This is a genomic window from Rhizobium sp. YS-1r, assembly GCF_000757525.1.
In the GTDB taxonomy this organism is placed as follows: Bacteria; Pseudomonadota; Alphaproteobacteria; order Rhizobiales; family Rhizobiaceae; genus Neorhizobium; species Neorhizobium petrolearium.
The window spans coordinates 163,629-209,368 of the sequence record NZ_JPYQ01000001.1 but is presented as its reverse complement, the minus strand read 5'-3'; the positions used below and the strand labels follow the sequence as shown (position 1 = coordinate 209,368).

At 61.9% G+C, this 45,740-nt stretch carries 48 protein-coding genes and 1 pseudogene (1 of these 49 only partly in view); 15 read left to right on the top strand and 34 right to left on the bottom strand.

The features are described 5' to 3' along the window. Positions 1-326, top strand: a pseudogene (locus JL39_RS32045) (hypothetical protein); the annotation flags it as partial. 93 nt (positions 327-419) lie between these two features. Here the strand turns inward: JL39_RS32045 and modC are convergent. From modC to ggt, 4 genes are all read right to left on the bottom strand, one after another. Next, the gene (modC, locus tag JL39_RS00980) at positions 420-1,490 is read right to left on the bottom strand and encodes a molybdenum ABC transporter ATP-binding protein (protein ID WP_037145319.1); all 1,071 of its coding nucleotides are present in this window, start codon (positions 1,488-1,490) and stop codon (positions 420-422) included. Continuing rightward, a complete protein-coding gene (gene modB / locus JL39_RS00975; RefSeq protein ID WP_037145318.1) occupies positions 1,487-2,188 on the bottom strand; it encodes a molybdate ABC transporter permease subunit in 702 nt (233 codons plus the stop codon). Before modB ends, modC begins: the two co-directional genes overlap by 4 nt. 58 nt (positions 2,189-2,246) lie before the next feature. After that, positions 2,247-3,041 carry a molybdate ABC transporter substrate-binding protein gene (gene modA / locus JL39_RS00970; protein WP_037145317.1) on the bottom strand — a complete coding sequence of 265 codons (795 nt, stop codon included), beginning with the start codon at positions 3,039-3,041 and terminating at the stop codon, positions 2,247-2,249. 167 nt (positions 3,042-3,208) lie between these two features. Continuing rightward, positions 3,209-4,801: a gamma-glutamyltransferase gene (gene ggt, locus JL39_RS00965; protein ID WP_037145316.1), complete on the bottom strand. Its 1,593-nt coding sequence runs from the start codon at positions 4,799-4,801 to the stop codon at positions 3,209-3,211. Positions 4,802-5,007: 206 nt separating this feature from the next. On the opposite strand from ggt, the gene JL39_RS00960 reads away from it, so the two are divergent. Next, complete coding sequence (locus JL39_RS00960) at positions 5,008-5,253, top strand: hypothetical protein (RefSeq protein ID WP_052182566.1); 246 nt, start codon at positions 5,008-5,010, stop codon at positions 5,251-5,253. Between the two features lie 74 nt (positions 5,254-5,327). Next, positions 5,328-5,825 (top strand): MarR family transcriptional regulator, encoded by a 498-nt coding sequence (locus tag JL39_RS00955; protein WP_052182565.1) that lies wholly within the window; start codon positions 5,328-5,330, stop codon positions 5,823-5,825. A gap of 124 nt (positions 5,826-5,949) precedes the next feature. On the opposite strand, the gene JL39_RS00950 is transcribed toward JL39_RS00955, so the two are convergent. Genes JL39_RS00950 through JL39_RS00930 form a run of 5 tightly spaced genes read right to left on the bottom strand, consistent with a single transcriptional unit; the run spans position 5,950 to position 11,371 of the window. Beyond that, complete coding sequence (locus tag JL39_RS00950; RefSeq protein WP_037145315.1) at positions 5,950-6,765, bottom strand: xanthine dehydrogenase family protein subunit M; 816 nt, start codon at positions 6,763-6,765, stop codon at positions 5,950-5,952. 18 nt (positions 6,766-6,783) lie between these two features. Continuing rightward, entirely contained in the window at positions 6,784-7,275 is a 492-nt protein-coding gene (locus tag JL39_RS00945) for a (2Fe-2S)-binding protein (protein WP_037145314.1), read from the bottom strand. A 22-nt stretch (positions 7,276-7,297) separates the two neighbouring features. Continuing rightward, complete coding sequence (locus JL39_RS00940; RefSeq protein ID WP_037145313.1) at positions 7,298-7,966, bottom strand: carbon monoxide dehydrogenase subunit G; 669 nt, start codon at positions 7,964-7,966, stop codon at positions 7,298-7,300. Positions 7,967-7,987: 21 nt separating this feature from the next. Beyond that, entirely contained in the window at positions 7,988-8,923 is a 936-nt protein-coding gene (locus JL39_RS00935; protein ID WP_037145312.1) for an ABC transporter substrate-binding protein, read from the bottom strand. Between the two features lie 15 nt (positions 8,924-8,938). Beyond that, positions 8,939-11,371: a xanthine dehydrogenase family protein molybdopterin-binding subunit gene (locus tag JL39_RS00930; RefSeq protein ID WP_037145311.1), complete on the bottom strand. Its 2,433-nt coding sequence runs from the start codon at positions 11,369-11,371 to the stop codon at positions 8,939-8,941. A 259-nt stretch (positions 11,372-11,630) separates the two neighbouring features. Here JL39_RS00930 and JL39_RS00925 point away from each other — a divergent pair, with 259 nt between their 5' ends. The 4 genes from JL39_RS00925 (at position 11,631) to JL39_RS00910 (ending at position 17,101) form a co-directional block, all read left to right on the top strand. Further along, positions 11,631-13,280 carry a UbiD family decarboxylase gene (locus tag JL39_RS00925; protein WP_037145310.1) on the top strand — a complete coding sequence of 550 codons (1,650 nt, stop codon included), beginning with the start codon at positions 11,631-11,633 and terminating at the stop codon, positions 13,278-13,280. Positions 13,281-13,382: 102 nt separating this feature from the next. Next, complete coding sequence (locus JL39_RS00920; RefSeq protein ID WP_037145309.1) at positions 13,383-15,683, top strand: xanthine dehydrogenase family protein molybdopterin-binding subunit; 2,301 nt, start codon at positions 13,383-13,385, stop codon at positions 15,681-15,683. A gap of 128 nt (positions 15,684-15,811) precedes the next feature. Beyond that, complete coding sequence (locus JL39_RS00915) at positions 15,812-16,495, top strand: GntR family transcriptional regulator (protein ID WP_037145308.1); 684 nt, start codon at positions 15,812-15,814, stop codon at positions 16,493-16,495. Between the two features lie 21 nt (positions 16,496-16,516). Next, positions 16,517-17,101, top strand: a complete 585-nt coding sequence (locus JL39_RS00910; protein WP_037145307.1) for a UbiX family flavin prenyltransferase — start codon at positions 16,517-16,519, stop codon at positions 17,099-17,101. A 34-nt stretch (positions 17,102-17,135) separates the two neighbouring features. On the opposite strand, the gene JL39_RS00905 is transcribed toward JL39_RS00910, so the two are convergent. Continuing rightward, positions 17,136-17,633, bottom strand: a complete 498-nt coding sequence (locus JL39_RS00905) for a TIGR02444 family protein (protein ID WP_037145306.1) — start codon at positions 17,631-17,633, stop codon at positions 17,136-17,138. Between the two features lie 238 nt (positions 17,634-17,871). Between JL39_RS00905 and JL39_RS00900 the strand changes: the two genes are divergently transcribed. Both JL39_RS00900 and JL39_RS00895 read left to right on the top strand, forming a co-directional pair. Continuing rightward, positions 17,872-18,915 (top strand): tripartite tricarboxylate transporter substrate-binding protein, encoded by a 1,044-nt coding sequence (locus tag JL39_RS00900; protein ID WP_037145305.1) that lies wholly within the window; start codon positions 17,872-17,874, stop codon positions 18,913-18,915. 84 nt (positions 18,916-18,999) lie between these two features. Further along, positions 19,000-20,769, top strand: coding sequence for a thiamine pyrophosphate-binding protein (locus JL39_RS00895; RefSeq protein ID WP_037145304.1), 1,770 nt, complete (start codon positions 19,000-19,002; stop codon positions 20,767-20,769). Positions 20,770-20,873: 104 nt separating this feature from the next. Here JL39_RS00895 and JL39_RS00890 read toward each other — a convergent pair whose 3' ends face one another. The 4 genes from JL39_RS00890 to JL39_RS00875 all read right to left on the bottom strand — a co-directional run bounded on the left by JL39_RS00890 (position 20,874) and on the right by JL39_RS00875 (position 24,128). Then, a complete protein-coding gene (locus JL39_RS00890) occupies positions 20,874-21,143 on the bottom strand; it encodes a hypothetical protein (RefSeq protein ID WP_244446806.1) in 270 nt (89 codons plus the stop codon). 39 nt (positions 21,144-21,182) lie between these two features. Next, entirely contained in the window at positions 21,183-21,593 is a 411-nt protein-coding gene (locus JL39_RS00885) for an SRPBCC domain-containing protein (protein ID WP_037145303.1), read from the bottom strand. Then, positions 21,590-21,913, bottom strand: a complete 324-nt coding sequence (locus JL39_RS00880; RefSeq protein ID WP_037145302.1) for a metalloregulator ArsR/SmtB family transcription factor — start codon at positions 21,911-21,913, stop codon at positions 21,590-21,592. Before JL39_RS00880 ends, JL39_RS00885 begins: the two co-directional genes overlap by 4 nt. Positions 21,914-22,052: 139 nt before the next feature. Beyond that, positions 22,053-24,128 carry a tripartite tricarboxylate transporter permease gene (locus tag JL39_RS00875; protein WP_037145300.1) on the bottom strand — a complete coding sequence of 692 codons (2,076 nt, stop codon included), beginning with the start codon at positions 24,126-24,128 and terminating at the stop codon, positions 22,053-22,055. A 264-nt stretch (positions 24,129-24,392) separates the two neighbouring features. Here JL39_RS00875 and JL39_RS00870 point away from each other — a divergent pair, with 264 nt between their 5' ends. Continuing rightward, positions 24,393-25,337, top strand: a complete 945-nt coding sequence (locus tag JL39_RS00870; RefSeq protein WP_037145298.1) for a LysR family transcriptional regulator — start codon at positions 24,393-24,395, stop codon at positions 25,335-25,337. 118 nt (positions 25,338-25,455) lie between these two features. Further along, complete coding sequence (locus JL39_RS00865; RefSeq protein WP_037145296.1) at positions 25,456-26,274, top strand: alpha/beta fold hydrolase; 819 nt, start codon at positions 25,456-25,458, stop codon at positions 26,272-26,274. A gap of 33 nt (positions 26,275-26,307) precedes the next feature. Here JL39_RS00865 and JL39_RS00860 read toward each other — a convergent pair whose 3' ends face one another. From JL39_RS00860 to pcaD, 11 genes are all read right to left on the bottom strand, one after another. Next, positions 26,308-26,940: a LysE family translocator gene (locus tag JL39_RS00860; RefSeq protein WP_037145293.1), complete on the bottom strand. Its 633-nt coding sequence runs from the start codon at positions 26,938-26,940 to the stop codon at positions 26,308-26,310. Between the two features lie 118 nt (positions 26,941-27,058). Then, positions 27,059-27,775, bottom strand: a complete 717-nt coding sequence (locus JL39_RS00855; RefSeq protein WP_037145291.1) for an ABC transporter ATP-binding protein — start codon at positions 27,773-27,775, stop codon at positions 27,059-27,061. Continuing rightward, positions 27,756-28,520: an ABC transporter ATP-binding protein gene (locus JL39_RS00850; protein ID WP_037145289.1), complete on the bottom strand. Its 765-nt coding sequence runs from the start codon at positions 28,518-28,520 to the stop codon at positions 27,756-27,758. Before JL39_RS00850 ends, JL39_RS00855 begins: the two co-directional genes overlap by 20 nt. Continuing rightward, entirely contained in the window at positions 28,517-29,527 is a 1,011-nt protein-coding gene (locus JL39_RS00845) for a branched-chain amino acid ABC transporter permease (RefSeq protein WP_081952634.1), read from the bottom strand. The genes JL39_RS00850 and JL39_RS00845 overlap by 4 nt, the downstream gene beginning before the upstream one ends. Further along, positions 29,524-30,387, bottom strand: coding sequence for a branched-chain amino acid ABC transporter permease (locus JL39_RS00840; RefSeq protein WP_037145287.1), 864 nt, complete (start codon positions 30,385-30,387; stop codon positions 29,524-29,526). The genes JL39_RS00845 and JL39_RS00840 overlap by 4 nt, the downstream gene beginning before the upstream one ends. Positions 30,388-30,590: 203 nt before the next feature. Further along, positions 30,591-31,766: an ABC transporter substrate-binding protein gene (locus JL39_RS00835; RefSeq protein ID WP_037145285.1), complete on the bottom strand. Its 1,176-nt coding sequence runs from the start codon at positions 31,764-31,766 to the stop codon at positions 30,591-30,593. A gap of 153 nt (positions 31,767-31,919) precedes the next feature. Continuing rightward, complete coding sequence (locus tag JL39_RS00830; RefSeq protein ID WP_037145283.1) at positions 31,920-32,975, bottom strand: 3-carboxy-cis,cis-muconate cycloisomerase; 1,056 nt, start codon at positions 32,973-32,975, stop codon at positions 31,920-31,922. 22 nt (positions 32,976-32,997) lie between these two features. Continuing rightward, a complete protein-coding gene (gene pcaG / locus JL39_RS00825; RefSeq protein ID WP_037145282.1) occupies positions 32,998-33,615 on the bottom strand; it encodes a protocatechuate 3,4-dioxygenase subunit alpha in 618 nt (205 codons plus the stop codon). 3 nt (positions 33,616-33,618) lie between these two features. After that, complete coding sequence (gene pcaH, locus JL39_RS00820; protein WP_037145280.1) at positions 33,619-34,359, bottom strand: protocatechuate 3,4-dioxygenase subunit beta; 741 nt, start codon at positions 34,357-34,359, stop codon at positions 33,619-33,621. Further along, positions 34,356-34,772 carry a 4-carboxymuconolactone decarboxylase gene (gene pcaC / locus JL39_RS00815; protein ID WP_037145980.1) on the bottom strand — a complete coding sequence of 139 codons (417 nt, stop codon included), beginning with the start codon at positions 34,770-34,772 and terminating at the stop codon, positions 34,356-34,358. Before pcaC ends, pcaH begins: the two co-directional genes overlap by 4 nt. 2 nt (positions 34,773-34,774) lie before the next feature. Then, the gene (gene pcaD, locus JL39_RS00810; RefSeq protein ID WP_037145278.1) at positions 34,775-35,572 is read right to left on the bottom strand and encodes a 3-oxoadipate enol-lactonase; all 798 of its coding nucleotides are present in this window, start codon (positions 35,570-35,572) and stop codon (positions 34,775-34,777) included. Positions 35,573-35,666: 94 nt separating this feature from the next. Here pcaD and pcaQ point away from each other — a divergent pair, with 94 nt between their 5' ends. Further along, the gene (gene pcaQ / locus JL39_RS00805) at positions 35,667-36,593 is read left to right on the top strand and encodes a pca operon transcription factor PcaQ (protein ID WP_037145978.1); all 927 of its coding nucleotides are present in this window, start codon (positions 35,667-35,669) and stop codon (positions 36,591-36,593) included. Between the two features lie 8 nt (positions 36,594-36,601). Here pcaQ and JL39_RS00800 read toward each other — a convergent pair whose 3' ends face one another. Continuing rightward, positions 36,602-36,934 carry a hypothetical protein gene (locus JL39_RS00800; RefSeq protein WP_037145277.1) on the bottom strand — a complete coding sequence of 111 codons (333 nt, stop codon included), beginning with the start codon at positions 36,932-36,934 and terminating at the stop codon, positions 36,602-36,604. A gap of 152 nt (positions 36,935-37,086) precedes the next feature. On the opposite strand from JL39_RS00800, the gene JL39_RS00795 reads away from it, so the two are divergent. Further along, positions 37,087-38,343, top strand: coding sequence for a glycerate kinase (locus JL39_RS00795; protein ID WP_037145275.1), 1,257 nt, complete (start codon positions 37,087-37,089; stop codon positions 38,341-38,343). Between the two features lie 60 nt (positions 38,344-38,403). Here JL39_RS00795 and JL39_RS00790 read toward each other — a convergent pair whose 3' ends face one another. The 3 genes from JL39_RS00790 to JL39_RS00780 form a co-directional block, all read right to left on the bottom strand. Then, the gene (locus tag JL39_RS00790) at positions 38,404-39,309 is read right to left on the bottom strand and encodes a S1C family serine protease (protein ID WP_037145274.1); all 906 of its coding nucleotides are present in this window, start codon (positions 39,307-39,309) and stop codon (positions 38,404-38,406) included. A gap of 167 nt (positions 39,310-39,476) precedes the next feature. Then, positions 39,477-40,010: a DUF992 domain-containing protein gene (locus JL39_RS00785; RefSeq protein WP_037145272.1), complete on the bottom strand. Its 534-nt coding sequence runs from the start codon at positions 40,008-40,010 to the stop codon at positions 39,477-39,479. A gap of 141 nt (positions 40,011-40,151) precedes the next feature. Further along, entirely contained in the window at positions 40,152-41,051 is a 900-nt protein-coding gene (locus JL39_RS00780) for a helix-turn-helix domain-containing protein (RefSeq protein ID WP_037145270.1), read from the bottom strand. A gap of 111 nt (positions 41,052-41,162) precedes the next feature. Here JL39_RS00780 and pobA point away from each other — a divergent pair, with 111 nt between their 5' ends. Next, on the top strand, positions 41,163-42,332 hold the full coding sequence (gene pobA / locus JL39_RS00775; RefSeq protein ID WP_037145268.1) for a 4-hydroxybenzoate 3-monooxygenase: 1,170 nt from the start codon (positions 41,163-41,165) through the stop codon (positions 42,330-42,332). Between the two features lie 40 nt (positions 42,333-42,372). On the opposite strand, the gene JL39_RS00770 is transcribed toward pobA, so the two are convergent. From JL39_RS00770 to JL39_RS00755, 4 genes are all read right to left on the bottom strand, one after another. Then, on the bottom strand, positions 42,373-42,783 hold the full coding sequence (locus JL39_RS00770; protein ID WP_037145266.1) for a TIGR02588 family protein: 411 nt from the start codon (positions 42,781-42,783) through the stop codon (positions 42,373-42,375). An 11-nt stretch (positions 42,784-42,794) separates the two neighbouring features. After that, entirely contained in the window at positions 42,795-43,706 is a 912-nt protein-coding gene (locus JL39_RS00765) for a TIGR02587 family membrane protein (RefSeq protein WP_227705697.1), read from the bottom strand. A gap of 126 nt (positions 43,707-43,832) precedes the next feature. Continuing rightward, the gene (locus JL39_RS00760; RefSeq protein WP_037145264.1) at positions 43,833-44,615 is read right to left on the bottom strand and encodes a DUF1194 domain-containing protein; all 783 of its coding nucleotides are present in this window, start codon (positions 44,613-44,615) and stop codon (positions 43,833-43,835) included. Between the two features lie 83 nt (positions 44,616-44,698). Then, positions 44,699-44,896, bottom strand: a complete 198-nt coding sequence (locus JL39_RS00755; RefSeq protein WP_037145974.1) for a hypothetical protein — start codon at positions 44,894-44,896, stop codon at positions 44,699-44,701. 394 nt (positions 44,897-45,290) lie between these two features. Between JL39_RS00755 and JL39_RS00750 the strand changes: the two genes are divergently transcribed. Next, positions 45,291-45,689 (top strand): GFA family protein, encoded by a 399-nt coding sequence (locus JL39_RS00750; RefSeq protein WP_152600999.1) that lies wholly within the window; start codon positions 45,291-45,293, stop codon positions 45,687-45,689. 3 nt (positions 45,690-45,692) lie between these two features. Here JL39_RS00750 and JL39_RS00745 read toward each other — a convergent pair whose 3' ends face one another. Then, positions 45,693-45,740, bottom strand: the 3' portion of a protein-coding gene (locus JL39_RS00745; protein WP_037145261.1) for a carnitinyl-CoA dehydratase. The gene runs 738 nt beyond the window's last position; 48 of the gene's 786 nt are visible here — the last part of the coding sequence; its start codon lies beyond the right edge, outside the window; the stop codon is at positions 45,693-45,695.

Below are 45,740 nucleotides of genomic sequence, written 5' to 3'. Positions count from 1 at the left end.
GTGCGATCTGCGCCTACCGAAATTCCGGCGTGAACGACAGCGGTAGTTTCTGGAACCCGCCGATGCACGCGACCATGGCGAGAGACCAACGCTTTAAGCTCACGTTCTATGCCAGTGGCGGCTTAAACCAGCGGGAACTGTTCGATCTTGAAACCGATCCACAGGAGACCGTCAATCTTTCAGGCAATCCCGTCCATGCGGAAGTTGAACTCAAGCTGCTGGGCGACATCGCCTCGTTTCTGCAGAATGAAGCGATGATGGCAGCACCGCGAGCAACGTCCTCCATCCCCAATGCAGCGCAGCGGCTGCAAAACAGAATCAAATAAGATCGACAATCCGTAACATGCTTCAGTGGCTGGAGAGCCAGTGCGCCGCAAGCGTGCAGGCGAGCGTGCCCAGCGGCGGAAGGAACGATAGCGCTAGCGCTCCAGTGCCACCGTCTTGATGACAGCGAAGACCGACTTTCCAGGCTTGAGTTCAAGGCGCTCGGCGGAGAGCGCGGTGATACGGGCGAGAAGCATATCCTCGCCGCAGCGGATGCGGATGCGGACCATGCCCTCGCCGTCCGGCTCCATCGAAGCGACATGGCCATCGAGGATGTTGAGAGCGCTCAGGCCCTCGGGCCGTCTTATCGCCACCATCACGTCGCGTTCGGGAATATGCACCCTGACTGTACGTCCGGCTTCAACATGGGCATTCGGTACCATCAGATGCGACGTGGAAAGCCGAATGTTTGCCAGACGATGTTCCGTGTCGACCGACTGCACGGTGCCGAAGAGAACCGCACCCGCTTCACGGCGGTCGGATGACGGCAAGGATGAGCCGCCAAGGATATCCGACGGAGTGCCGACCGCTTCGACCTTGCCGTCTCGCATCATGACCACCCGGTCGGCAAGCCGCGCCACCTCAGCCACGGAATGGCTGACATAGACGATCGGCGTCGTGGTCTCATCGCGCAGCCGTTCGAGATAGGGCAGGATTTCCGCCTTGCGCTCGTCGTCGAGGGCCGCGAGCGGCTCGTCCATCAGGAGCAGGCGCGGCGCCGACAGGAGCGCCCGGCCGATCGCGACGCGCTGCTTTTCGCCGCCCGACAGCTTGCCCGGCCGCCGGTCGAGCAGCGCGCCGATCCCGAGGAGGTCGACGATGTGGTCGAAGTCCTCCCCCCGCGCAGCCTTCGATGCAAACCAGCGGCCGTAGACGAGGTTCTGGCGGACGGTGAGATGCGGAAAAAGCCGTCCTTCCTGGAAGACATAGCCGAAGCGTCGCCTGTGCTTCGGCACGAAGATGCGGTTTTCCGTATCGAGCAGCACCTCGTTGTCGATTATCAGCCGGCCGCGGTCCGGCCGCAGGAGCCCGGCGATCACCCTGATCAGCGAGGTCTTTCCCGAGCCTGAACGGCCGAACAGCGCCGTCACGCCGCCTTCCGATGTAAAACCGGCATCAAGCGTGAATCCGCCGAGTTTCTGCTGTGCCTCAACGACAAGGGTCATTCGATGTCGACCCTCCTGCCGATCAGATAGGCCATGAGCTCGGAGGCGAGCAGCGCGGCAAAGGAGATGACGATCGCGACCAATGTGAGCCGCATGGCGCCGAGATCACCGCCCGGCACCTGGGTGAAGGTATAGATCGCCGCCGACAGCGTCTGCGTCTCGCCCGGAATGTTGGAAACGAAGGTGATTGTCGCGCCGAACTCGCCCATGGCCTTGGCAAAGGCGAGGATCATGCCGGCGATGATGCCGGGCAGGATGAGCGGCAGCGTTACGGTGAGGAACACCCAGGCAGGACTGGCGCCGAGCGTACCGGCCGCTTCTTCGAGCTTGTGGTCGACCGCTTCGATCGACAGTCGGATCGAGCGCACCATCAGCGGAAAGCCCATGACGCCGCAGGCAAGCGCCGCACCCGTCCAGCGGAAGGAAAAGACGATGCCGAGATATTCGTCAAGAAAAGCGCCGATGACGCCGCGCCGGCCGAACACGATGAGCAGGATGAAGCCGGTGACGACCGGCGGCAGGATGAGCGGCAGGTGCACGACCCCGTTCAGGATCGACTTGCCCCAGAATTTCCCGCGGGCAAGCAGATAGGCGATGAGAATGCCGAAGGGAAGGCTGACGACCATCGCCACGCTGGACACCCACAGGCTGAGCCTGACGGCCGTCCATTCCTCGTCGCTCAATACCAGCCAGTCCAAACGCTACCCCCAAAGGAAGGCGGCTCCCGCAAGGGAGCGCGAGCCACCTTAACCCGACTTACTTCAGAACCGTAAAGCCTTCCTTCTCGAAGAAAGGCGCAGCTTTTTCCGACTTCAGGTATTCGAGGTAGGCGGCGGCATCCGAAGACCTGGATTCCGAAAGAATGGCGATCGGGTAGATGATCGGCGGATGGGTGTCTTCCTGAAACGTGCCGACCACTGCGACACCCGGATCGGCTGCCGCATCCGTCTGGTAAACGATGCCGTATGGCGCCTCGCCGCGCGATACGAGGGCGAGTGCGGCGCGCACGCTCTCGGCCCCGGCGACGCTCTTTTCGACCGAGGCCCATATGCCGAGTTTTTCGAGCGCGGCCTTGCCGTATTTGCCGGCCGGAACGGAACTCGGCTCGCCCATGGCGAGCCTGCCGCCCTTCAGCAGACCGGCAAGGTCGAGGCCCGGCTTGATATCGACCGGTGCGGCCTTGTCCTTCGCGGTGATCAGCACGATCCGGTTGGCGAGGAAGTTGGAGCGGGTCTCTTCCTTCACGAGTTTTTTGTCGGCAACGTATTTCATCCAGTCGAGGTCAGCCGAGATGAAGATGTCAGCCGGCGCGCCGCTTTCGATCTGCTTGGCAAGCGCCGAACTTGCCGCGTAGGAGACGGCCACCGCCCTGCCCCCCTTGGCGCTCCAGGCCTTGTTGGCGTTGTCGAGCGCGTTCTTCATGCTGGCGGCAGCAAAGACGGTCACCTTTTCCTGTGCAACGGCGGGCGTGGCAAGGCCGGCCAGCGACAGGAAGGCGGCGGTCGCCGAAGCAATGGCGATCCTGATCAAGGAGCGACGGCTAATGGTCATGGTTCCCTCTCCAATCCTCAACGAGATATCTTCCTGAATATATCGGGGATGAAGTTTTGGCCAGCGTTATATTCCATGAAATATCTTGGTCGGCGGGATGTGTTGAACAGCAATCGCCCGCCGCAACGGATTGCGTCGCAGCGGCGTTGAAACGTTCGGGCGAGAGGTCAGATGCCGAGCGCCATGCCATCCTTGCGGGGGTCGGAACCGCCCCGCAATACGCCGGTTTCCCAGTCGATCCAGATCGCCTGAGCGCCACCCATCGGCGATTCCGGCGCCTTGACCTGAAAACCCCGCCGTTCGAAGTCCCGGCCGATCGTATCGCGCAGCCGATGTTCCATCTCGACCTGGTTGGTGCCGGGCAGCGGGAAGAGGCGCGGCAGGTCGATCGCACTCTGCAGGTCCATGCCGTAATCGAAGACTTTGGAGAGGAAATGCGCATGGCCCATCGCCTGGTATTGGCCACCCATGACGCCGAAGGGCATCACGGCACGTCCATTCTTCGTCACCATGCCGGGGATGATCGTATGCATCGGCCGCTTGCCGGGAGCGACTGCGTTCGGATGGTTGGGATCGAGCGAGAAGCTGAAGCCCCGGTTGTGGAACATGACGCCGTGGTTCGGGTCCATGCGGCCGCTGCCGTAGACGAAGAAGATCGAGTTGATGAAGCTGACCACGTTGCGATCGCTATCGACCACCGAAAGGTAGATCGTATCCCGGTGCGGCACTTCGTCGAACTTCGGCAAGTCCGTTATCGCCTTAGTGGGATCGATCATGCCGGCCAGTTCCTTGGCGAGCGCATCTGAAAGCAGATAGTCGACCGGCACGTCCACCTTGGCCGGGTCGGCGAGGAAGCGGTTGCGGGCGGCATAGGCCAGCCGGGTCGCCTCGACCTCGATATGCAGCCGTTCGGGAGAGAGCGGGTCGCCTTTGCCGGGGAAATGCGAAAGGATCTTGAGGATCATCAGCGCGATGATGCCCTGCCCATTCGGCGGGCACTCATGGATTTCGTGGCCGCGGAAGGTCGTCTTGATCGGCGTGACATATTCGCCTTTCGCAGTGGCGAAATCTTCGAGCGTGTGAAGTCCGCCGATGCTGTTCAGGTAGCGAACCAGATCCTCGGCAATCGGACCCCGATAGAAGGCATCCCGGCCCTCCCGCCCAATCGCCTCCAGCGTATCGGCGAGTTCCCGCTGATATCGGATCGAGCCGGCGGGCGGGGCCTTGCCATCGACGAGGAAAGTGCGGCTTGCAGTCGGGTCTCCCTTCAGCACCTCTTCCTGCGCGGCGAGGTCATACGCCGAGCGCGGCGGCAGCGCATAACCGTCGCGGGCAAGTTTGATCGCCGGCGAAAGGATGTCGGCCATCTTCATGCGTCCGTGGTCGGCGACGAGCCGTGTCCAGGCATCCACGGCACCGGGCACGGTGATCGTGTGCGGTGAGGTGCGGGTGAGGCTGGTAATGCCGAGCGAGCGGAGGTGCTCGACGGTCGCGGCGGCCGGTGCGCGGCCGGAACCGTTATAGGCGATGATCTTGTCCGTTCCGCCGAGCGAGAGAAGCGCGAAACAATCGCCTCCGATACCGGTCGAGCCGGCTTCCACCACGCATTGCACGGCGCAGGCGGCAACCGCCGCATCGATCGCGTTGCCACCGCTGCGCAGGATGTCGATTGCCGCCAGTGTTGCCAGCGGCTGGGAAGTTGCCGCCATGGCATTGCGGCCGACGGCCAGCGAACGGCCGGGTAATTCGAAGTCTCTCATGGCGCTCTCATCGTTGGAAAAGCGGGCGAATGCCCTGTCACGGCTTGTTATCCACTCAAGAGACCACGCCGAAGGCCAGTCATCAAGGCCCTGGTTGTCGTTTTGAGATGGCTGATATTCCGCAGCAACCCGCTAATTTTGCCGACCACGGCCGACTTGACGCCCGTCTCCTACATGCCATTCTGCGAATAAAGGGAGACGGGGTAATGAAATATGTGGTCAATGGGCTCATCGCCCTCGTGGGCATTCTCGGCACGGGTGCGGTTGCGGGCATCGCCGCCATTCTGATGGCTGCTTTCGAAATGACCGGCTCCTGTTTCGAAGGTGCCTGTGCCTATACGGCGGTGTTCCTGGTCTTCCCGTTTCTCTGGATCGTGCTGATGGTGATCTTCTTCGCCATATGGATGTCCATTCGCCGCAAACGGAAAGCGCTGGCCATCGGCAGACCCTGATCCGCCCGGTTTCGATATCCGCGAGCTTGCTGTGCCCCTGGTTCCTGATAGATTTCGGTGACGGAGGACGGACAATGTCGGTGAAATCATCGGAACGGCAGGTCGGGGAGATGCCGGCAGAGAACAAGGATCTCATTCCTGCCATTTTCCAGAATCTCATTGGTTACCACCTGCGCGTGGCCCAGGAGGCGTCTTTCCAGGCCTTTGCCAGGGCGACCGGGAAAGCGGACCTGAAGCCCGGCTGGTATTCGCTGTTGACGGTGCTTGCGGAGAAGGAAAGCATGACGCCGTCGGAACTCAGCCGAATCTGCGGGCGCGACCGGTCTACGCTGACGTCGAGCCTTAAGGGACTGGTGACGCGGGGATTGATCGAACGGCGCGGAAATCCGGAGGACCAGCGCAGCTACAACGTCCGGCTGACGGAGGAAGGCCGGCAAATGCAAGAGCGGCTGCATATCATCGCCAAGGCTCATGACCGCCGCCTTGATGAGATTGCAGGCGAGGACAAGGCTGTGCTTATCGCTGTACTCGGCCGGGTTGCCGCCGCGCTTGGGGCAGAGCGAGATTTTTGACGACTGTGCCCGATATGTGCGCGTTCCCTCCGGACCGGCGCCACAGATTGGAATCCGCATCGTTTGAATTGAAAAGGCCGGCGAAGTCTCCCTCGCCAGCCTGTGCGATCTTGAGAGATCTGCTTCAGAGAATATGCGTGCCGCCGAGGTTCTGCACCGCGCGGCGGGTCATCACCGCCACCAGATGGGCGCGATAATCGGCCGGGGCATGCATGTCGCCCATCATCTGCGACGGATCGATGGTCAGGCCGTCCAATGCTTCGACTGTGAGGCTCTCGTTGAGCCTCTCTTCGGCCTCAGTCCAGCGGAACACGCCTTCGTTGCCGGCACCCGTGATCGCCACGCGGACATGCCCGTCCCGGTGCTTGGATACGAAGGCGGCCGCCATCGAATAGCGCGAGGCCGGATTGCGAAATTTCGCATAGCCGGCGATTTCCGGAATCTTGAACTCGACGCGGACGAGGATTTCGCCGGGCTCCAGCACCGTCGTGTAGAGGCCCTGGAAATAGTCGTCGGCCGGGATGGCGCGGCGGTCGGTGTGGACGATCGCGTCGAGCGACAGCACGGCCGAAGGATAGTCGGCGGCCGGGTCGTTGTTGGCGGTCGAACCGCCGATCGTGCCCATATGGCGCACCTGCACGTCTCCGATCGAGCCGGCAAGGCCGGCCAGTGCCGGAATGGCGGCCTTGACCTCCTTCGAGGCGGCGACGACCGCATGCCTGGTGGCCGAGCCGATGATGACCTTGTCGGCCGTCACTTCGATGCCGGAAAGTTCCGGAATGGCGCGTACGTCGATCAGGTGCTGCGGCGCGGCAAGCCGGCTCTTCAGCGTCGGGATCAGCGTATGGCCGCCGGAGAGGTAAGACGGCTCTTCGGAATTCTCGTAGAGGTCGATGGCTTCGGAAAGCGTCTTCGGCTTGTGGTAGGTCGTTGCGTACATGGCCGTGTCCCCTCCCGATTATTCGGCCGCGACGGCATGCGCCGCGCGATGTTTTTCCGCCGCATCCAGCACCGCCTTGACGATGTTGTGGTAGCCGGTGCAGCGGCAGAGATTGCCTTCCAGCTCGTGGCGGACGGTGTGTTCGTCGAGCATGCCGTCGTGGCGGCGGATCATGTCGACCGAGGCCATGATCATGCCGGGCGTGCAATAGCCGCACTGCAGGCCGTGATGTTCGTGGAAGGCCTGCTGCACCGGATGCAGCTTGCCGCCTTCGGCAAGACCTTCAATGGTCATCACTTCCGAGCCATCGGCGGCGACGGCCAGAACCGTACAGCTCTTCACAGCCTTTCCGTCGAGATGGATCGTGCAGGCGCCGCACTGGGTGGTGTCGCAGCCGACATGGGTGCCGGTCAGCCCCAGATGCTCGCGGATGAACTGCACGAGCATCGTGCGGTCCTCGACCTCTCGTGTCTCCGGCTTGCCGTTGACGGTAATGGTGATGCGGGACATGAGCCCCTCCTCTCAAAAAGACTCAGGCGGCAAGCGCCGCGACAGCGATGACGGCGACAGCAACGACGCCGGCGATAATATAGGGCAAACGGCTCGCACGCTGCCCGGCCGGCGCTGCGGGTGCAACAACCGGTCCGGCAGCTTCGGGAGCCGCAGGTGGGATGGGTGCCGGTGCTGCAGCTGACATGACAGGCGCGGCAACAGCCGCCGTCGCGATAGCCTCCGCTACACCGGCATCGGTTGCATGATCAACCATGACGGCGCGCGCCGCAAGCTTTTCGAAGAACTCGTCGGCGAGTTTTTTTGCCGTGGAATCAATGAGCCTCGATCCGAGCTGGGCGAGCTTGCCGCCGACCTGCGCCTTGGCGAGATAGGTGAGCACGGTATCGGCACCATCTTCGGCGAGATGCACATCGGCGCCGCCCTTGGCAAACCCGGCGACCCCGCCCTTGCCCTCACCCGAGATCGTCAGGCTTTCCGGCGCTGTCACGTTCGACAGCGTCACCTCGCCGGCGAACGTCGCCTTCACCGGGCCGATCTTCGTGGTAACGCGGGCCGCAAAACCGGTCTCCGGCGTGCCCTCCAGGCTTTCGCAGCCGGGAATGCAGGCCTTCAGCACAGCCGGATCGTTGATCAGCGCCCAGACGTGCTCGCGCGGCGCGGCGATGCGATATTCGCCCTTGAGATCCATAGGTTCACTCCTCCCTGTCCGTCATTTGCTGCCTGTGACCGATTCGTAGAACGAGAGGTCAAGATATTTGGAAATATCGGTCAGCGGTGTGTTTCCCGATCCGTAGCGGGAGCGAAGGTCCAGGACGGCCTTCATGCCTTCGGGCAGGATCTTTGCGCCCGGAGTGAGACCGGAGCGCGGCGAAAGCAGACTTGCCATGATCGAAGGGACCGCCGCCGGCTGGATATCCGGCATCTTGGCCTGCAGCAGGACGGCGCCGGCTTCACGGTTGGCTGGGTTAAGCGTCCATTCGAGCCCCTTCAGATAGGCACGAATGAAGGCTTTCACCGGTTCCGGATTTTCGGCGGCATAGGCGCGACGGGCGGCGATCACACCGCCCTGGTAACTGTCGAAATGGTTCGAGGAGACGTCGAGCACGTTGAAGCCGGAACGTCTGGCGATGCTGGTGAAGGGCTCGATCGTCAGCGTCGCGGCATGTTCGCCGGCCTTGACCGACTGCCAGCGCTGCGGGGTGGCGCCAACGGCGGCGAAGGTGACGTCGTCGCGGCTAAGGCCGCTGCGGGCCATCATCTCGAAGAGCACGAAGGCAAAGCCGGTGGTCAGCGCATCGAGTGCGATCGAGCGTCCCTTGAGATCCTCGTAGGTCTTGACCTCGGGCGCGGTGACAATCGCGAGCTCCAGCTGTGTGGCCCCGATCAGCACGACATAGTCCGGATTGACACCCTCCGTCGTCGCACCCTGGCCTTCACCATAGGCGACGACATTGTCGAAGGCGGTGAAGACGATGTCGAACTCGCCGGCGGCAGTCTTCTCCGCCTGGGCGACCGAGCTCGGGGTCAGCGAGATTTCGACATTCAGGCCTTCTTCCACAAAGAAGCCCTGTTCGATCGCCGCGAAGGTCGGCAGGTTCGGTGCGCCCGGGAATGCGATGACGCGGACGGTCTTCAAATCACTCATAAGATAAATTCCTCCTCAGGACGCCTTGCGTCCGCTGTTCATGGCGCGCCAGACATTGGCCGGCGTGACGGGCATCTGGATGTCCTTGACGCCGAATTCCGAAAGCGCATCGACCACGGCGTTGACGACAGTCGCGAGCGCCGGCGTGGTGCCACCCTCGCCGCCCGCCTTGATGCCGAGCGGATTGGTCGGCGAAATCACTTCGGCAATTTCGCATTTGAAGCTCGGCATGGTGTCGGAGCGAGGCAGGCCGTAGTCCATGAACGAGCCGGCGAGCGGTTGCCCGCTGTTGGGATCGATCGCACAGAGTTCCCACATGGCCTGGCCGACGCCCTGGGCAATGCCGCCATGGGTCTGGCCGTGGACGATCAGCGGGTTGATGCAGCGGCCGACATCGTCGATCGTCGTATAACGGACGATCTGCACATGGCCGGTGTCGCGGTCGATCTCGACCTCGCAGACAGCGGCACCGTTCGGGAAGACCGGGGTGTGCATTTCGTTGTCCTTGACGACGCGCAGCTTGCCATGGGAGGCGCGCGTGCGGCGGCCGAGATCGAAAATGTCGATCGTCTGGTTAGAGTTGCGGAGCTTGAAGACGCCGCCTTCGAAATCGATCCAGTCGGGCGTCGAGCCGAGCAGATCGGCGGCGCGCTTCCTTCCTTCCGCCAGAAGATCGGCGGAAGCCATGGCCATGACAGTGCCGGCATGGCGCATGGAGCGGCCGGAATGCGAGCCGCCGCCGACGCTGACGATATCGGTATCGCCAAGCACGATCCACACCTTTTCGACCGGAACCTGGATCATGTCCGCCACGACCTGGGCAAAGCTCGTCTCATGGCCCTGGCCGCTCGGCTGGGTGCCGATGATGACTTCGATGGTGCCGTCGTCCTTGATCTCGATCTCGGCGCGCTCCTTCGGCGTGCCGATCGAGGATTCGACATAGTTGGCGAAACCGCGACCGAGCAGCTTGCCGCGCCTGGCGGCTTCCACCTTGCGTGCGTCGAACGACGCCCAGTCGGAGAGCTCGAGCGCGCGGTCCATGTTCTTCTCGTATTCGCCGCTGTCGTAAACCGAGCCGACCGCATTGGTATAGGGCATGGCGGACGGCGGGATGAGGTTCTTGCGGCGCAGCTCCAGCTTGTCGAAACCGAGCTGGTCTGCGGCAAGCTCTACCAGGCGTTCGATCGCGAAGGTCACTTCCGGCCGGCCGGAGCTGCGATAGGCCTGGGTGCACATCGTGTTGGAGAAGACGGCGCGGGCACGCAAGGTCGCATAGGGAATGTCATAGGAACCGGTAATGAGGCCCGAGCCCTTGCTGAGCGGCGACAGCGACACGGCCCGACCACCGACATTCGAAAGGTTGTCGGCGCGCATGGCGAGAAACTTGCCGTCCTTGCGGATGGCCAGCTCCACCTTGGTCACGAGGTCGCGGCCCTGATAATCGGTGAGGAAGGATTCCGAACGGGTCGCAGTATATTTCACCGGCCGGCCGATCCTGGCGGACGCCCAGAGAACCAGGCCGAATTCCACATAGACGCGGTTGCGAGTGCCGAAATTGCCGCCGACGTCGAAGGAAAGCACGCGCAGGTCCTTCGGCTCGATACCGAGCACCTTGGAAAGCTCGTTCTTCTGCCGCACGGCGCCGCCGCTGCCGGCATAAAGCGTGTAACGCTTCGTCTCCGGATCGTAGGAGCCGAGCGAGGAACGCGGCTCCATGGTGACGCCGGTGACGCGGTGGATATGGAATTCCGCCTTTACGACATGGTCGGCCTCCGCAAAGGCGGCGTTCGTGCCTTCGATATCACCGAAGGTCGTGTCGATGAAGACATTGTCCGGCACCTCGTCCCAGATGGTCGGGGCGCCCGGCTCGGCGGCCTTGGCGGTATCGGTGACATAGGGCAGTTCTTCCCAGTCGATGAGAACCTTTTCGGCACCGTCGGCGGCCTGGGCGGCGGTCTCCGCCACGACGATCGCCACGGCCTCACCGACAAACCGGGCCTTGTCTGCAGGAAGAAGGTAATGCGGTCCGGTAAATGCCGGGCCGCCGTCCTTTGCCCTGAGCTTCATGTCGAAATTGGTGGACGGAATGGGATTGTGGGGGATCGGCTTGATATCGTCGGCAAGGATGTCCTCGCCGGTCAGGACCAGAAGCACGCCCTCGCTCGCCAAAGCTTCCGTCTTGTCGATGCCGAGGATGCGGGCATGCGGATAGGGCGAGCGCACGATCGCCGCATAGGTCTGTCCGGGCAGCGAGAAGTCGTCGGAGAAGCGGCCCCTGCCGGTGATCAGGCGGCCGTCTTCCTTGCGGGGAATCGGCTTGCCGACATGCTTGAACAGCGCCTCCTGCACCAGCTTCATTTCGGGCGAAAGCTTTGCCGAATCCGGCTTCGGCTGCTTCAGCGGATGCACAATCATCTCGGACGCGGCGGTCTTGAACGGCCTGTTCATGAAACCTCTTCTCTTTGAAATCACGGCGGTTTCTCCCTTCCGCCGACATGTCTCCGAGCTCTCACCCCGCTCTGCGAGATGCTGTTGCTCTTCGTATTAATGTATGACAATATGGCAGTATAATGCAATCGAAAAGATCGCCCCTTTCGACCTGAGGGTGATTGCCTCATCCGGCTCGATGCCTTCAGTTAAGGAATAACGCCTGTTTTCCGCTCTCCCTGGGAGGGGTTCCAGGCGCAGGTTTGGGAGTGAAACTTAAATGACGACTTTCGCGCGCAAGGCGCCCCTCGACCTGCAGGAACACCTGCAGCGGCTGGAGTCCCTCGGCCTCCTCACTAGGATCCAGGTGCCTATCGACAAGGACAGCGAACTGCATCCGCTTGCCCGCTGGCAGTTTCAGGGCGGTCTGCCGGACGAGCAGCGCCGCGGATTCCTGTTTACGGACGTGAAGGGCGCCAAGGGCGAGAAGTATGACATTCCCGTCGCCGTCGGCGTGCTGGCCGCTTCGCCGGCGATCTATGCGGCAGGCCTCGGCGTATCTGAGGACGAGATCGGCGATGTCTGGGTCAACGCCATGGAGCATCCCATCGATCCGGTCATGGTCACGGAAGCGCCTTGTCAGGAAGTCGTCGTCACCGGCGACGAATTGAAGCGGGAGGGCAAAGGCCTCGGCTCCCTGCCCGTACCGATCTCGACACCCGGCTTCGACAGCGCTCCTTATTTCACCGCCACCCTCTGCGTCACCCGCGACCCGGAAAACGGCATCCGAAACATGGGCACCTATCGTGCGGCGCTGAAGGCGGAAGACCGGCTCGGGGTGCGCATGGCAAGCCGCCTCTCCGGTGCCGGCGGCTACCAGCACTGGCTGAAATACCAGAAGATGGGCAAGCCGATGCCCTGCGCCATCGTCATCGGCTGCGCGCCGGCCGTGCTCTTCACCGGCCCGCAGAAACTGCCGATCGACCAGGACGAACTGGGCGTTGCCGGCGGCCTGATCGGCGAGCCGATCCGCATCGTCAAGTGCAAGACGATCGACCTCGAAGTGCCGGCCGATGCGGAAATCGTCATCGAAGGCCTGATCGATCCCGTGCTCCTGGAGCCGGAAGGCCCGTTCGGCGAAAGCCACGGCCATGTGGCACTCGAGGACTTCAACATGTCGATGCAGGTGACGGCGATCACCCGCAAGAAGAAGCCGGTCCTCGTCTCGATCGTCTCCCAGGTGACACCGAGCGAATCGAGCGTCCTGAAGCGCGTCGCCTACGAACCGCTCTTCCTCAACCACCTGAAGAAGGTGCTGAACGTCAAGGGCATCAGGCGCGTCGTGATGCACGAGCCGCTCACCAATATCCGCAAGGTCATCTTCCTGGAATTCGACCGCTCGGCGCCGCAATCGGAGATCTGGCGCGGCCTCCAGGGGGCGGCGACGCTGCAGGCGCAATGCGGCAAGATCGTCATCGCGGTTTCCGACGATATCGACAGCCGCAACGCGGACGCCGTCTTCTGGTCGCTCGCCTATCGCGCCAACATGATCGACGACGTGCATATCATGCCCTACCGCTCCGGCGGTCATGGGCCGAAATCCGGCTCGAAGAGCGCCGAGGGTACGATGCTGATCGATGCGACGCTGAAGGCGCCAATGCCTCCGCTCGCCCTTCCAGCCGAGCCCTACATGGTCAAGGCGCGACAGATCTGGGAAGACCTGCAGCTTCCTCGCCTCACACCGCAGCCGCCATGGCACGGCTATTCGCTGGGCGACTGGAGCGACCTCTGGACCCGGTTTGCCGACGATGCGGTCGCCGGGGACTGGCGCAAGACCGGCGAGAACACGCTCGCCCGCCGCAAGGGCGGCATGAAGCCGGAGACGCCCGCCCGCGACGTCGAAAACCCGAAGGCCGACAAGAAGGGCTGACGAAACGCGGCGGCGCGGATGGTTCAGACGTCGTCCGGGCCGCTATCGTTTTCGAGAATCCGTCCATCGATAGTCAAAGCATTTCCGTTTTCGGGAGGAGTCATGTTGAAGATCGGCCAGTCGCAATTGCGGTTCGAGGATGACGCGCTGATTACCGGACGCGGGCGCTATATGAACGACCTCGCGGCCAAGGGCGAGGCAATGGCCGTCTTCGTCAGGTCGCAGGCCGCGTCCGGCCGGATCGTCTCGATCGATACGGAAGCAGCGATCGACATGCCTGAGGTTCTCGGTATCTTCACCGGCGCGGACCTGAAGGCGGCAGGCCTTCGGCCGATCCAGCCGCGGGGCAAGCATCCCGGCCCCGATGGCGGCGAAATGCGGGTGCCGGTCTTCTATCCGCTCGCCGTCGATGCCATCCGTTACGTCGGCGACCCCATTGCCATGGTCGTCGCCGAGACGAAGGAAGCAGCACTTGCCGCCGCCGAAGCCGTGACGGTCGAAATAGACGAGCGGCCAGTGGTAATCGACCCGCTGGAATCCGTCTCTCCGGACGCGCCGCTCGTCTGGGATGAATTCCCCGACAATCGCTGCTTCACCTTCGAAACAGGCGACAAGGCGGGCGTGAGCGCTGCCATCGCTTCCGCCCATACCGTGGTCCGCCAGCGGTTGAGAATTTCCCGCGTCACCGCCGCGCCAATCGAGACGCGCGGTGCAATCGCCTCTTACGACGATGCCGCCGGTCTTTACAGGCTCGAACTCGGCACGCAGGCGCCGCATCGCATTTCCGGCGACGTTGCACCCATTCTCGGCGTCTCCTCGGACAAAGTGCATGTGGTCGCGTCCGATTGCGGCGGTTCGTTCGGCATGAAGAATGCCGGTTATCCCGAATATCCGGCGCTCCTCTGGGCGGCAAAACGGACCGGCCGCACGATTCGCTGGGCAGCCGACCGGCTTGAATCCTTCCAGTCCGACGCGCACGCCCGCGACATGTGGGCCGATGCTGTGCTGGCTCTCGACGCCGACGGAAAATTCTTAGGCCTCGATGTGCATGTGCGTGCCAATCTCGGCGCCTATCTGGGGCCAGCGACCGTACATCCACCGGTCGCCAATATCGGCGGCCTTGCCGGCGTCTACCGCACGCCGAAGATCTATGCCAAGGTCGACGGTGTCTTCACCAATACCCAGCAGACGGCGCCGTATCGTGGAGCCGGCCGGCCGGAAGCGACCTATATCATCGAGCGGATGATTGATCTTGCGGCCTACGAGATGGGCGTCGACCGGGCGGAACTACGCCGCCGCAACCTCGTGCCGAAGGAAGCCATGCCATATTCGAGCGGCTTCATCTTCACTTATGATTCGGGCGACTTCCCCGGCGTGCTCGACAAGGCGCTCGAAATGGCCGACTGGAGCGGCTTCGAAGCGCGTCGGGTGGAAGCCAAGGCGCGCGGAAAATTGCGCGGCATCGGCATTGCCAATCCGATCGAGATCGCCGGTGGCCCGGCCGCCAAGCCCAATCCGGAATTCGCCCGCGTGGAGATCGCGCCGAGCGGCAAGGTGCGCATCCATGTCGGCTCGATGGACAGCGGCCAGGGCCATGGCACGGTCTTTCGCCAGATCATCGCCGACCGGCTGGGACTTGATACGCAAGATATGGAAATCGTCGCCGGCGACACCCATGAGGTGCCGCAGGGTACCGGCACGTTCGGCTCGCGTACGCTGGCCGCGGCCGGCGGCGCTATCTGGACCGCTGCCGACACGATCATCGAAAAGCTGAAGGATCGGGCGGCCGAGCAACTGGAGGCGGACAAGGCCGATATCCTCTTCGAAAGCGGGGAATACCGTATCGCCGGCACCGACCGAGCGATTTCCTTCGCCGGGGTGATAGCCAGCGAATCAGCGCTTCTTTCGGCGGAAAACTTCATCAGCAACGCAGGCGCCACCTTCCCGAACGGCTGCCATATCTGCGAAGTCGAGATCGATCCGGAAACCGGACAGGTCGAACTCGCCAGCTATTGCGTCGTCGACGATGTCGGGCGCATGGTCAATCCGCTGCTCGTCAAAGGTCAGATCGCCGGCGGCGTCGCGCAGGGGCTCGGCCAGGCGCTGATGGAGAACGCCGTCTACGACCCGAATTCCGGCCAGTTTCTGTCTGCCACCTTCATGGATTATGCCATGCCGCATGCCAGCGACATGGCGGGCGTGGAGATTGCCGGGTTTTCGGTTCCGACCAAACAGAACCCGCTCGGCGTCAAAGGTGCCGGCGAAGCGGGTACGGTCGGCGCTCTCTCGGCAGTGATCAGCGCCGTCGCCGATGCGCTCCATCCGCTGGGTGTCAGGCATATCGATATGCCCGCAACACCCGAGCGGGTCTGGCGCTGCCTGCAAATGCAACATATGGATTAATCAGCGCCATGCCCCGATATATCTTGTTGGAAATATCGACTTGACGGAGAGGTGACGGCGCGCGAGTTTGTTTGTATGACAGACATGTGATCACATTGGTTTGAATACCGCCGCCTTCGAGGAGACATATGGCAAATCCGCTTGCAGAGCCTCTCAACCCGCTCGTTCACGAGCCCGCCCCCCTGCGGAACAAGATCATGAATTCCCTGCGGCGGGCGATCGAAACCGGTGCACTGGAGCCCGGTACCCGTCTCGTGGAGAAGGATCTCTGCGAGAGGCTCAATGTCAGCCGCACTTCGCTCCGTGAGGCGCTGCGCCAACTCCAGGCCGAAGGCATTCTGACCGACCTCAACAACCGGGGCCTCACTGTTGCCGCCGTCACCCGCTCGGATGCGGAAAACATCTACCGCATCCGCGGCGTGCTGGAGCCGCTGATCGTGGAACAGTTCATCGAAAACGCGCCGGATGACGAGGTCCAGGCATTGGAAGCGCATAGCGAGGTACTGAAGAAAGCCTACAGGGGCAGTAACGCTGAGGAGATCGTCGCCGCCAAGCGCGATTTCTACGATCGCATCTGCACCGGTGCCCGCAATCCGATCGCCTTCGATCTGCTGAAGAAGCTGACCCTGATGACCTCGCCGCTGCGCCGCCGCTCGGTGGTGCGCCCGGAGCGCCAGAGCCAGAGCATCAGCGAGATCGACGCCATCGTCGCAGCGATCGTCAAGCGCGACAAGGCCGCCGCCAAGGCTGCTGCCGAAAAGCATGTGGCCAATTCGGCGATCTCCGCTTTCCGGACTGCCGACGGGGCGTGATAACCGTTTAGGATAAATACCATGCGCCGCATCATCGTTGCCATTACCGGAGCCTCCGGGGTCATTTATGGCGTCCGGGCGCTTCAACTGCTGAGACAAGTCGAAGATATCGAAACCCACGCGGTGATCTCGCCGTCCGCCTTCCGTACGGCGACCGACGAGATCGACATGAGTGCAGACGAGATCAAGAGGCTCGCCGACGTACTCTATAACTACAAGGACATCGGCGCGGCGGTCTCCTCCGGCTCGTTCCGCACGGCCGGCATGCTGATCGCGCCCTGCTCGGTGAAGACGCTGAGCGGCATTGCCAATTGCTACAATGACGAACTGATCGTCCGCGCCGCGGACGTCTGTCTCAAGGAACGCCGCCGTGTCGTGCTGCTCTTCCGCGAAACGCCGCTGCATGCCGGTCATATCGCGCTGATGGACCAAGCGACGCGGAACGGCGCGATCGTCATGCCGCCGGTACCGGCCTTCTATTCCAAGCCGGCCTCTATCGATGAGATGGTGACCCAGACCGTTGGTCGTGCGCTCGACCTCTTCGACATCCACCTGCCGATGGTCAAGCGCTGGAAGGATGGCCCCGGCTCACCGGGCCAACATTGATGTCCCGGATGGCCATCAGGTTACGGATGCCGGCTTAGAGGCCGGCCAGCGCCTTTTCGACAATTCCAAGCGCCTCGGTCGCCTTCGCGTCCGGTTCCGACCCTCGGAAATGCCACAGCACGCGTGCGAGGTTTCCGCTGGCGTCACCCGAGCCTGCAGCAATCAGTGCCTCTCCTTCGGCCTCAAGCACCGCCAGTTCGATCTTTTCCGAACCGAGCTCGACGCCTTTCACCTCGTTGCGCAATGCGTCGGTTTCCTTCGTCGGCGCAGGATGCGGCCCACCCTTCAATCGACGGCGGATGTCACGCAGTGGCCTCACCACCTCGTTCCGCCAATCCGCGACACGTTCGTCGATGCGCTCAAGCTCCGCATCCGTCAACGCAGCGGAATGCTTTGCAAGCCAGGCCGAAAAGAGAAGCATCGGCACATCGACGCCGCTTTCGTCCTGCAAGGTCAGACAGGCATCGCCCACGCCCGGCGAGGCATAGAGGCGTAGAGCGAAATCCCACAGTCCCATTCGATCGTCAGTCATTTCGCTCCTCCCTTTCCGGCCTGTATCCGCTTAACAGCCCGGCCCCGAAAGCGGCAAGGTTTCGATGGAAAATAAGGAACTCCAAGGCGAACCGGCGTGAAGGCATTTGTTAAGAATGCGAAACATCATTCGCTTTCCCTGTTGCGTCGCCCGATTCTTTGTCATACAGTAGTACCATCATAGTATCTGACCATAAACGGGCCGTGCCGGGAGGGCCGGTCCAAGGGAGGGAGTCTCAATGCTCAAATCGATCCGCCTGTTGACCATCGCTGCAGCCACGGCCTGTGCCACCATTTTCGGCGCGGTCTCGGCTCAAGCCGATGCCGTTTCCGACTTCTACAGCGGCAAGACCGTCACGATCCTGATCGGCCATCCGCCCGGCGGTTCCTACGATCTTTACGCCCAATTGCTCGCTCAGCATTTCGGCAAGCACATTCCCGGCAATCCGACCGTGATCGTCCAGGGCATGCCGGGCGGCGGCGGCTCGCTTGCGGCCGCGCACTTCTATACCAAGGCACCGAAGGACGGCACCATGGTTGCGCTCCTGCCGGAATCGCTGGCGCAGGATCAGGTCCTCGATCCGAAGAAGAGCCGCTGGGATGTTTCGAAGATGCGTTTCATCGGTCGCGTTGCCGACGTCACCTCGGTCATGATGGCGCGCAAGGATTCGCCGGTGAAATCGATCGAGGACTCGCTGAAGACCGAAGCCAACGTGAGCTGCTCCGGCCGCACCACATCGAGCGCCCAGACCGGAGCCGTGCTGAAGTCACTGATCGGCTCGAAGTTCAATATGGTCTGCGGTTATGACAGCGCGACCGCCAGCGCGCTCGCCGTATTTCGCGGCGAAGCCGATCTGACGACCACCGTCTGGGCCAACTGGTCGGTCAATTACGCTCAGCAGCTTGCTGCCGGCGATGTCGTTCCGGTCGTGCAGTTCTCGGAAAAACGCCTGACAGACCTTCCGAACACCCCAACGGCCGTCGAGCTCACCAATGATCCGGCCAAGAAGCAGGCGATCGAATTCTTCGGTGCGGGCGGCGATATCGGCCGTGCCCTGATGACCCCGCCCGGTACACCGGAAGATCGCGTCGCGGGGCTCTCCCAGGCCTTCGATGAACTGATGAAGGATCCTGATTTCCTGGCTGACGCAAAGGCTCGCTCGATCCCGATCGCGCCGATGGCCGGCAAGGATGTGGATGCGGTCGTCGAGAAGATCATCACGACCCCGCCGGACGTTGTCGCCACGCTCCAGAAGGCGATCGCGGACGGCTTCAACAACTGATCCCGATATGCCGCGCGGCTCCGGTCGCGCGGTTTTTCTTTGCCTTTAAGCGTTCGTCACTTCCCAATATCAAGGATTACGTCCATGGACCACCAGGGCACGAAGCGTTTCGTCCCGGTTGAAACCGGTGCGCCGAAATATGGCAGCGACCTGATCGCCGCGGCGATCCGGGAGCAGGGTTTTCCCTATATCTGCCTCAACCCGGGTGCGAGCTACCGACATCTGCACGACAGCCTGGTCAATTATCTCGGCAACGAAAATCCGAAGATCATTCTGTGCATGCACGAGGAACATGCGATCGGCATCGCTCAAGGGTGGGCGAAAATCACCGACAAGCCGCTTGCCGCTGCGGTTCATTCGAATGTCGGCCTGATGCATGCCACGATGGGTATTTTCGACGCATGGTGCGACCGCGTGCCGGTCGTCGTCATCGGCGCCACCGGCCCGCTCGACGCCACCAAGCGCCGGCCGTGGATCGAGTGGATCCACTGCACCATCGACCAGGGTGGCCTGGTCCGTGACTTTACCAAATGGGACGACGAACCCGCCTCGCCGGAAGCCGCAGTGGAATCGATCCGCCGCGCCACGATGCTTTCGACCGCCCGCCCCTCCGGCCCGACCTATGTGAACCTTGATGTCACCGTGCAGGAAATGGAGCTTGAAAAGGTCCCTGCGCTGCACGACATCTCCCGCTTCAAGGCGCCTGCCGATCCCGAGCCGCCGCGCCGTGACCTCGAAGAGGCCGTCGAAATCCTGGCGAGAGCCAAGCGCCCCGTCATCCTCTGCGGCCGTACCTCGCGCAGTGAAGAGGGCTGGGCCGAGCGCATCAAGCTCGCCGAACTCATCGGCGCGAAAGTGCTCACCCATGTGAAGCTGGCAACCAGCTTCCCCACCACGCATCCGCTGTTCATCGGCGAGACCGGCTGGAAGCTGTCGAAGAACCTGCTGAAACACCTGATGGAAGCCGACGCCGTTCTTTCGCTGGACTGGCTCGATCTCGCCGGCACCATCAACCAGGTCTTCCCGGCCGGAAGCCCGAGCGCCCCGGTCATCAGCGTCTCGAACGACTTCAACATCCATCGCGGCTGGAACATGGACTACCAGGGCCTGCCGGCTGTGGACGTCAACATTCCGACCGTGCCGGAAACCGCCGTCTCGCGCCTCCTAGAAACGCTCACTCTGCGCCTGCCGGCCCCGAAGACATACGAGCGGCGCCGCATCGATGCCGAACCGTCGAGGGCCTCCGGCGACATCAGCCTCATGGACCTCGCCAAGGTGTTCAACCGCGTGACGCGCGACATGGACGTCTGCCTCACCTCGCGCCCGCTCGGCTGGCCGGTCAATGCCAACGAGCTCGAACATCCACACGACTATCTCGGCCATAATGGTGGCGGCGGTGTGGGCTCAGGCCCCAGCATCGGCATCGGCGCGGCGCTCGCGCTGCGCGACATGAAGTCCCCGCGCGTGCCGATCGCGATCGTCGGTGACGGCGACTTCACCATGGGCAATACCGCGCTCTGGAGCGCGGCATCGCAGGGCATCCCGCTGCTCTACGTGATCTCCAACAACAACTCCTACTTCAACGACGAGCACCATCAGGCGCAGGTAGCGGTCCAGCGCGGCCGTCCACCGGAAAACGCCTGGGTCGGCCAGCGCCTGCAGGACCCGGTTCCGGACCTGCTGATGCTGGCGAAGGCGCAGGGCATCGATGGCGAGGGGCCGATCACCGATATCGCTGACCTTGCCGGCGCGTTGATCCGCGGCATCGAGAAGGTGAAGGCCGGCAAGCCCTGGGTGATCGACGTCCGCGTGCCGCCGGAATATTGTCGCGACCCGATGGTCGAGCTTGCTTGACCGGATAAAGGAGTTCCGGAAGCACAGGCCCCGCTTATCCGAGCGGGGCTTTTTACATGCGTTTTCCGCCTGCGCTCCAAAGGAAACATGAACCTTGGGTAAAATTAAGCCTCGCGCCCCGGGACCTGAGATCTGCCGTGCCGATCGTTCAGTTCAGTCGTGTCCATCGGTGCGCCGCGCCTGATGGCAGCATAGGGCAGCGCGAATAAGTACAGGCCGGTGAACAATAGCAAAAAGAGCGGCAGCAGCGGGGAATAGACCACCCACAAGGGAGGTTCCCCCAGCCCCATGGCGACGAAGTTTGCGACGACGGTTGCCGTAAAGATGATCGACAGCCAGCGGTGGACCTGCCGAATAGTTCTGTTCCAATCCAATGGGAATCCCCCTCTCTCCACGCTCACTCCAGACAGATTTCAGTCTGTCCGAGCCAAGACCTGTTCCAGATTTGCGAGGAACTTCTGCCATCCGTGTCTGGCGCCCTGATAGGCCTGCTGCTGATCCGGCCGGAAGCCCGATTGCTCCATGCGCAGATGGGTGCCTGTGCGCGTAGGGGTGAGAGTCCAGGTAACGATACTTTCGAGACCATAGGCACCCCATGTGTAAGACAGAGTCTTGTTCGGCTCGACTTCCAGAACCTGGCAGTCGACGGAACCCCAGTCTGCGCTAAGCTTGAAACGATGGTCCATAACAGGCTTGAAGTCGTTCTTCATGAGCCACTCCTCGATCAGGTGTGGTTGCGTAAGTGCGCGCCAGATCTTCTCCGGCGGAAAAGCTACCTCCCGCTCGACAACGACGGAGCGCGTTTCGATCGACGTTTCGTTCATTGGTCCATCCTTTTGAGTAGATCTTCGAGGTCATCGAACCGGCTCTGCCAGAACCCGGCCATCTGGCTCGTCCAGTCGACCAGAGGAGCCAGCGCGCCAAGTTGCGCACTATAGTGCGTCTGGCGACCTTCATGGCGGTCGCGCACCAACCCGGCACGCTTCAGCACAGCAAGATGCTTTGAAACGACCGGTTGCGAGACCCCGGCCCTGGCCGTCAGAGCTCCGACCGTCTTTTCTCCTTCGCGGCACAGTCGTTCAAAGAGAGCCCTCCGGGTCGGATCGGCGAGCGTTCTGAAGAGCACGTCATGAGCGTTCGACATTTGAAATCCATACCTCGCCGGCTATGAATTTACGTATAGCCACAGAGCTATGAATGAGTCAAGCGGCGGCAACGATAGACAAACGAAAAGGCCGAAGCAGCGATGCTCCGGCCTTTCCATTGCGATTGTCGGCCGTGGCTCAGATGATGTCCGAGACCATCGTGCGCAATTGCGGGAAGGCGTCGCCCAGATAGGATTGCGGCCAGGGCATGACGAGCAGCTTGTCGAAAAGGATGAACATGGCAACCCAGATGACGAGCGTAATCACCAGCGTGCGGATCCAGGGCTGTCTGCCCTCGAAGCGCATATAGCCGAACATGAATACGAGCAGTGTCGGCAGAAGACCGATCAGGAGCGTACCCACGAAGACCGAGAGCACCCAGGCGAACATGATGCCCATGCGTGCGTAAAGCTGGCGGTCGGGCATCGCTTCCAGCGGATCGGCCTCGCTCGCCTTGCGCGGCTTGAGGATCGTCTCGCCGGCGCGCTTTCTCATGTAGATACCGATGCCTGAGCAGATCACGACGATGAGGCCGACGGCCGATACCGTCTGTGGCATCAGCCTTGCAGCAAGCGCCCATTCGGTCGAGGTGGCAAGCGCCGTGGCAAACAGGATCGCGGCAAGGACCCACATGCCTGGCAGCATGATACGGTCGATCATGGAGACCTGTCCGACCGGAGCTTCTTTCGGGGCGGCGGGCTCACTGACTGCTGCACCGACCGCGGCCAGTGCAGGCTCGCGACGCTTCAGGAAAAACCTTACCGCGCTGTAGGCAAAGTAGAGGACCGGGATCGCCAGGATGAAAAGGACGCCGGGACGTGTCAGCCATTCCGAACCGTAGCGACTGGTCGAAATGAACAGGTATTGTTCCACCAAACCTCCAAGGACGAGGCCGAGCAATACCGGTGCACGCGCCCAGCCGAAACGCTTCATGGCCCAGCCGATCACCGAGAAGATCAGGAGAACGATGATGTCGCCGATGTCGCGGGTCGCCGAATAGGCTCCGATGAAGACGATGGCGAGCACCGTCGGCACCAGAATGCCTGCCGGCACCAATGCCAGCTTGGCGAGTTGCGACACGAAAGCGAAACAGATGAGCACGCCGATAATGTTGGCGATCATCAGGCTCCAGACGATCGTGTAGGTGATGTCGAGCTGTTCGGTAAGCAGCTTCGGACCCGGCTGGATGCCGTGCATCATGAAGGCGCCAAGCAGGATCGCCATGGTGGCGCTCGCCGGAATGCCGAAGGCAAGCGTCGGGATGAGCGCGCCGCCTTCGCGGGAATTGTTGGCCGCCTCGCAGGCGATGACGCCGCGCACGTCGCCGGTGCCGAAGCTCTCGGTGCCGCCCTTCACCGATTTCGCCGCCGAGCCGTAGGCGATCCAGTCGATCGCCGGGCCGCCGAGGCCGGGGACCGAACCGAGGATCGCGCCGAGCCACGAGCTCTGGAACACGAGGCGGATGTTCTGGATCGCGTCGCGCACGCCGCGGAACTGGTCGCGCACAATGCTTTCGCTGCGATGGAGGGCAACCGACTGGCGCGCCGCGCCGAGCTCGATCAGTTCCGGCACGGCGAAGAGGCCGAGCACCAGTGCTTCAAGCGGAACACCTTCCCAGAGATAGATGGAATCGAAGGTCCAGCGCAGTTCACCCGTCTGCGCCTCGTCGCCGACGGAAGCGATGACGACACCGAAACAGGCGGCCACCAGGCCCTTCATCATGTTGCCCTGGCTGACGGCCGCGACCAGCGTGAGGCCGAGGATGCAGAGCGCCAAAAGCTCCGGCGTGCCGAAGGCCATCATGAAGGGCCTGAGGATCGGGATCGCGATGCCGAGCAGGACGGCTCCGAAAATACCGCCGATCAGCGATGAAGTGTAGGAAGCGCCGAGCGCTCGCCCGGCCTCGCCGCGGCGCGCCATGGGATAGCCGTCCATCACAGTCGCTGCCGATCCTGCAGCTCCTGGCACCCCGATCAGGATCGACGGGATCGTGTCGGCCGTCGGTGTCACAGCCCACATGCCGATCAAGAAGGCAAGCGCCGTATAAGGGTCCATCGTGTAGGTGAACGGCAAAAGCAGGGCCATGCCCGCCAGGCCGCCGATGCCGGGGATGACCCCAATGAAAAGGCCGAGTATACAACCCAGCATGATGATCAGGAAGCGCATCGGGTCAAAGATGACCCCCAACGCCGCCATGGCCTGTTCAAGAAGCATATATATCCTCCACCGCCTCGCTATCCGCGAGGCTCATTGCTCGTGAGACGCTTTCATGCGCCTCCTCCCTCGTTTCGGGAGCTATCACCGGAGGCGGCATCCCCCAGCAAAACGCCGTGGTCGAGGGACCGCCCGAATACGCATACACCGGCGCCCGCGAGGTTTCATCGCAACACTTGTGTAGTATTGTATTTTTGTACGACAATGTTGATCTGACAGCGCCGCCATTGGCAAATTCAAAAAGCAAAGAGTATTATCACTGAAATGAATTTGGCAAACATCGATCTCAAGCTCCTGGTGGTCTTCGACGCGATGATGGCGGAAGGCAGCGTCAACCGCGCCGCCGAAAAGCTCGGCATGTCGCAGCCGGCGCTTTCCAACGCGCTCAATCGCCTGCGCCTGCTGCTGAATGACCGGCTTTTCCTGCGCACGGCGGACGGCATGCGGCCGACACCGCGGGCGTTGGAAATCGCCGGGCCGATTCAGGCGGCGATGCGACAGATCGAGGAGGCGCTCGAACCGACCGTCTTCGAACCCAACGATCCGGACTGGACCTTCAGCCTCGCCGTTTCCGACCATGCCTCGGTGGTGATGCTGCCGCTTCTGATCGAGCATATCGCCCGCGTCGCACCGCGGGTGGCCCTGAAGATCCAATCGCGCCCGAACGAAGAACTGCCGGCACTTCTCGACAACAGCGAGATCGACCTCGCGGTCGGTGTCATCCCCAACCTGCCGCGCCGTTTCAAGCACATAGCTCTCTTCGAAGACAAATATCTCTGCATGATGAGGCAAGGTCATCCGCTTGCGGGCCAGCCGATCACGCTCGATGAATTCCTCGCCGCCGAGCAACTCGCCGTCAAGCCCGGCATGAGCGATGTGAGCCGCGCAGACCGATTCCTGGCAGAAGCGGGCCTCAAGCGGCGCGTCGCCACCACGGTTCACCAGTTCCTGGCCGCACCGGCGATCGTCTCCCGCTCCGATCTCATCGTCATGGTATTTGAGAAGATGGTGCCGATCTTCGATCCGTCGCGGTTCTATTTCTGTCCTGTGCCGGTGCCGAACATGCGGGTCTCCGCCACCGCTGTATGGAGCGATGTCCATACGGATGTTCCCGCCCACAAATGGCTGCGCCGCCAACTTGCGCTGGTCGCCAGGCAGCTTGCCGAGGAGACCGGTGCGGAAGGGCTGGCACTTTCCGCTGCCAGCTAGGCCATACTTTCACAAAGTGCGGCAATCCTCACATCGGCGGTTGTCTCTCGGGTCCGTTTGCGTATATCTTTGTCATACAGTATGACGCAACACATTCTCTTATCAGAAGGATTTCGAGGTGAACGATCCGTTGAACAGCACCGCAACCACCCGCGACGGCACGAGAATCTCCTATCGCCTCGTCAAGGGAAGTGGCCAGGGCCGCATCGCGCTCGTGCATTCGCTTGCCATGGACAAGACCTTCTGGGAGCCGACGGTCGCCGCCCTCGACGGTTTTGCCGATGCCCTCATCTACGACTGCCGCGGCCACGGCGCTTCCGACAAGCCGGCCGGCCCCTATAGTGTCGAGCTTTTTGCCGATGACCTCGCCGATCTCATGGATCATGCCGGCTGGTCCTCGGCCGTCGTCGCCGGCGCCTCCATGGGCGGATGCGTGGCGCTCGCCTTTGCTGCCGGTTATCCGCAGCGCGTCGACGCGCTCGGTCTTTTTGACACCACCGCATGGTACGGAGAGGACGCCCCAAAAGCCTGGGCGAAGCGCGCCGACAAGGCGCTCGCCGAAGGCATGGCCGCGCTTGTCGGCTTTCAGAAGACCCGCTGGTTCAGCGATAGCTTCCGCGAGGCCAATCCGGATATCGTGGAGAAGGCGATTGCCGTCTTCCTGAAGAACGAACTACCGGCCTATGCCGCGACCTGCGCGATGCTCGGCAATGCGGACATTCGCGCCGCCCTGCCGAAATTTTCCTTCCCCTGCCGCGTCGCCGTTGGCACGGAGGACTATGCGACGCCGCCGGAGATGGCCCGCTACATGGCGGACAATATTCCCGGTGCGTCGCTCTTCATCATGGATGGTGTCAGGCATTTCACGCCGCTGGAAGTGCCCGCCACGATCGCCGGACATCTGAAGGAATTGGCAAAGGCTGCCAAGACGGCCTGACGTCCCCTTGCGACGACCGGCGGCAGGCCGAAATCAGCGGCGCGCTTCCGTCGCCATGCGAACGGCAAGAGCGGCAAGGACGGTTCCCATCAGCCCGCGCTGGACGACGATCCATGCGGGCCGGCGGGCAAGAAAGAGCGCGATAGCACCCGCCATCAGTGCGATCATCGCATTGATGGAGATGCTGATGGCGATCTGCGTGAAGCCGAGCACGATGGATTGGGAAAGCACGCTGCCATGTTCCGGATTGATGAACTGCGGCAGCAGTGAGAGATAGAGCACTGCCGCCTTGGGATTCAGAAGGTTGGTCATCAATCCCATGACGAACAACCTTTTCGGACTGTCCTTCGGCAGTTGCATGACTTGGAAAGGCGAGCGTCCGCCCGGCTTCACCGCCTGCCAGGCGAGATAGAGCAGGTAGAGCGCGCCCGCGAAACGCAGCGCGTCATAGGCATAAGGCACGGCCATGACCAGCGCGGTAATGCCGAAAGCGGCACAGAGCATGTAGAAGACGAAGCCGAGCGCCACGCCGCCGAGCGAGATCAATCCCGCCATCGGCCCCTGGGAGATCGATCGCGAGATCAGGTAGACCATGTTCGGCCCGGGCGTCAGTACCATGCCAAGAGCGATGAGAGCAAAGGCGGCGAGACTGGAAAGGTCGGGCATAGGGGTGATTCCGGAGAAAGGTGAGCCTTCTTCATCGACGAAAGTAACCGTGATTTCAAGGACGAGGGACCGATCTTATCTGTTGTCGGTCTTTTGACATCCGAGGATCTCGCACTCTTCAATGTAAACCGCCGACCCCGAGCAGCCGCTCGACAACATCATGATCCGCGGCGAGCACTTGCGGGCTGCCTTGCCAGGCAATGCGGCCGCGCTCGAGGATGATGACATTGTCGGCGAAATCCAGCGCGCTCTGGATGCGCTGCTCGACGAGCAGGATGGTCATTTCTCCGGATTGAGCGAGTTTGGAGAAGGCCGCCATCAGCTCTTCGCAGATAACCGGCGCCAGACCTTCCAGCGGTTCATCAAGCAGGAGTACGGTCGGCTGGCCCAGGATGCTGCGGGCGGTCGAAAGCATCTGCTGTTCGCCCCCCGAAAGCTGACTGCCAAGATTCCTCCGCCGCTCCTTCAGGCGCGGGAACATCTCATAGGCCTCCGAGATCGCATCCTTCGGGCGACCCTTCAACCCGACGAAGAGATTTTCCTCGACTGTCAGGGTCGGGAAGACGTCCCGGGTCTGTGGAACATAACCCAGGCCGGCCAGCGCGCGGGCAGCGCTCGGCTCATCCGCGATGTCGACGCCGGCGAGGCGGATTTGGCCACCATAGCGCCGCGTCTGGCCGGCCAATGTGGCCAGCAGGCTCGTCTTGCCCATTCCGTTGCGGCCGAGAAGAGCAAGCCTCGATCCGGCGGGCACGGAGAAGGAAACGTCCTCGATCACCCGCGTCGGGCCATAACCCGCGGAAAGATTTTTGACCTCAAGCAGTGCCGCCGGCATTCGCATAATTCCCCAGATAGGCTTCGCGTACGCGCTGGTCCTGCGTCACATCCTTCGGCGAGCCATCGAAGATCACCGTTCCGGCCGCGAGCACGACCACCCGCCGGGCAAAGCGGAAGACGAGGTCCATGTCATGGTCGATCATGAGCACGGCAAGATCCGGCGGCAGGCTGTTCAACGCTTGCTCGATGCGCGTGGTTTCCGACTGCGGCACGCCGGCAGCCGGCTCGTCCAGCAGTAACATCCTGGGACTCAGCGCCATCGCCAACGCGATCTCCAGGAGCCGCTGCTGGCCGTAGGCGATCTCCCGCACCTTCAGATGCGAAAGCTCGATCAACCCGAGCCGGTCCAGGATTTTCCTGACTTCGTCCATCACCTCGGGCTTGCGGGAATAGTGGCCGAACATTTTTCCTGCCTGCCTCTCCCGTTGCAGGATTGCCAGCGCCACGTGCTCTTCCGGCGTCATGTCCTGAAAGAGCCGCGTCACCTGGAAAGAGCGGATCAGGCCGCGCCGCACGCGCTTGGCGGCCTTGAGCCGGGTCACATCCTCACCACCGAGGAAGACATGGCCTGAATCGGGCCTGAGATTGCCGGTCACGAGGTTGACGAAGGTCGTCTTCCCCGCCCCGTTCGGGCCGATCAGGGCCACGCGATCGCCTGGCGCCATGGCAAGCGACACGTCATTGGTGACAACCAGCCCGCCGAAATTCTTTCTGAGATTCCGGACCTCGAAGAGAACGCTCATCCCCGCCTCCTCCTTAATCGGTTGACGAAACCGGCGGTGGAGCCATAAAGCCCCTTCGGCGCGAAGAGCACGACGGCGACAAGCAATGCACCGATGATCGTGAGCCAGTGGAACGGATTGATGGCCGACAGCGTGTCCTCGAACCACATGAAGACCATCGTGCCGATCATCGCCCCATAAAGCGAGCCCGTGCCGCCGAGCACCAGCATCACCAATGCCTCGGCCGACAGCGTGAAGGAGAGGCTGTCGAGCCCGACGACCTGCGTGGAGATGGCCGATAATGCACCGCCGATGCCGGCCACGGCCCCGGAGATCACATACATGCGCAGCAGCACCGAGTTCACCGAAGCGCCCATCGCGGTGATGCGGATACGATCCTCCCTCACCCCGCGCGCCAGCATGCCGAAGGGCGAGCGAACCAGGATCCTGAGTGCCACGAAGACGATGATCAACAGGACGAGACCGTAGATGTAGGCCGTCTGCCCCCAGAGATCGAACTCGAACAGACCGAAGATCGCTTCCGGCATGATGCCGGAAAGTCCGTCGCTGCCGCCGGTCCAGGCCGACGCCTTGTTTGCGGCCTCGTGGAAGAGATGGATGACGGCGATCGACAGAACGAGTTGTGCCAGGCCGTGGGCCCGCAGGATGACGACGCCCGAAACGAGGCCGGCGGCAGAGCCCGCCAGTGCTCCGACCAGCGTCATGGTCAATGGTTCGCTAATGCCGAAATGCGCCGCTGCAATGCCGGCTCCGTAAGCCCCTGCCCCGAAAAGCGCCGCGTGCCCAAGCGTCGCCACACCGCAATATCCGGTCACCAGATCGAGCGACAGGACCAGCAGCGCAATCGCCGTCATCCGCGTCAGCAGCGCCAGATTGTTCGGAAAGAGATAGTAGCCGATCATCCCGATCACGATGATCAAGAGTGTGCCGATCAACCCGCCATCGGCAAGCCGCTGGGCGATTGAGGGGTTGGCAGCAGAGCTGTGATCCGTGGAAGCCGCTGTCATTTCGACCGCCCCAGAAGCCCGCGCGGAAAGAGGGTCACGATCACGATGACTGCGAGATAGAAGAAGAATTCTCCGTATTCCGGCGCGAGATAGCGGCCGGTCGTATCGATCGTGCCGAGCAACAGGCAGGCGAGAAGCGCGCCGGGAATGGAGCCCGCGCCGCCGACCGAGACCACAACGAGGAAGGTCACCATGTAGCGCAGCGCGTAATAAGGCTCGACGGGAAGAAGTTCGGCCCCAAGCACGCCGCCGAGCGCGGCAAGCCCGATTGCCACAGCAAAGCTCACCGCGTAGACGATCTCGGTGCGCACCCCGAGAGCCGCGGCCATAGCGGCATTGTCCACCGCCGCACGCAACCGGATGCCGAAGGCGGTCCGCTCGATCAGGAACCACAGAGCCGTCGCGACAATCAGCCCGCAGACGATCGCGAAGAGCCGGTGCGCGGCGATCGAGCGGAAGCCGAGATCGACGGAACCCTGCAGCGCCGGCGGCAACGGGATGGTCTTCAGCGTCGGCCCGAAGATGAAGTTGGTAATCCCGATGACGCAGAAGGTGATGCCGATCGTCATCAACACCTGGGTCAGTTCCGTCGCGCCATAAAGGCGGCGGTAGAGGAGGCGCTCGATCGGGATGGCGATGATGACCGTCCCGACGACGGCAATCAGGATACCGGCCGCATAACCGAGCCCCAGGTCACGCGCGGCATAGGAGGCAAGGTAACCGCCGATCATCGCGAACGCCCCATGCGCGAGGTTCACCACGCGCATCAGTCCCATCGTCACGGAAAGCCCGATCGAGATCACGAACAGCACCATGCCGTAGGCCAGCGCATCGACGGCTATGCTGAACACGGTCTGCATGGGTGGTTGTGTCCTTATTCGGCCGAAATTTCTCTGACGGCTAAACGCCCCTCACCCTAACCCTCTCCCCGTTCACGGGGAGAGGGGACGTGCCCCCGAGCAGCGCCTTCGATCGGGAAAGCGGTGCGTCACAAGTCCTTCTCCCCGCGTGCGGGGAGAAGGTGGCGGCAGCCGGATGTGGGGCAATGAGCTGGAAATCAAACTTACTTCTTCACGAAAGCCAGGCCTGGATCGCCCTGTTTCTCGAACGTCTGAATTTCCTTGTTGATGTATTTGCCGCTCTCGTCCCTGGCGACTTCACGCAGGTACACGTTCTGCGTGATATGGCGGCTTTCCGGGTCGATGGCGACTGGCCCGCGCGGGCTTGTCCAGGCAAGGCCCTTCACCGCTTCGATGGCCTTCTTGGCGTCTTTCTTGCCGCCGGTCGCTTCGATCATCCTGGAGATAACATACATGCCGTCATAAGCGCCGACCGCCGGGAAGGTAAGCTCTGCGGGGTTGCCGATCGCCTTCTCGGCTGCCGCGACGAATGCCTTGTTCTCCGGCGAGTCATGCGACACGGAATAGTGATAGGTCGTCGTCAGCCCGAGGGCTGCGTCGCCGAGCGCCGGCAGGTCGGATTCGGGCGTCAGGTCGCCGGTCGCGAAGAACTTGATGCCGGCCGCCTTCAGGCCGTTGTCGTTATAGGCCTTGACGAAGGCAAGCGTCGGCGGGCCGGACGGCAGGAAGCTGAAGAGCGCTTCGGCGCCCGAATCCTTCACGCGCTGCATCAGCGGTGCGAAATCGTTGGTGGAAAGCGGCATGCGGATCGCTTCGACCACCTTGCCACCTTCCTTCTCGAAGGCGGTCTTGAAGGCGTTTTCCGCGTCGATGCCGGGGCCGTAGTCGGAAACCAGCGTGATGACCTTCGTGACGCCCTGGTCCTTCGCCACTTTCGCGATCGGCGTCGTGTTCTGCCACATGGTGAAGGACGTCCGCACCACATAGGGGCTCGCGGTAACGATCGCGGACGTCGCGGCATTCATCACGACCATCGGCACGTTGCCCTGCTGTAGCAGCGGCGTTGCGGCCATGGCGTCAGGGGTGAAGTAAAAGCCGGCGAGATACTGCACGCCCTCGCGCACGATGAGTTCCTGTGCCAGCGATTTCGACTGCGCCGGATCGGCCTGAGGCACGTCGCGATAGACGATCTGGATATCGTTGCCGCCGATCTCGTTGCCATTGACGGCGAGCCAGGCATCGATACCCGCCTTGAAGTTCTTGCCTTGCAACGCAAAAGGCCCCGAGAACGGACCGATGATGCCGATCTTGATCGTATCGGCATATGCGGCACTCGATAAAATGGCGACCGCGAATGCGGTCATGATGAGTCTCTTCATAAAGCCCTCCCTAAAACCTCATCCTCGACTGCGTTTGACAGGTGCCGCAACGCCAGGATGCCGGCTTGCCCTAACGGCGACCCAGAATAACACGAGGCACGTCAGTCATGAAAAGTTATTGATGCAGGTGCTTACAACCGTGTCGCCGCAGCCTCAACCCTTTCCGAGGGAGCGTATGTTATCGACAAGTTCTGCCGCAAGACGCAGCGACGCACCCGTTGCCATCACCATCGGCGGCAAGATCAGCCATTCGAGGGTCCAGGCGGCGCCTGAGCGCTCCTGTTCGTGCACCATGGCCTGCTGCATGCCGGAAAGCTGCACCGCATTGAAGCGGGCAAGCGAGACCAGCACCTCGGCCGCAACCGGATTCTGCTTGTGCGCCATGGCGGAGGAGCCACCACCGCCGGCAAGCTCCATCTCGCCGCCCATTTCGGCGAGCAGCGCCACGTCCTGGCCGAACTTGCCGAGCGAGCCGGAGATCAATGCCAGGATTCCGGCGAATTCCGCCAGGCGATCCCGTTGGCTCTGCCATTGCGGAGCATCGGCAAGAGATAGTTCCCTTGCGAGCGACTTTCGCACGTCAGCCGCCTTGGTGCCCAGTTTATCAAGCGTGCCGGCCGCGCCGCCGAACTGCACAGCAAAACCGTGCTCGGAAAAGGCATCCAGCCGCTGCCGATGGCGGATGAGCGGTACGCACCACGGCCGGATGCGATCGGAAACGGTGATCGGGATTGCCGCCTGCATGCGGGTATGGCCCATCAGGGTGCGGGCGCCGAAATTGCGATCGAGAGCCACGAAGGCCTTTTCGAGAGCCGAAAGGCGTTGATCGAACAGGCCGCAGACTCTCTTTAGCCGGATTACCAGTGCCGTATCGATAACATCCTGGCTGGTTGCGCCGAAGTGCACATATTGTGCCGCCTCGCCGCCGACGGCCGCGCGGAGCTGCTTGACGAACTCGGCGACAACGATGCCATCCCGGCCGGTACCTTTGTGAAGCCCTGCCATGTCCGGCTTGAATGAGCCGCAGACAGTTAAGATGCGCTCCACCGCATCCATGGGAATGACGCCGGCACCCGCCTCCGCCTTGGCGAGCGCCGCCTCGAAGGCAAGCATGGCTTTGATCTCGGCTTCCGCCGAAAACAGCTTTCCGGTCTCGTCGTCACCAACGAGACCGGACAGGAACGGGTGTTCGAAAGCCGAAACGCTCATACGGGCCCCTGATTCTTCGATCTCAGATGTCGAAGAATATGGTCTCGTTTTCACCCTGAAGATAGATGTTGAAGGTGACGGTATCGCCTTCACGCTTGCCGATCAGGGTGGGCACGCGGACGCGGTGCTCGATGCGCGACAGGATCGGGTCTTCGGCATTGGCTTGCTCCTCGTCGGAGAAATACATGCGCGTGTTGAGACCGAGATTGATGCCGCGGGCGACGATCCAGAAGGTCACGTGCGGCGCCATCAGCCGCCCGTCACGGAACGGCACGCGGCCGGGCTTGATCGTCTCGAACACGAATTCCCCGGTCTGCATGTCGCCAGGGCAGCGAGCCCAGCCGAGGAAATTCGGATCGGCCTTGCCGCGCGTCTCCGAGGGGCTGTTGTAGAAGCCGTCAGCGTCCGCCTGCCAGATCTCGATCAACGCGTCCTTGAGCGGCGTCATGGCGCCGTCATAGACGAAACCGCGAATGGTGATGCGTTCGCCGCGGGTCTTGTCGTTGACCATCGGACCGGAGCCGAGATCGGTCTCGTAGACACCGGTGATGCCGGAAAAGTTCGGCGTACAGCCGATGTGAACGTACGGACCTGCCGTCTGGGATGCAGATTCCTTGAAGTAGGTGAGCGGCTGGACCATGGATCAGTTACCTTCCTTGCGGTTCTCGAAGAATGTCGAGCGACGGCCGCGCAAGATGATGTCGAACTTGTAAGCTCTCATGTCATGAGGAATTGTGTTGTTCATGTCTAGGGCTGCGATCAGGCCCTTGATGGCGTTCTCGTCCGGGATCGTCTTCACGATGGGACAAATCCAGATCATTGGGTCGCCTTCGAAATACATCTGGGTGATCAGACGCTGGGCAAAGCCGTGGCCGAAGACCGAGAAGTGGATATGCGCCGGGCGCCAGTCGTTGACGCCGTTCGGCCACGGATAGGGGCCGGGCTTGATCGTCTTGAAGACGTAGCCGCCGTTCTCGTCGGTGATGGTGCGGCCGCAGCCGCCGAAGTTCGGGTCGAGCGGTGCGAGGTAGGTTTCCTTCTTGTGGCGGTAACGCCCGCCGGCGTTCGCCTGCCAGAACTCCACCAGCGCGCCGGGAATACCGACGCCCCGTTCATCCAGCACGCGACCGTAGACGAGGATGCGTTCACCGATCGCCATTTCGCCGGGCTTGGCGTAGTTGACGATCAGGTCGTTGTCGAACTCGCCAAGGATGTTGTGGCCGAAGACCGGACCGGTGACCTCGCTCTTGGTGCCTTCCAGCGAAATCAGCGCGCGTTGCGGCGAGCGTAACACGGAAGTCTTGTAACCCGGTGTGAATGCCGGTGGATGCCATTCCCTGTCACGAGGGAAGAAAGGTGTCGTTTCAGGCGGTGCGTTTTTCATCTTCTCTCTCCCGCGGCCTTTTCCGCGTCCATTTCAGCGTAAGTGGCTTTTGCAATCTTGAAGGCATGATTGGCGGCCGGAACGCCGGCATAAATTGCCACATGCATCAGGGCCTCGCAGATATCGTCTTTTGTCGCACCGGTATTGGCGGTTGCGCGGATATGCATGGCGACCTCGTCATAATGGCCCAGCGCTGCAAGCAGCGCGATCGTCACCATGGAACGTTCGCGCTTGGTCCAGTGCGGGCGCGACCAGACGGTACCCCAAGCGCTTTCGGTGATGAGCTCCTGAAACGGCTGGTCGAACGGCGTCCTGTTTGCCTGGGCACGGTCGACATAAGCATCGCCGAGCACGGAGCGGCGCGTCTTCATGCCCTGCGCATAGCGTTCCGACGGCGTAGAAGTCTCGGCCATATTCATTCCTTATCCAGTTGTTCAATGAAGCCGCGGATCAGCGCGGCGTGGGCGGCAGGTGTTTCAACGCACGGAATATGCGCCGCTCCCTCGATGATCTCGTAGCGGGAGCCGGGAATCAGATCGGCAAGCGACTTGACGACCTCCGGCGGTGTCGAACCGTCCTCGCGGCCGACGATGCAGAGCACCGGCACGGTGATCTTGCTTGCGGCTTCGGTAAAATCTGCATCGCGGATCGCCGCGCAGGTGCCGCTGTAGCCGAAGGTCGGCTGGCGCACCAGCATGTGACAATAGCCCTGGTAGGCGGCATTCTCCGGCTTGCGGAAGGGTTCGGTAAACCAGCGCTCCATGATCGCGTCGAGAATGCTGCCGATGCCTTTTTCCTCGACGGTGGCGATACGCGCCGCCCACATTTCGGCGGTACCGATCTTGTGCGCCGTGTTGGAAAGCACCAGCGCCTTCACGAGGTCCGGCCGGGCGGCATACAGACCCTGGGCGATCAGTCCGCCCACCGAAAGGCCGCACACGACGACCTGCGACAATTGCAGGTGATCGAGCAGACCGGCAAGATCGGCCGCATGATCGGCAATCGAATACGGGGGGTTGCCGAGTCCGGAAAGACCATGGCCGCGCTTGTCATAAGTGAGGATTGTATAGTCCTCAGCCAGCTTCGGCAGCACGTGATGCCAGATGCGGCTGTCGGTTCCGAGCGAATTGATGAAGACGATGACTGGCCTATCATCACCCGCACGCAGAATGTCATAATGGATAGCAATGTCATTAATGTGTACAAATTGCATCTGCGCCTCCTCTCACGTTGATAGATTGCACTAGTTTTCGGTTAAGTAAAATGATATTTATAGCATGTTTCCTTAACCGCAAGGTTATTTGATTTTGATCAATTCGCGAATCAAGTTTCGACACCTGTATACATTCATCGAGGTCGCCCGACAGAAGAGCGTCGTCAGGGCGGCCGAAATCCTCAATGTCAGTCAGCCCGCTGTGACCAAGACGATCCGCGAACTGGAAGAGGCACTGGGTGTCGCCGTTTTCGAGCGCGAGGGGCGCGGCATCCGCATTACTCGCTACGGTGAAGTCTTCCTGCGGCATGCGGGCGCGGCTCTGACGGCACTCAGACAGGGCATGGATTCCGTTTCGCAGGAACTCTTCGATTCCGCACCGCCTGTACGCATCGGCGCCCTGCCCACCGTCTCCACCCGGATCATGCCGCGAGCCATGACGCTGTTCCTCGCGGAAAAAACAGGCAGCCGAGTGAAGATCGTAACGGGCGATAATGCCGTTTTGATGGAGCAACTCAGGGTGGGAGATCTCGATCTGGTCGTCGGACGTCTGGCTTCGCCGGAAAAGATGGCAGGCCTTTCCTTCGAGCATCTCTATTCCGAGCAGGTGGTCTTCATCGTCCGGCCTGGCCATCCCCTGCTCGACGGAAGGCGTTCGATCTTCGAGGGCCTGGCGGATTATCCGGTGCTGATGCCGACGCGTGGCTCGATCATCCGGCCGTCCGTGGAACAGTTCCTCATTGCCAATGGCGTTGCCACCCTGCCCGTCCAGGTGGAAACAATCTCCGATGCTTTCGGCAGGGTTTTCGTGCGCTCAAGCGAAGCGGTCTGGATCATTTCGGCGGGCGTCGTCGCAGGGGACGTCGCTGACGGCACGCTCGCGACACTACCGATCGATACCAGCGAGACCCGCGGACCGGTCGGCCTCACCATACGGGCCGATTCCAATCCTTCGGCACCGCTTTCCATCCTCATGCAGACGATCCGCCAGGCGGCTGTGGAGATCATGCCGGGGCGCTAGGTGCGACCTCAGCCCGCCTGCAGTTCGGGGAATTTCCTCTTCAGTTCGTCCATCGATGCAATCACCGCATCGTCGGCGCGAAGCGTGACGGAGATATTGTCGGCCACATTCAGCGTCTCCTCGAAATGCACCGGCATCTGGTATCCGCCTTGACGAACCAGCGTCGCCTGCCGGCGGAAGCCGTGTTTCAGCAGCCAGTCGCGCGACGTCGTCAGACTCACCGCGACATGGAAAGCCCCGTCATCCTCCCTGCAGGCCTTGAGCTTGTAGGTTACGGGCGACCGGCTGCCGCCGATATCGATCTGGCCGGAATAACCTGCTTCCTTCAAATGCTCGGTCATGCTTCGCTCCTTTCGTTCGATGAGCCTTGAGGACAACCGACACCCACCTGCTTTGTTCCGGGCGGAAAGGCTCATGGCGATCAAGCCTGGTTGACGGCTGTCAACCACCGTGATCGAAAAGGCCGAGCGATGAAAAGAGGAGAAAAGAGGCGATGAAGGATCGGGAGTTGCTGGAGGCGCTGTTTGACGCTGCGGTGAAGGCCGCCGATCCCCTGACCGGCATCAGAAAATACCTGCCCTCCCCGCCGAAAAGCGGTCGCACCGTCGTCATCGGCGCCGGCAAGGGAGCGGCACAAATGGCTGCTGCCCTCGAGAGCGTATGGCCAGGCCCGCTCTCCGGCGTCGTCGTGACCCGCTACGGCTATGGCTGCGAAACGAAGTCGATCGAGATCCTCGAAGCCTCGCACCCTGTGCCCGATGCGGCAGGCCTTGCCGGTGCGAAGCGGCTTGTCGGGGCGATCTCGGGCCTTTCCGAGAATGATCTCGTCATCGCGCTGATCTGCGGCGGCGGGTCGGCCCTGCTGCCCGCGCCGCCGGAAGGCTTGACGCTTGAAGATGAGATCACCCTCAACGAGGCGCTGCTTGCCTCCGGTGCGCCAATCTCCGCAATGAACGTGGTCAGAAAACACCTTTCAACCATCAAGGGCGGCCGTCTCGCCGCAGCCACGAAGGCCCGCGTCGTCAGCCTGATCGTCTCGGATATTCCGGGTGACAATCCGGCCTTCGTCGCGTCGGGTCCGACCATTCCGGATGCCACGACGAGGCAGGAAGCGCTGGCGATTATCGAGCAGTATCGGCTGATGCTGTCGGAAAAAATGATCGCACATCTGAACTCGCCGGCGGCCGACGCTCCGAAGCCGGATGATCCGGTCTTTGCCCGGCACGAACATTATGTCATCGCGTCTGCCGGCGTATCGCTGGAAGCAGCGGCAGCGGTCGCCCGCTCCCACGGCGTCACGCCTCACATTCTTTCCGATTCCGTCGAAGGCGAATCCCGCGATGTGGCGCTGGTGCATGCGGCGCTCGCCCGCGAGGTGGCGCTGCGCGACCGGCCCTTCGCCAAGCCTGCCGTGCTGCTTTCCGGCGGCGAGACGACGGTTACGCTCAGGAGCAAAGGGGGCAAGGGCGGCCGCAATGGCGAATTTGCCCTGGCCTTTGCGCTGGCGATCGACGGTCACCACATCACGGCGCTTGCGGCCGATACGGACGGGATCGATGGATCGGAGACCAATGCGGGCGCCTTTGCCGACGGCACGAGCGCGCGTCGCCTGCGGATTGCGGGCCTGGACGGCAGAAAGCTGCTCGACGGCAATGACAGCTTTTCCGGTTTCTCCGCCATCGACGACCTGTTTTCCACCGGCCCAACCGGCACGAATGTCAACGATTTCCGGGCAATATTGGTGAGGTAGGTACCTGTTCCTTGTGGCAGGGCAAGCCACACGCGAGAAAGGGTGACGTGCCTCAAGCAGCTACTGCAATTGTGGCTTGTGCAGAAAATCGTTGCGGTCCGCAGACTTTACCCGCAGCCAGGCTTCACGGCCGTCGCGCAGGATGCGCATGGGGATTTCCGATCCCGGAGGGCCGCTTTCCCAGACCTTTCGGTAGAAGTCGGCAAGTCCGTCGACTTCACCGTCGCGGATCTCCGAAATCACGTCGCCGCGCTTCAATCCCGCCTTTGCGGCCGGTCCGTTCTCGGTAACGCTCATGACGATGACCTCGCCATTGCTCTCGGCTGAGAAGGCTCCGAGCCAGGGTCGCGGCGGCCTGTTGATTTCGCCGCGGTTCAGCACATCGTCGAGGATCGGACGAAGCAGGTTGATCGGCACGGCCATGTTGATGTCGGCGACTTCGCCGCCTTTGCTCATCTGCAGGCGCAGCGATCCGATGCCGATGAGCTTGCCTTCCGCATCGATCAACGCTGCGCCGCCCCAGGAGGGATGCGCAGGTGCGATGAAGATCGCTTCATCGAGAAGATATTCCCAGTAGCCGGCGAATTCCTGCTTGGCGACGATATTGCCGCGGACATATTCACCCTCACCATCGGCAAAGACGATCGGGTCGCCGACCTGGGCGCTGTCGGAATCGCCCATTTCCAGCGCCGGAAGGTCAAGCGGGCTAAGCGCCTGCACGAGGCCAAAACCGCTTTCCTGGTCGTAGGCGAGCGCATGGGCGGGCACCACGCGCCCGTCACGACGCGTCAACCAGACCTCCTCGGCCTCGGTGATGAGATAGCCGATCGTCAGCACCAGTCCGTTGTCGCGGATCACGACGCCGTTTCCTTCCCGACGGGTGCCGAGCGTATTTGCCGTGAAGGCATTATCCGGAATTGATGCGCGCACGGCCACGACCGACCGCAAAATTTTCTCGATATCCATGATGCAATTCCTGATGGGCGAAAGACGACCCCGAAACCCATAAGGGCCTGCAGGGCCGAACCGTACCTTATCTAAGGTATGAATGTGACCGGCATGACGCAAGGCCTCCGCCTATCAGGATATCCCGCCGTCCTCCCCTTTCAGGGAGAGCGGCGTCCCTGCAAGCTTCAGCTTGCCGGTGTCAAAGTCACCGACGTTCCGGTGGCGGCGACGTTCAGGCCAAGCTGGCCGGTGACGCTCACCGTCTGCAGGTGAATGGAGCCCGAGGTGCCGCCGACGAGAATATTGGCACCGATGCCCGCACCGACGGTCGCTTCCGCTGTGGCACCCTGGTAGAGACCGCCGAGCGAACCATGATGGTAACCGGCGGTCGGGGCGAAGACAGCCCAGATCAGGCGCGAGCGCGTCGTGAAACCAAGGTCGACGCCCATCTTGCGGACGACTCCGGTATAGTGGTCAAGCGGTTCGCTGCCGATCGCAGAGGTGAAGACGCAATCGGCTTCCTTGGCGGAGCCAAGGACATAACCGACACCGCCGCCGATCGAGCAATCGAGATAGCCTATGCGCACACCGCCGCGCTGGTCGGGCTCTTCATAGACCGGAACCTGGTCCCGACGGGAAATCACGTCGGCCGAAAAGGCCGTTCCCGCGCTCGTCAGAACCGGAAGGGCGGCAAGCGCCACGGCAGTAAATCTCTTCATCCCTGTACTCCTTCAATTATTCGCGGTCCGGCCATCGCGATTCGGTCGAGCCGGCCAGCTAGCGATGGGCAACGCATGTGGCGGAAGAATGATCCCGTGTTGCAGCACACAAATTGTCACAGGCGCGCGTGGAATGTGAGCTTATTCAACCGGGCTCTCCACCTGCCGCAGGCTTGCGCGCTCCGCTTCGCGATATTGGCGTGGTGTCTGGCCGGTGCGTTTCCTGAAGCAGCGGGAGAAATAGGCCGCGTCGGAAAAGCCGAGTCCATCGGCGATCGCCTGAACGCTCGCCGTGGTGAAGACGAGCGCGCGGCGGGCCTCGTCGACCACGCGCGCCATGATGAGATCGTGAACGCTCATGCCGGTCACCTCACGCACCACGCGGTTCAGATGCGTCGGGGAAAGGTTCAGGAGTTTCGCATAGGCCTCCGCCGGAAGCTGATCACGGAAATGCCGGCCGATCAGGTCCTTCAGCGCCTCGACGCGTGCGAGATTGACGTCGCCCGCAGCGCCACTGCTATCGGCGCCGGCCAGCCGGCCGAGGATGAGGATCGCCGCCGTCAGATAGGCTTCGACGAGATCGTTGCGGCTCGCGCGCTGTGCCTCGAATTCGGCAAAGAGGCGTGAGAAAGTCTCGTTGAGATAGCCTGCGTCCTGGCCAGCCGGCAGCGGGATCATCCTAGGGGTCGACAGCCAGTCGCCGGGCCGTTTGGCAAGTCCGGCCGTCAGCCGCAACCGCTCTGCGACCAGAGTGATCACCATTCCGTCGATGTCGCGGGAGAAGCGGAAGCCGTGGCTGACGCCCGGCGGTACGGCAACGACGCAGGGGGGAACGAGCGTGACGGTCGAGGCGCTGAGGATTGCATCGCCAGATCCGTTCCGAATGTACAGGAATTGCTGGAAGCTCTCGTGGCGATGGCGGCCGATTTCCCACTGGTGCGCGCTGCTGCGCGAAGCGATCGTTTCGCAATGCAGCCAGAAATCGGGCCGCCTTGTGCGGTTCTCGCCATAGAGATCGTAAGTCGGGACCGGCGCAAGCATCGTGGCCTCCAATAGGGCAATGTTCGTTTTGTCCTATAGATTGCGTGAAATGTCCATTGTCCGGGACCCTGATCGTGCGCTTATCAAGGAACAAGAATTCGGGAGGATTTCATGCGCACCCAAGTCGCCATTATCGGTTCCGGTCCGGCCGGCCTGCTGCTCGGTCAACTGCTTACAAATGCCGGCATCGACAACATTATCCTCGATCGCGTCAGCAAGGATTACATTCTCGGCCGCGTGCGTGCCGGTGTGCTGGAAGAAGGCATGGTCGACATGCTCGATCGCGCCGGGGCTGGCGAACGCATGCACAGGGAAGGTTTGCCGCATGACGGCTTCTCGCTCGCTTTCGACGGCCGCGACCACCGCATCGACCTTTTCGGGCTGACCGGAAGACGTGTCATGGTCTATGGTCAGACGGAGCTTACCCATGACCTGATGGACAAACGCGAGGCTTCCGGCGGCAGTTCGGTCTATGAGGCAACCAACGTCACGCCGCACGATTTCGACGGGGCCGGCCCCTACGTCACCTACGAGAAGGACGGCGTCACCCACCGGATCGACTGCGACTTCATCGCCGGGTGCGACGGGTATCACGGCGTGAGCCGGAAATCGGTACCGGAGAGCGCGCTGAGGACCTACGAGCGGATCTATCCCTTCGGGTGGCTCGGCATTCTCGCCGAGGTGCCGCCGGTCAGCCACGAGCTGATCTATGCCAACCATCCCCGCGGCTTCGCGCTCTGTTCAATGCGCTCCCATACCCGCAGCCGCTACTATATCCAGTGTGCGCTGGACGAGAAGATCGAAGACTGGTCCGACGACCGCTTCTATGACGAATTGCGCCGCCGGCTGCCTGCCGAGCATGCCGAAAACATGGTGACCGGCCCCTCCTTCGAAAAGTCCATCGCGCCGCTCAGATCCTTCGTCGCCGAACCGATGCGCTTCGGCAAGCTGTTCCTTGTCGGTGACGCGGCTCATATCGTGCCACCGACCGGCGCCAAGGGCCTGAACCTCGCGGCGAGCGACGTCTACTACCTCTTCGACGGCCTGCTGGGCTACTACGCGGATAAATCCTTAGCCGGAATCGACGCCTATTCGGAGCGGGCGCTGAAGCGGGTCTGGCGCGCCGTGCGCTTCTCCTGGTCTATGACCACGATGCTGCACCGTTTCCCCGATACCGGCGAATTCGGCCAGAAGATACAGGAGACGGAGCTCGATTATCTCGTCAGTTCCAAGGCTGCTTCCACTGCGCTCGCCGAGAACTATGTCGGCTTGCCGTACTAAGTCGTTCCGGCCTTTGTTGAAGGGAAGTATCCTGCTCCTCCTACGGATCCGTATAGCCTATCGCCCGGACCCTGACCTCCCGTGCGCCCGGATCCTGCGAGAACAGGATTGCGCCGGAGGCATTCGATTCCGCCGGTACGTAATCGAAGGTCACATCCGCATCCTCGATCATGTCGCCGCCATCGAGGATTTCGCCGCGTACCACAACCGCGGCAGCCGTCGCGGTTGCCTTGTTGGTGATCTCGAATTCGACCCGATACCCCCCTTCGACCGGCGTTCGTCGGGTCACTGCAATCGAGAATTCCGGCGGCAGACCGTCCTTCCTCAGTGCTTCCCAACCCACCCATGTGATCATCGCAAGCACAACCAGTGCGGAGATCATGCCGGTCGCCCATTCGATCCAATGGGGTTCCTGCGTTTCGGTGTGGCGTCCATGAGCGGTGATCGTCATCGGTTCACTCGTCACAAGATGAGGCGGGCAGCGGCCGCCCCGATAGCGCCCGGGAAGGAGAGCACGATCGCGGATATGAGCATCTGCGTCGGCGCGCTGTCATCCAGCCGCCCGAATGTCCACAGAACGTAGAGGCTGATCAGCATCGCGACCAAGTAACCCGGCAGGGTGAAGCGGAAGAAGGCGTGCCATCGGGGCGTTTCACCCGGCATTTCGTGTGTGCCCTTGAAGGCAACCGCGTAGACGAAGCCGTGCATGATGGCGATCGATACGACGATCGTCGCAAGCGCATGCCAGGGCGTCATCTTGTAGGCGATCAGGATGATTTCCTCCGTCGGCGCGACATTGAGGCTGAGGAAGAGCGCACCGACCGCCATGAGGAAAAGCTCCCGACTGTAGCTGATGGAGAGCTCATTCGGCACCGCATTGCCCTCTTTTCCCTGATCTGCTTCTTCTCCTTTCGGATCATCCTTATCGCTGTCGCCGTTCTCGCCTGCCTGGCCGCCGAGCTGGGAGCGACCGAGCAGAGCGCCGATACTCGCGGGTACTGACTGGATGGCGGTCTTGCCGAGCATTTCCGAGAACGGCATATGCAGCTTGATGTCGCCGAGCAGAACGAGGATTGTGGCGCTCATGACGATGCCGAGCCCATAAGCGATTGCTGCATCGCGGAAAGCCTCCCTCCATGTGGAGGTTCGCTCGAAGCCGATGCGATCGGCCAGTATCACGAGAAGCGGGATATTGACGATCAGAAGCAACAGCAGGCGATATCGCTCGATATAGAAGCCGAGGTGCCAGAGTTCCATGGTCATCAGCATGGGTATGCCGAACAGCATGGCGCCAGCGGCGCCGCGGCCGAGACCGACCAGGAAATGGTGGAATTCGCCTGTGCCGCCGCCAGGCGCCGCTGCCACGCCACTCAACTCCGCTTTCCTCCATCCGACAAGCGGACAGAAACTCGCAGGCCTGCCGAAATGTTCCCGCTCGGCCATCGAACCGGGAGGGCAAGTCCGATCTGATCAGGGTAATGTGAGAGCTTGCGGAATGACTCAGCGGTCGAAGAGATCCTGCCACTGCCTTTCCCCCACCAGGCAGTCAGTCGCCGGTTGGGTGCCGGCGGTCTTCTGCACGGTTGCAGGCGGCGTAAGGCTGCTGATCTCCATGACCAGTTTGCGGCGCACGGCGACCGCGAAATCTTCGATCTTGTGAACCGGCAGCACGAAAGAGCCGGGACCACCGATCACGCAATCGGCGTAGTATTTGTCGAGCCCGCCCTGCGCTCCCGAAGGGCGCAGCATGATCGCCAAGCCATTGACGATGAGGCCGGCCTCCACCGCCTTGTCGCGGGCCGGCACAACGGGATTGCCGGCATTGTTCGGACCGTCGCCGGAAACATCGATGACCTGCCGCGTGCCGCTATAGGAGTTGGCGACGAGCATCGTGGCACCTTGTACGATCGCCGCGGAAATCGAAGTTCGGCGCTGGGAATTGATCGGCCGTGCCTCCAGCTTGTTGGCGAAATCGATCGCGTCCTGCTCGTTCTCGATCACCTGCCAGTCAATGACGGAATCGGGCACCACGTCGCCTGCCCATTCGAAATAGCTGATGGCGATCTTCCCGATGAGCCCGGTCTTCACCGCGTCGATGAATTCCCTGTGCTTGAGCGCCGCGACATAACCCTCGCGCTGGATGCGGACCTCCTCGTAGTCCATGGAACGGGACGTATCGACTGCGAGAACCAGCTCGACATCCACCTCGCCGCCTCCCGCCTGCGCGATCATCGGGCCGGCTGCGGCAGAGAGGCCCATCAGCATCGCGAGTGTTGTAAGCATAGGCGATCCAATCACTGCGTCTCGTCGTGATGAAACTGTAACACAGGTTGGTTCGAGGGCGACTCCCGGCCGCAGGCCGCCCTTCAACTTTCAGTGATTGGATTATTCCCCGCTCGCGTCACCGCTGCCTTCGCCCCTCGCGTCAACGCTTCGACGAGGCAATCCATGATTGCCTGGCGCAGCGCATAGGTATTGGCGTTGGTCCGTTTATAGTCCAGGCACTGAGCCGCCTCCACCAGGCTCATTCCCTGGTGGACAACGATCTGATGGGCGCGGTTCATCGCCCAGTGCTCGATCGAGTGACTCTCTTCAATGGCATGACTTTGTTCGCTCAAAGCAGCCTCGCCGGAAGGTTAGCAGTATTGCCGCGAATCAATTCACAATTGAAAGGTTAACGCAGCAGTCCACATTCGTGAATCCTGTCCTTCTTAATTTCTTGAGTAGAAGAGAAGAATTTATCGAGCCGCTTCGATCCCTATGATTTTTTGGGATTACAATTGCCGAGCGGGCCGGAAGGTGACGACCGACGAAGACGAGGCAATCCTCCAACACACCGCCCGCGGAGGTGGCTTCGCGCTTCTTCGTGCCGGGTCGGATCGACCCTATGGAACATAACGAACTGTGCTATATCGGCTGGTATCTGGACGAGATCAGCCATGTATGAGGTCCTCTCTTATGAAAAGACTATCGGGCAAGTGTTTTTGCGGCGTGGTGGAATATGCGGTGGAGGACGCTTTCGTTTACGCGGCCAACTGCCACTGTTCGGATTGCCGCCGCACCACCGGCTCGGCCTTCAAGCCATTCGCGGGCATTCCGCGGGAAAAACTCACCCTGGTGAAAGGCTCTGATGGTCTGTTGATTTATGGCAACGCCGAAAACCACGATGCCCATTGCGGCACCTGCGGCTCGCTGCTCTATTCGCTGGTGCGTGAGGCCAGATGGGTGCATGTCGCGATGGGCACGCTTGTCGATGCCCCCGCCATCCGCCCGACACACCATATCTTCGTCGGTTCGAAGGCGCCCTGGCACGAAATCACCGACGATCTGCCGCAATATGAAGGGCACAAACTTTAGCGGCTACTTTCCCTTCCAGACCGGGTCGCGCTTTTCGGCGAAGGCCCGGGC

Excerpts from the sequence above, each read along its gene's own strand:
- ggt (WP_037145316.1), bottom strand. The coding sequence starts at position 4,801 with ATGAGAGACTTCGAATTACCCGGCCGTTCGCTGGCCGTCGGCCGCAAT.
- JL39_RS00935 (WP_037145312.1), bottom strand. The coding sequence starts at position 8,923 with ATGAGTGATTTGAAGACCGTCCGCGTCATCGCATTCCCGGGCGCACCG.
- pobA (WP_037145268.1), top strand. The coding sequence starts at position 41,163 with ATGCGCACCCAAGTCGCCATTATCGGTTCCGGTCCGGCCGGCCTGCTG.
- JL39_RS00795 (WP_037145275.1), top strand. The coding sequence starts at position 37,087 with ATGAAGGATCGGGAGTTGCTGGAGGCGCTGTTTGACGCTGCGGTGAAG.
- JL39_RS00830 (WP_037145283.1), bottom strand. The coding sequence starts at position 32,975 with ATGAGCGTTTCGGCTTTCGAACACCCGTTCCTGTCCGGTCTCGTTGGT.
- JL39_RS00755 (WP_037145974.1), bottom strand. The coding sequence starts at position 44,896 with ATGAACCGCGCCCATCAGATCGTTGTCCACCAGGGAATGAGCCTGGTG.
- JL39_RS00835 (WP_037145285.1), bottom strand. The coding sequence starts at position 31,766 with ATGAAGAGACTCATCATGACCGCATTCGCGGTCGCCATTTTATCGAGT.
- JL39_RS00920 (WP_037145309.1), top strand. The coding sequence starts at position 13,383 with ATGTTGAAGATCGGCCAGTCGCAATTGCGGTTCGAGGATGACGCGCTG.
- JL39_RS00760 (WP_037145264.1), bottom strand. The coding sequence starts at position 44,615 with ATGCTTACAACACTCGCGATGCTGATGGGCCTCTCTGCCGCAGCCGGC.
- JL39_RS00860 (WP_037145293.1), bottom strand. The coding sequence starts at position 26,940 with ATGCCCGACCTTTCCAGTCTCGCCGCCTTTGCTCTCATCGCTCTTGGC.
- JL39_RS00800 (WP_037145277.1), bottom strand. The coding sequence starts at position 36,934 with ATGACCGAGCATTTGAAGGAAGCAGGTTATTCCGGCCAGATCGATATC.
- JL39_RS00790 (WP_037145274.1), bottom strand. The coding sequence starts at position 39,309 with ATGGATATCGAGAAAATTTTGCGGTCGGTCGTGGCCGTGCGCGCATCA.
- JL39_RS00785 (WP_037145272.1), bottom strand. The coding sequence starts at position 40,010 with ATGAAGAGATTTACTGCCGTGGCGCTTGCCGCCCTTCCGGTTCTGACG.
- JL39_RS00955 (WP_052182565.1), top strand. The coding sequence starts at position 5,328 with ATGTCGGTGAAATCATCGGAACGGCAGGTCGGGGAGATGCCGGCAGAG.
- JL39_RS00885 (WP_037145303.1), bottom strand. The coding sequence starts at position 21,593 with ATGAACGAAACGTCGATCGAAACGCGCTCCGTCGTTGTCGAGCGGGAG.
- JL39_RS00930 (WP_037145311.1), bottom strand. The coding sequence starts at position 11,371 with ATGAACAGGCCGTTCAAGACCGCCGCGTCCGAGATGATTGTGCATCCG.
- modC (WP_037145319.1), bottom strand. The coding sequence starts at position 1,490 with ATGACCCTTGTCGTTGAGGCACAGCAGAAACTCGGCGGATTCACGCTT.
- pcaD (WP_037145278.1), bottom strand. The coding sequence starts at position 35,572 with ATGCAATTTGTACACATTAATGACATTGCTATCCATTATGACATTCTG.
- JL39_RS00915 (WP_037145308.1), top strand. The coding sequence starts at position 15,812 with ATGGCAAATCCGCTTGCAGAGCCTCTCAACCCGCTCGTTCACGAGCCC.
- pcaH (WP_037145280.1), bottom strand. The coding sequence starts at position 34,359 with ATGAAAAACGCACCGCCTGAAACGACACCTTTCTTCCCTCGTGACAGG.
- pcaC (WP_037145980.1), bottom strand. The coding sequence starts at position 34,772 with ATGGCCGAGACTTCTACGCCGTCGGAACGCTATGCGCAGGGCATGAAG.
- JL39_RS00950 (WP_037145315.1), bottom strand. The coding sequence starts at position 6,765 with ATGTACGCAACGACCTACCACAAGCCGAAGACGCTTTCCGAAGCCATC.
- JL39_RS00895 (WP_037145304.1), top strand. The coding sequence starts at position 19,000 with ATGGACCACCAGGGCACGAAGCGTTTCGTCCCGGTTGAAACCGGTGCG.
- JL39_RS00770 (WP_037145266.1), bottom strand. The coding sequence starts at position 42,783 with ATGACGATCACCGCTCATGGACGCCACACCGAAACGCAGGAACCCCAT.
- JL39_RS00845 (WP_081952634.1), bottom strand. The coding sequence starts at position 29,527 with ATGACAGCGGCTTCCACGGATCACAGCTCTGCTGCCAACCCCTCAATC.
- JL39_RS00780 (WP_037145270.1), bottom strand. The coding sequence starts at position 41,051 with ATGCTTGCGCCGGTCCCGACTTACGATCTCTATGGCGAGAACCGCACA.
- JL39_RS00750 (WP_152600999.1), top strand. The coding sequence starts at position 45,291 with ATGAAAAGACTATCGGGCAAGTGTTTTTGCGGCGTGGTGGAATATGCG.
- JL39_RS00840 (WP_037145287.1), bottom strand. The coding sequence starts at position 30,387 with ATGCAGACCGTGTTCAGCATAGCCGTCGATGCGCTGGCCTACGGCATG.
- JL39_RS00940 (WP_037145313.1), bottom strand. The coding sequence starts at position 7,966 with ATGGATCTCAAGGGCGAATATCGCATCGCCGCGCCGCGCGAGCACGTC.
- JL39_RS00855 (WP_037145291.1), bottom strand. The coding sequence starts at position 27,775 with ATGCCGGCGGCACTGCTTGAGGTCAAAAATCTTTCCGCGGGTTATGGC.
- modA (WP_037145317.1), bottom strand. The coding sequence starts at position 3,041 with ATGACCATTAGCCGTCGCTCCTTGATCAGGATCGCCATTGCTTCGGCG.
- JL39_RS00875 (WP_037145300.1), bottom strand. The coding sequence starts at position 24,128 with ATGCTTCTTGAACAGGCCATGGCGGCGTTGGGGGTCATCTTTGACCCG.
- JL39_RS00905 (WP_037145306.1), bottom strand. The coding sequence starts at position 17,633 with ATGACTGACGATCGAATGGGACTGTGGGATTTCGCTCTACGCCTCTAT.
- JL39_RS00945 (WP_037145314.1), bottom strand. The coding sequence starts at position 7,275 with ATGTCCCGCATCACCATTACCGTCAACGGCAAGCCGGAGACACGAGAG.
- JL39_RS00880 (WP_037145302.1), bottom strand. The coding sequence starts at position 21,913 with ATGTCGAACGCTCATGACGTGCTCTTCAGAACGCTCGCCGATCCGACC.
- JL39_RS00870 (WP_037145298.1), top strand. The coding sequence starts at position 24,393 with ATGAATTTGGCAAACATCGATCTCAAGCTCCTGGTGGTCTTCGACGCG.
- JL39_RS00850 (WP_037145289.1), bottom strand. The coding sequence starts at position 28,520 with ATGAGCGTTCTCTTCGAGGTCCGGAATCTCAGAAAGAATTTCGGCGGG.
- pcaG (WP_037145282.1), bottom strand. The coding sequence starts at position 33,615 with ATGGTCCAGCCGCTCACCTACTTCAAGGAATCTGCATCCCAGACGGCA.
- JL39_RS00960 (WP_052182566.1), top strand. The coding sequence starts at position 5,008 with ATGAAATATGTGGTCAATGGGCTCATCGCCCTCGTGGGCATTCTCGGC.
- JL39_RS00900 (WP_037145305.1), top strand. The coding sequence starts at position 17,872 with ATGCTCAAATCGATCCGCCTGTTGACCATCGCTGCAGCCACGGCCTGT.
- JL39_RS00925 (WP_037145310.1), top strand. The coding sequence starts at position 11,631 with ATGACGACTTTCGCGCGCAAGGCGCCCCTCGACCTGCAGGAACACCTG.
- JL39_RS00910 (WP_037145307.1), top strand. The coding sequence starts at position 16,517 with ATGCGCCGCATCATCGTTGCCATTACCGGAGCCTCCGGGGTCATTTAT.